General features: G+C 35.8%; 52 protein-coding genes, 2 tRNA genes, 1 other RNA gene, 2 pseudogenes and 1 other annotated feature. Of the genes and pseudogenes, 43 read left to right on the forward strand and 14 right to left on the reverse strand.

The window, feature by feature from the left end; translation table 11 throughout:
• The 9 genes from OEZ61_RS08145 to OEZ61_RS03385 form a co-directional block, all read left to right on the forward strand.
• The coding region (locus tag OEZ61_RS08145; RefSeq protein WP_354669364.1) for an IS3 family transposase at positions 1 to 85 on the forward strand (85 nt) is incomplete at its 5' end.
• Between the two features lie 117 nt (positions 86 to 202).
• Complete coding sequence (locus tag OEZ61_RS03350) at positions 203 to 1,729, forward strand: ClC family H(+)/Cl(-) exchange transporter (protein ID WP_290046935.1); 1,527 nt, start codon at positions 203 to 205, stop codon at positions 1,727 to 1,729.
• Positions 1,730 to 1,829: 100 nt separating this feature from the next.
• The gene (gene secG / locus OEZ61_RS03355; RefSeq protein WP_034531960.1) at positions 1,830 to 2,069 is read left to right on the forward strand and encodes a preprotein translocase subunit SecG; all 240 of its coding nucleotides are present in this window, start codon (positions 1,830 to 1,832) and stop codon (positions 2,067 to 2,069) included.
• A 149-nt stretch (positions 2,070 to 2,218) separates the two neighbouring features.
• Positions 2,219 to 4,570, forward strand: coding sequence for a ribonuclease R (gene rnr, locus OEZ61_RS03360; protein ID WP_034531962.1), 2,352 nt, complete (start codon positions 2,219 to 2,221; stop codon positions 4,568 to 4,570).
• A gap of 21 nt (positions 4,571 to 4,591) precedes the next feature.
• The gene (smpB, locus tag OEZ61_RS03365; RefSeq protein WP_034531964.1) at positions 4,592 to 5,065 is read left to right on the forward strand and encodes an SsrA-binding protein SmpB; all 474 of its coding nucleotides are present in this window, start codon (positions 4,592 to 4,594) and stop codon (positions 5,063 to 5,065) included.
• 82 nt (positions 5,066 to 5,147) lie between these two features.
• On the forward strand, positions 5,148 to 5,837 hold the full coding sequence (locus OEZ61_RS03370; protein WP_034531965.1) for a uracil-DNA glycosylase: 690 nt from the start codon (positions 5,148 to 5,150) through the stop codon (positions 5,835 to 5,837).
• A gap of 11 nt (positions 5,838 to 5,848) precedes the next feature.
• A complete protein-coding gene (pta, locus tag OEZ61_RS03375) occupies positions 5,849 to 6,814 on the forward strand; it encodes a phosphate acetyltransferase (protein ID WP_034531967.1) in 966 nt (321 codons plus the stop codon).
• Positions 6,815 to 6,833: 19 nt separating this feature from the next.
• Complete coding sequence (gene tsaE, locus OEZ61_RS03380; RefSeq protein ID WP_290046940.1) at positions 6,834 to 7,310, forward strand: tRNA (adenosine(37)-N6)-threonylcarbamoyltransferase complex ATPase subunit type 1 TsaE; 477 nt, start codon at positions 6,834 to 6,836, stop codon at positions 7,308 to 7,310.
• A 2-nt stretch (positions 7,311 to 7,312) separates the two neighbouring features.
• The gene (locus OEZ61_RS03385; RefSeq protein WP_051592231.1) at positions 7,313 to 7,813 is read left to right on the forward strand and encodes a GNAT family N-acetyltransferase; all 501 of its coding nucleotides are present in this window, start codon (positions 7,313 to 7,315) and stop codon (positions 7,811 to 7,813) included.
• A gap of 16 nt (positions 7,814 to 7,829) precedes the next feature.
• Here the strand turns inward: OEZ61_RS03385 and OEZ61_RS03390 are convergent, their stop codons facing one another.
• Positions 7,830 to 8,366, reverse strand: coding sequence for a 3'-5' exonuclease (locus tag OEZ61_RS03390; RefSeq protein ID WP_034531970.1), 537 nt, complete (start codon positions 8,364 to 8,366; stop codon positions 7,830 to 7,832).
• Positions 8,367 to 8,538: 172 nt separating this feature from the next.
• Here OEZ61_RS03390 and murB point away from each other — a divergent pair, with 172 nt between their 5' ends.
• On the forward strand, positions 8,539 to 9,414 hold the full coding sequence (murB, locus tag OEZ61_RS03395; RefSeq protein WP_225351443.1) for a UDP-N-acetylmuramate dehydrogenase: 876 nt from the start codon (positions 8,539 to 8,541) through the stop codon (positions 9,412 to 9,414).
• Between the two features lie 11 nt (positions 9,415 to 9,425).
• Positions 9,426 to 11,387 carry a sodium:proton antiporter gene (locus tag OEZ61_RS03400; protein ID WP_034531975.1) on the forward strand — a complete coding sequence of 654 codons (1,962 nt, stop codon included), beginning with the start codon at positions 9,426 to 9,428 and terminating at the stop codon, positions 11,385 to 11,387.
• Between the two features lie 32 nt (positions 11,388 to 11,419).
• On the opposite strand, the gene OEZ61_RS03405 is transcribed toward OEZ61_RS03400, so the two are convergent.
• Positions 11,420 to 12,079: a DUF1361 domain-containing protein gene (locus OEZ61_RS03405; protein ID WP_034531977.1), complete on the reverse strand. Its 660-nt coding sequence runs from the start codon at positions 12,077 to 12,079 to the stop codon at positions 11,420 to 11,422.
• Positions 12,080 to 12,239: 160 nt separating this feature from the next.
• On the opposite strand from OEZ61_RS03405, the gene cdaA reads away from it, so the two are divergent.
• The 8 genes and pseudogenes from cdaA (at position 12,240) to OEZ61_RS03445 (ending at position 22,887) form a co-directional block, all read left to right on the forward strand.
• Entirely contained in the window at positions 12,240 to 13,085 is an 846-nt protein-coding gene (gene cdaA / locus OEZ61_RS03410; protein WP_232347913.1) for a diadenylate cyclase CdaA, read from the forward strand.
• Positions 13,085 to 14,044 (forward strand): CdaR family protein, encoded by a 960-nt coding sequence (locus tag OEZ61_RS03415; protein ID WP_290046941.1) that lies wholly within the window; start codon positions 13,085 to 13,087, stop codon positions 14,042 to 14,044. Before cdaA ends, OEZ61_RS03415 begins: the two co-directional genes overlap by 1 nt.
• 36 nt (positions 14,045 to 14,080) lie before the next feature.
• The gene (glmM, locus tag OEZ61_RS03420; protein WP_034531982.1) at positions 14,081 to 15,433 is read left to right on the forward strand and encodes a phosphoglucosamine mutase; all 1,353 of its coding nucleotides are present in this window, start codon (positions 14,081 to 14,083) and stop codon (positions 15,431 to 15,433) included.
• Positions 15,434 to 15,736: 303 nt separating this feature from the next.
• The gene (gene glmS / locus OEZ61_RS03425) at positions 15,737 to 17,560 is read left to right on the forward strand and encodes a glutamine--fructose-6-phosphate transaminase (isomerizing) (protein WP_290046963.1); all 1,824 of its coding nucleotides are present in this window, start codon (positions 15,737 to 15,739) and stop codon (positions 17,558 to 17,560) included.
• 292 nt (positions 17,561 to 17,852) lie between these two features.
• Positions 17,853 to 19,442, forward strand: a complete 1,590-nt coding sequence (locus OEZ61_RS03430; protein WP_290046942.1) for a glucosaminidase domain-containing protein — start codon at positions 17,853 to 17,855, stop codon at positions 19,440 to 19,442.
• A 65-nt stretch (positions 19,443 to 19,507) separates the two neighbouring features.
• Positions 19,508 to 20,545 (forward strand): annotated as a pseudogene (locus tag OEZ61_RS03435) (ABC transporter ATP-binding protein); the annotation flags it as partial.
• Positions 20,546 to 20,733: 188 nt separating this feature from the next.
• Complete coding sequence (locus OEZ61_RS03440) at positions 20,734 to 21,042, forward strand: hypothetical protein (protein WP_034532024.1); 309 nt, start codon at positions 20,734 to 20,736, stop codon at positions 21,040 to 21,042.
• 657 nt (positions 21,043 to 21,699) lie between these two features.
• Positions 21,700 to 22,887 carry a PLP-dependent aminotransferase family protein gene (locus OEZ61_RS03445; RefSeq protein WP_034531987.1) on the forward strand — a complete coding sequence of 396 codons (1,188 nt, stop codon included), beginning with the start codon at positions 21,700 to 21,702 and terminating at the stop codon, positions 22,885 to 22,887.
• A 42-nt stretch (positions 22,888 to 22,929) separates the two neighbouring features.
• Here OEZ61_RS03445 and OEZ61_RS03450 read toward each other — a convergent pair whose 3' ends face one another.
• Positions 22,930 to 24,966: a KUP/HAK/KT family potassium transporter gene (locus OEZ61_RS03450; protein ID WP_034531989.1), complete on the reverse strand. Its 2,037-nt coding sequence runs from the start codon at positions 24,964 to 24,966 to the stop codon at positions 22,930 to 22,932.
• Between the two features lie 161 nt (positions 24,967 to 25,127).
• Between OEZ61_RS03450 and OEZ61_RS03455 the strand changes: the two genes are divergently transcribed.
• Positions 25,128 to 26,228 (forward strand): SLC13 family permease, encoded by a 1,101-nt coding sequence (locus OEZ61_RS03455; RefSeq protein WP_051592280.1) that lies wholly within the window; start codon positions 25,128 to 25,130, stop codon positions 26,226 to 26,228.
• 74 nt (positions 26,229 to 26,302) lie between these two features.
• On the forward strand, positions 26,303 to 27,088 hold the full coding sequence (locus tag OEZ61_RS03460) for a glucose-1-dehydrogenase (protein ID WP_034531991.1): 786 nt from the start codon (positions 26,303 to 26,305) through the stop codon (positions 27,086 to 27,088).
• A gap of 49 nt (positions 27,089 to 27,137) precedes the next feature.
• Here the strand turns inward: OEZ61_RS03460 and OEZ61_RS03465 are convergent, their stop codons facing one another.
• Complete coding sequence (locus OEZ61_RS03465; protein WP_225349252.1) at positions 27,138 to 28,469, reverse strand: MFS transporter; 1,332 nt, start codon at positions 28,467 to 28,469, stop codon at positions 27,138 to 27,140.
• 176 nt (positions 28,470 to 28,645) lie between these two features.
• On the opposite strand from OEZ61_RS03465, the gene OEZ61_RS03470 reads away from it, so the two are divergent.
• On the forward strand, positions 28,646 to 29,536 hold the full coding sequence (locus OEZ61_RS03470) for a magnesium transporter CorA family protein (protein WP_034531995.1): 891 nt from the start codon (positions 28,646 to 28,648) through the stop codon (positions 29,534 to 29,536).
• Positions 29,537 to 29,775: 239 nt separating this feature from the next.
• Complete coding sequence (locus tag OEZ61_RS03475) at positions 29,776 to 30,645, forward strand: GRP family sugar transporter (protein WP_034532000.1); 870 nt, start codon at positions 29,776 to 29,778, stop codon at positions 30,643 to 30,645.
• Between the two features lie 53 nt (positions 30,646 to 30,698).
• Here OEZ61_RS03475 and OEZ61_RS03480 read toward each other — a convergent pair whose 3' ends face one another.
• Entirely contained in the window at positions 30,699 to 31,205 is a 507-nt protein-coding gene (locus OEZ61_RS03480) for a DUF308 domain-containing protein (protein ID WP_290046943.1), read from the reverse strand.
• A 175-nt stretch (positions 31,206 to 31,380) separates the two neighbouring features.
• Here OEZ61_RS03480 and OEZ61_RS03485 point away from each other — a divergent pair, with 175 nt between their 5' ends.
• The gene (locus OEZ61_RS03485; RefSeq protein ID WP_034532003.1) at positions 31,381 to 31,707 is read left to right on the forward strand and encodes a hypothetical protein; all 327 of its coding nucleotides are present in this window, start codon (positions 31,381 to 31,383) and stop codon (positions 31,705 to 31,707) included.
• Positions 31,708 to 31,725: 18 nt separating this feature from the next.
• On the opposite strand, the gene OEZ61_RS03490 is transcribed toward OEZ61_RS03485, so the two are convergent.
• Together OEZ61_RS03490 and asnS are read right to left on the reverse strand one after the other, a co-directional pair.
• Entirely contained in the window at positions 31,726 to 32,271 is a 546-nt protein-coding gene (locus OEZ61_RS03490) for an NAD(P)H-dependent oxidoreductase (RefSeq protein ID WP_051592279.1), read from the reverse strand.
• 56 nt (positions 32,272 to 32,327) lie between these two features.
• On the reverse strand, positions 32,328 to 33,716 hold the full coding sequence (asnS, locus tag OEZ61_RS03495; protein ID WP_034530932.1) for an asparagine--tRNA ligase: 1,389 nt from the start codon (positions 33,714 to 33,716) through the stop codon (positions 32,328 to 32,330).
• A 58-nt stretch (positions 33,717 to 33,774) separates the two neighbouring features.
• Positions 33,775 to 33,983: a binding site (T-box leader), on the reverse strand.
• A gap of 158 nt (positions 33,984 to 34,141) precedes the next feature.
• On the opposite strand from asnS, the gene OEZ61_RS03500 reads away from it, so the two are divergent.
• The 4 genes from OEZ61_RS03500 (at position 34,142) to OEZ61_RS03515 (ending at position 38,358) form a co-directional block, all read left to right on the forward strand.
• The gene (locus tag OEZ61_RS03500; RefSeq protein WP_034530931.1) at positions 34,142 to 34,534 is read left to right on the forward strand and encodes a tautomerase family protein; all 393 of its coding nucleotides are present in this window, start codon (positions 34,142 to 34,144) and stop codon (positions 34,532 to 34,534) included.
• A 303-nt stretch (positions 34,535 to 34,837) separates the two neighbouring features.
• Positions 34,838 to 35,800, forward strand: a complete 963-nt coding sequence (locus OEZ61_RS03505) for an NAD(P)H-quinone oxidoreductase (RefSeq protein ID WP_034530929.1) — start codon at positions 34,838 to 34,840, stop codon at positions 35,798 to 35,800.
• Between the two features lie 185 nt (positions 35,801 to 35,985).
• Positions 35,986 to 37,191, forward strand: coding sequence for a GH25 family lysozyme (locus OEZ61_RS03510; protein ID WP_051592278.1), 1,206 nt, complete (start codon positions 35,986 to 35,988; stop codon positions 37,189 to 37,191).
• 300 nt (positions 37,192 to 37,491) lie between these two features.
• Entirely contained in the window at positions 37,492 to 38,358 is an 867-nt protein-coding gene (locus OEZ61_RS03515) for a hypothetical protein (RefSeq protein ID WP_290046944.1), read from the forward strand.
• 25 nt (positions 38,359 to 38,383) lie between these two features.
• On the opposite strand, the gene OEZ61_RS03520 is transcribed toward OEZ61_RS03515, so the two are convergent.
• Both OEZ61_RS03520 and serC read right to left on the reverse strand, forming a co-directional pair.
• Positions 38,384 to 39,541 carry a 3-phosphoglycerate dehydrogenase family protein gene (locus OEZ61_RS03520; RefSeq protein WP_034534873.1) on the reverse strand — a complete coding sequence of 386 codons (1,158 nt, stop codon included), beginning with the start codon at positions 39,539 to 39,541 and terminating at the stop codon, positions 38,384 to 38,386.
• Positions 39,542 to 39,546: 5 nt separating this feature from the next.
• Positions 39,547 to 40,617: a 3-phosphoserine/phosphohydroxythreonine transaminase gene (gene serC, locus OEZ61_RS03525; RefSeq protein WP_034534875.1), complete on the reverse strand. Its 1,071-nt coding sequence runs from the start codon at positions 40,615 to 40,617 to the stop codon at positions 39,547 to 39,549.
• 327 nt (positions 40,618 to 40,944) lie between these two features.
• Between serC and OEZ61_RS03530 the strand changes: the two genes are divergently transcribed.
• Positions 40,945 to 41,556 (forward strand): histidine phosphatase family protein, encoded by a 612-nt coding sequence (locus OEZ61_RS03530; protein WP_290046946.1) that lies wholly within the window; start codon positions 40,945 to 40,947, stop codon positions 41,554 to 41,556.
• A 23-nt stretch (positions 41,557 to 41,579) separates the two neighbouring features.
• On the opposite strand, the gene OEZ61_RS03535 is transcribed toward OEZ61_RS03530, so the two are convergent.
• Complete coding sequence (locus OEZ61_RS03535) at positions 41,580 to 41,948, reverse strand: hypothetical protein (RefSeq protein WP_054604655.1); 369 nt, start codon at positions 41,946 to 41,948, stop codon at positions 41,580 to 41,582.
• 54 nt (positions 41,949 to 42,002) lie between these two features.
• On the opposite strand from OEZ61_RS03535, the gene OEZ61_RS03540 reads away from it, so the two are divergent.
• From OEZ61_RS03540 to OEZ61_RS08155, 9 genes and pseudogenes are all read left to right on the forward strand, one after another.
• Entirely contained in the window at positions 42,003 to 42,536 is a 534-nt protein-coding gene (locus OEZ61_RS03540) for a YiiX/YebB-like N1pC/P60 family cysteine hydrolase (RefSeq protein ID WP_290046947.1), read from the forward strand.
• A gap of 515 nt (positions 42,537 to 43,051) precedes the next feature.
• A complete protein-coding gene (locus tag OEZ61_RS03545; RefSeq protein WP_034534880.1) occupies positions 43,052 to 43,588 on the forward strand; it encodes a hypothetical protein in 537 nt (178 codons plus the stop codon).
• Positions 43,589 to 43,606: 18 nt separating this feature from the next.
• A complete protein-coding gene (locus OEZ61_RS03550) occupies positions 43,607 to 45,223 on the forward strand; it encodes a type I restriction-modification system subunit M (protein ID WP_290046948.1) in 1,617 nt (538 codons plus the stop codon).
• A gap of 74 nt (positions 45,224 to 45,297) precedes the next feature.
• Positions 45,298 to 48,435 carry an HsdR family type I site-specific deoxyribonuclease gene (locus tag OEZ61_RS03555; RefSeq protein ID WP_290046949.1) on the forward strand — a complete coding sequence of 1,046 codons (3,138 nt, stop codon included), beginning with the start codon at positions 45,298 to 45,300 and terminating at the stop codon, positions 48,433 to 48,435.
• 11 nt (positions 48,436 to 48,446) lie between these two features.
• Positions 48,447 to 50,057 carry a type I restriction-modification system subunit M gene (locus OEZ61_RS03560; RefSeq protein ID WP_290046950.1) on the forward strand — a complete coding sequence of 537 codons (1,611 nt, stop codon included), beginning with the start codon at positions 48,447 to 48,449 and terminating at the stop codon, positions 50,055 to 50,057.
• Positions 50,044 to 51,219 carry a restriction endonuclease subunit S gene (locus OEZ61_RS03565; RefSeq protein ID WP_034534889.1) on the forward strand — a complete coding sequence of 392 codons (1,176 nt, stop codon included), beginning with the start codon at positions 50,044 to 50,046 and terminating at the stop codon, positions 51,217 to 51,219. Before OEZ61_RS03560 ends, OEZ61_RS03565 begins: the two co-directional genes overlap by 14 nt.
• 351 nt (positions 51,220 to 51,570) lie before the next feature.
• Positions 51,571 to 51,936 (forward strand): annotated as a pseudogene (locus OEZ61_RS08150) (DMT family transporter); the annotation flags it as partial.
• Between the two features lie 3 nt (positions 51,937 to 51,939).
• Positions 51,940 to 52,212, forward strand: a complete 273-nt coding sequence (locus OEZ61_RS03570; protein WP_290046951.1) for a hypothetical protein — start codon at positions 51,940 to 51,942, stop codon at positions 52,210 to 52,212.
• 12 nt (positions 52,213 to 52,224) lie between these two features.
• The gene (locus tag OEZ61_RS08155) at positions 52,225 to 52,389 is read left to right on the forward strand and encodes an EamA family transporter (RefSeq protein WP_354669363.1); all 165 of its coding nucleotides are present in this window, start codon (positions 52,225 to 52,227) and stop codon (positions 52,387 to 52,389) included.
• A gap of 282 nt (positions 52,390 to 52,671) precedes the next feature.
• On the opposite strand, the gene ssrA is transcribed toward OEZ61_RS08155, so the two are convergent.
• Positions 52,672 to 53,042: a transfer-messenger RNA gene (ssrA, locus tag OEZ61_RS03575) on the reverse strand.
• Between the two features lie 136 nt (positions 53,043 to 53,178).
• Between ssrA and OEZ61_RS03580 the strand changes: the two genes are divergently transcribed.
• Positions 53,179 to 53,838 (forward strand): hypothetical protein, encoded by a 660-nt coding sequence (locus tag OEZ61_RS03580; protein WP_138766288.1) that lies wholly within the window; start codon positions 53,179 to 53,181, stop codon positions 53,836 to 53,838.
• Between the two features lie 42 nt (positions 53,839 to 53,880).
• Here OEZ61_RS03580 and OEZ61_RS03585 read toward each other — a convergent pair.
• Positions 53,881 to 53,954: transfer RNA gene (locus OEZ61_RS03585), tRNA-Glu, on the reverse strand.
• A gap of 117 nt (positions 53,955 to 54,071) precedes the next feature.
• Here OEZ61_RS03585 and OEZ61_RS03590 point away from each other — a divergent pair.
• Positions 54,072 to 54,144: transfer RNA gene (locus tag OEZ61_RS03590), tRNA-Gln, on the forward strand.
• Positions 54,145 to 54,278: 134 nt separating this feature from the next.
• On the opposite strand, the gene OEZ61_RS03595 is transcribed toward OEZ61_RS03590, so the two are convergent.
• Together OEZ61_RS03595 and OEZ61_RS03600 are read right to left on the reverse strand one after the other, a co-directional pair.
• On the reverse strand, positions 54,279 to 55,424 hold the full coding sequence (locus tag OEZ61_RS03595; protein WP_290046954.1) for a site-specific integrase: 1,146 nt from the start codon (positions 55,422 to 55,424) through the stop codon (positions 54,279 to 54,281).
• Between the two features lie 49 nt (positions 55,425 to 55,473).
• Entirely contained in the window at positions 55,474 to 55,983 is a 510-nt protein-coding gene (locus OEZ61_RS03600; protein ID WP_290046955.1) for a helix-turn-helix transcriptional regulator, read from the reverse strand.
• 185 nt (positions 55,984 to 56,168) lie between these two features.
• Between OEZ61_RS03600 and OEZ61_RS03605 the strand changes: the two genes are divergently transcribed.
• The 3 genes from OEZ61_RS03605 to OEZ61_RS03615 all read left to right on the forward strand — a co-directional run bounded on the left by OEZ61_RS03605 (position 56,169) and on the right by OEZ61_RS03615 (position 57,449).
• Positions 56,169 to 56,396 (forward strand): helix-turn-helix domain-containing protein, encoded by a 228-nt coding sequence (locus tag OEZ61_RS03605; protein WP_248597375.1) that lies wholly within the window; start codon positions 56,169 to 56,171, stop codon positions 56,394 to 56,396.
• A 112-nt stretch (positions 56,397 to 56,508) separates the two neighbouring features.
• Positions 56,509 to 57,231: a type II toxin-antitoxin system death-on-curing family toxin gene (locus OEZ61_RS03610; protein ID WP_290046958.1), complete on the forward strand. Its 723-nt coding sequence runs from the start codon at positions 56,509 to 56,511 to the stop codon at positions 57,229 to 57,231.
• Positions 57,231 to 57,449, forward strand: a complete 219-nt coding sequence (locus tag OEZ61_RS03615; protein ID WP_290046959.1) for a hypothetical protein — start codon at positions 57,231 to 57,233, stop codon at positions 57,447 to 57,449. The genes OEZ61_RS03610 and OEZ61_RS03615 overlap by 1 nt, the downstream gene beginning before the upstream one ends.
• Positions 57,450 to 57,671: the final 222 nt, after the last annotated feature.

The raw sequence follows: 57,671 nt of genomic DNA on the forward strand, positions 1-57,671 counted from the left end.
TTGGAATAATAAACGAATACTAACAAAATTAGGCAACCAATCACCTGTAGAATACAGAAAATCAGTTGCCCAATTAAATAGTTAGAAAGCTGCTTTTATTTATTTGTTCAAAATAATAGTTGCAGTTCCTTATTTCAATGCTTTTTTTGTACATAAAATTATATGGTATGATTGTTATACCAACTAAAAGAAGGCGAACATATTGCAAAGTGATAATTTAAGACGATTTAAATCAGTGCTGTACGGTTTATTAATTGGACTGGCAGTCGGAATGGTGGTTAGTCTATTTAGAGTATCGATTGAAGGACTATCGGACCAATTCTTAAAACTAGCGAAACTAGCGCGAAATAATTTATTTATACTGATTATTTTAATCATCTTGAATTTACTAATCGCATTTTTCGTATATTACTTAGTAAAACGAGATAAAAACATCAAGGGATCAGGGATTCCACAGGTTGAAGGTCAGTTAAACGGCGAACTAGATTATTCATGGTTCTCTGTCTTAAGCAAGAAGTTCATTGGTGGGGTGCTTGCCATTTCCAGTGGGCTATTTTTAGGCCGTGAAGGTCCCTCAATTCAATTGGGTGCTGCTACCGCTCAGGGACTAGCAGATACCTTTAAACAAACAAAACAAGCACGTAAAACGATTATCTCTGGTGGGGCGGCCGCTGGTTTATCAGCAGCATTTAACGCTCCAATCGCCAGTACCTTGTTTGTGCTAGAAGAAATTTATCACAACTTTTCAACATCAGTCTGGTTAACTTCACTTTCAGCTTCAATCAGTGCGAACTTCGTTTCAACTGCGGTCTTTGGTAAAGTGCCGGTATTACACATGAATTATTCACATGTGATTCCACTACATATTTATCCATACTTAATCGGATTAGGAATCGTGATTGGAATCGGTGGATTAATTTATGAGTATGCCACACTTCATGTCAACGATTGGTATAAAAAAATAGACTGGGTACCAAACATTGTCTGGGTATTGATTCCATTTATCTTAGTCATTCCATTTGAAATGTACCTACCCACAATCGTAGGTGGGGGTAGCACAATGGTATTAACGATTGCCAAGGCTGCACCAACCATTACGTTATTGCTATGGTTCTTGTTGATTCGTTTCGTAATGTCAATACTATCCTATTCAACTGGATTACCTGGTGGTATTTTCTTACCAATGCTTTCATTAGGGGCTTTGATTGGGGCGATTTATTCAGAGGTATTGATTCAATTGGGCGTATTACCACAAAGTTATTTTGTTAACTTCATCATCATCTCGATGAGTGGGTTCTTCGCCTGCGTCGGAAAGGCACCATTTACAGCCATTCTCTTAATTACTGAAATGGTTGGATCATTGCAAAATCTAATGTCATTGGCATTTGTCACATTGGTTGCATACGAAGTTACCGACTTATTAGGTGGTAGCCCAATTTACAATGAAATGTTGCAAAAGATGTTGAGCCCACAAAAGTTGTCAACAAGTGGACAACTAACCAACCTATATTTCTCAGTTCAATTGGGATCAGATATGGATGGTAAAGCCGTTAAATCAATCAATTGGCCAGATGGTTGTTTGATTAGTTCCATCAAAAGAAATGAACAATACATTATCCCAGATGGAGATACAATTCTAAGAGCTGGGGATAACATTGAAATATCCACAAACTACGACAACCGTGGTTATGTATATACACATGTGGAAAAACTAACATTAGATAATTAAAATTTTGATTAATTGGCATGTTAGAAAGTATTATGATAAACTAAACAGTAAAGATAAAGTTAAAGATGAAACCTATGTATTTTAGGTAGGAGGCAACGAATTGTATAATTTCTTAATGAATATAATTTGGATTGACAGTGTATTAATTATCATCGCTGTCTTGATGCAACCAGCAAAGACTAACAACGATGCAATGTCTTCTTTAACCGGTGGTGCTGATGATTTGTTTGCCAACTCTAAGCCACGTGGTTTTGAAGCCTTTATGCAAAAAGTAACAGTTGTATTATTGATTATTTTCTTTGCATCAGCATTAGGATTAGTTTGGTTATCATCACACTAGTTGATAAGACTCCTGTAATTTTTACAGGAGCTTTTTTTATGTGAAACCGAAAAACCGTTTAGGATAGACGGTATAAAAATGTTAGAATACTAAATATGAGTTATCGAATTTGATTTAAGATCGAAAATTTAAAACTTAAGGAGTAAATTGTGGAAGATAATAGTTTAAAACAAGAAATTCATGCTGTTCTTCAAAAATTCCCCAATCGCGAATTTTCAGTAGAAGAATTAGCCGATGAATTAGGATACCATGGTGCAAATGCATTTAAACTAATTGTCCAATCATTAGCTGTGCTAGAACGCGAAAAGACAGTTATGGTTACTGAAACAGGCAATTTTAAGTTAAACGTGCAAGGTGAAACAATCGAAGGAACTTTTCATGCAAATCCAAAGGGGTTCGGATTTGTTAACTATGATGAAAACTTAGAAGATGCATTCATCGCACCTGACAACACACTACAAGCAATGAACGGTGATACTGTTCAAATTGAAATTGTAAGACGTGCCGACCAAAACTCTGGTAAAGGTCCAGAAGGTAAAGTTGTAAACATCGTTGAAAGAAACTACGAACAAGTAGTTGGTGAATTCACCCGTACTGACGACGATCATGGATACGTAGGACAAGTTAAGCTAAAAGAAAAGAAGCTTATTAACTACAAGTTTTACGTTACAGGTGTTGGTCTAAAACCTACACCAGGTGAAGTAATTACTGCCGAAATTACTGAATACCCAAATGCTGACCACCCAGATTACATGGTTGGTATTGCTAAGGAAGTAATCGGAAGCGTTGATGACCCAGGAATCGACATTCTACAAATCGTATACGCTCACGATATTCCAGCTCAATTCCCAGAAGACGTATTGCAAGAAGCAGACGCAATTCCAGAAGAAATTAGTGAAGAAGAAAAGCAAGGTCGAGAAGACATTACTGATCAAACACTAGTTACTATTGATGGTGAATCATCAAAGGACTTGGATGACGCCGTTACTGTATGGAAATTACCAAATGGTAACTACCACTTAGGTGTTCACATTGCCGATGTTTCTCACTACGTAAAGCCAGGTAGTCTTTTAGACGAAGAAGCATACAAGCGTGGTACTTCTGTTTACCTAACAGATAGAGTTATCCCAATGCTTCCAAGAAGATTATCAAACGGAATTTGTTCATTGAACGAAGGCGAACTTCGTCTATGTATGAGTTGTGATATGGAAATCAACCCTGCCGGAAACGTTGTTGACCACCGTATTCACCCAAGTGTGATGAGATCTAAGGCTAGAATGACTTACAAGGCTGTAAATGACATCTTAGAAGCACATGATGAAAACACTATGGAACGTTACAAAGACTTAGTTCCTATGTTTGAAGAAATGGGCGAACTACACAAGATTCTATACAAACAACGTCGCCGTCGTGGTGCCATTGACTTCGATGATAACGAATCAGAAATCATTGTTGATGAAACTGGTCACCCAATCGACATTAAGCTAAGAGTTCGTGGTACTGCTGAAAGAATGATCGAATCATTCATGTTAGCTGCCAACGAAACTGTTGCTGAACATTACTGTAAAGCGCACGCACCATTCATCTACCGTGTTCACGAAACACCAGATGGAGAACGTGTGAAGAACTTCTTCGAATTCTTAACTGCATTCGGTGTAGAAGTTAAGGGTGACCCAGATCACTTGAAACCAAAGGTATTACAAAACGTATTGAAGAAGGTTGCTGGTAAGCCAGAAGAACCTGCTGTATCAGTTATGATGCTTAGAAGTTTGAAGCAAGCTAGATATACTGACCAACCACTTGGTCACTTTGGTCTAGGTGCTGAATTCTACACTCATTTCACTTCTCCAATCAGAAGATACCCAGATACAACTGTTCACCGTTTAATTCACCACTATGAAGACAACGGTATCAACAAGGAATCAAAGGCCAAATACGCCGGATTGCTTGAAGAAATTTCAGACCATTCATCAAAGGCAGAACGTCGATCAATCGATGCAGAACGTGATACTGATGCAATGAAGAAGGCTGAATACATGGCAGACCACATCGGAGAAGAATTCGATGCAACTGTTAGTTCAGTGCTTAAGTTTGGTATGTTTATCGAACTTGAAAACACTGTTGAAGGATTAGTTCACATTAGTCGTATGAAGGATGACTACTATGAATACATTGAAAAGTACCTAGCACTTGTTGGTAGAAATACTCACCGTACTTACAGAATTGGTCAACCAGTTCGTGTTAAGGTGGTTAACGTTGACGTTGACCAAAGTGCTGTCGACTTTGATATTGTTAATCCAGAAGACACACCAATGTCTAAACTAAAACCTGAAAGCCATAGTAATGGTGCTCACGGTCGTGGTGGACGAAACAACGGTGGCCGTCGTAACAACAATAGGAGAAACGACAATAAGAATGGTAAGTTTGGTAGAAACAACAATAACCGCCATTCAAGAAACAACAACCGTAATGGTCGTAATCATTCCAATTCAAAACATTAATTGGTTGAGAGGTGATTGATAATGGTTAAGAAGAAACCAACTAATAAAGACGATAACTTGGTTGCGCAAAATCGCAAAGCTCGTCATGATTACCGTGTTTTACAAACCTATGAAGCGGGAATTGCATTGACTGGGACTGAAATTAAGTCCGTTCGTGCAAGTCGTGTCAATCTAAAGGATGGGTTCGCCCAAATCAGAGATGGCCAAGCAACATTGATGAATGTTCACATTAGTGAATATGAACAAGGTAATCAGTTCAATCATGATCCACTTAGAAATCGTAAATTGCTTTTACACAAGCAAGAAATCAAGCGGTTAGCAAAGGAAACAGACAAAAAGGGAGTTACAATCGTTCCTTTGAAGATGTACCTTAAGAAAGGTTTTGCTAAAGTCTTGATTGGAGTGGCTGAAGGTAAACATGAATACGATAAACGTGAAACAATTAAGAAACGTGATCAAGAACGTGAAATCTCACGTGTATTAAAACACTACTAAAAAAGCGTCCCGTGATGGGGCGCTTTTTTTGCGATGTGAATTTATTGTATATATGATAAAATTATATATAGAGGTGTTATAAATGAAACCTTTTATTCACAATGACTGGTGGGATGTATTGAAGCCAGAATTTGAAAAAGAGTATTACCAAGATTTACGTAAATTTTTAGTTGAAGAATATGAAAATCATGAAATTCATCCAAACGCGAACCATATCTATGAAGCATTTGAATGGACTCCATTCTCAAAAGTAAAAGTAGTTATCTTAGGACAAGATCCATACCATGAACCCAATCAAGCCCATGGATTGAGTTTTTCAGTCCTACCAGGAGTGAAGGTTCCGCCTTCGCTTCGAAATATCTACAAGGAATTAGAAAGTGATTTAGGCATCAAACCGGTTAATCATGGCTATCTTGAAAAGTGGGCCAAACAAGGAGTTCTATTGTTGAACTCAGTACTAACCGTAAGAGATGGAATCGCATTTTCCCACAAATCAAAGGGATGGGAAAAATTGACCGATACTGCAATTGAAAAGTTATCACAACGCCCTGAACCAGTCGTATTTATCCTTTGGGGGAGAGCGGCTAGAGACAAGGTGAAGTTGATTAACACCAAGACCAATATTGTGATTGAATCAGCTCATCCAAGTCCATTGTCAGCGCACCGTGGTTTCTTCGGATCCCAACCATTTTCAAAGACTAATATCGCCTTAGAATCATTAGGCGAAAAGCCAATTGATTGGCAACTACCAGAACACGTTACAATCCATTAGGAGGAAGAAATATGAGTTTACTAGATGAATTAAAAGAAAAGATTAGTGGTTTAAACAAGAAAATCGTTTTCCCAGAAGGAGACGACATCAGAATTATCGAAGCAGCTAGTCGTTTAGCTGACGAAAACCTAATCCACCCAGTGCTGTTAGGTGAACCAACAGAAATTAAACAAAACGCCGGTGACCTCAACCTATCAAACGTTGAAATTGTCGACATCAATAACTACCCAGAAAAAGACTTCGAAGAAATGCTAGATTCACTAGAAGAACGTCGTAACGGTAAGAACACTCGTGAACAATTAGCTGAATGGCTAAAGGATGCTAACTACTTCGGTACTATGTTGGTTTACATGGATAAGGCTGACGGAATGGTATCTGGTGCAGCTCACGCTACTGGTGATACTGTTAGACCAGCTCTTCAAATCATCAAGACTCAAGAAGGAATGCGCCGTATCTCAGGTTCATTCTTGATGCAAAAGGGTGACACTAGATACATCTTTGCTGACTGTGCCATCAACATCGAACTAGATGCTAAGGGCATGGTTGAAGTTGCTAAGCAAAGTGTTATCACCGCTAAGCAATTCAACATTGATCCAAAGGTTGCATTCCTAAGTTTCTCAACTAAGGGGTCAGCTAAGGGTGACATGGTAACCAAGGTTCAAGAAGCAGCTGCAATGGCTAAAGACGAACTAGATGTTCCTTCAGACGGTGAACTACAATTTGATGCAGCATTAGTACCAGAAGTTGCTAACAAGAAGGCACCTGGATCAGAAGTTGCTGGACAAGCTAACGTCTTCGTGTTCCCTGAACTACAATCAGGAAACATTGGTTACAAGATTGCTCAACGTCTAGGTGGCTTTGAAGCATTTGGTCCACTACTACAAGGTTTGGCAAAACCAGTATCAGACCTTTCACGTGGATGTGTCGCTGAAGATGTTTACAACGTTGCAATCATTAACGCAATCCAATCTCTATAAGCAAAAGGAGGGATGATTCTTGGTTAAAGTTAACGTAGAATCACCTGATGAAACAAAACAATATGGTGAACAATTGGCACCATTATTAAAGGATAAAGACATCATTTTGTTGGATGGTGATCTAGGTGCTGGTAAGACTACCTTCACCAAGGGATTAGCCAAGGGCTTGGGTATTAAACGTAATATCAAGAGTCCAACATTTACGATTATTCGTGAGTATCAAGGTGGCAGATTGCCACTTTACCACATGGATATCTACCGTTTAGATGATGGTAGTGGGGATGAACTAGGCCTAGAAGAATACTTCAACGGTGACGGTGTTAACGTTATCGAATGGTCCGAATTCATTGCCGATGAACTTCCTGACGATTACTTGAAAATTGTTTTCCGTCGTGATGATGAAAAGGGTGAAGACTTTAGAACCATTTCATTTGAACCAAGTGGCAAACGTTTTGAAGACATCGTTAAGCAAATTTTTCCACAGGTGAAAAAGTAGCAATGTGTAATTTAGAGGTGCGTTGTGCACAACCAGGCGATGCGGCAAAGTTAATCGAATTGATTGCACAATTAAAACAAGAATCAGACCAATACACGATTGATCCAAATATTGGCAAGTTATCCGTAGATGACCAAGCACAACAAATTATGTTGGTTAATCAAACCCGTAGTTTTATCATTGGTTTAGCATTTTTGGATGATCAACCAGTCGGGATGATTCAAGTCCAAGAACTACAAGATTCCGGAATCGGTGAGCTAGGCATTGCCGTCTTGAATCAATATAGTCACCAAGGAATTGGTGGCCAGTTGATGGACTTCGTTATCGATTGGGCAACATATGATAGTAACTTATCCACATTGGCTCTGGTTGTGAAAAAGACCAACAAACACGCAATCCACTTATACGAAAAAAGTGGATTTACCGTGGTAAAGAAAAGGGTAATTAATGCACTTGGTAGTGTGTTATCCACACAAGAAATGCAATATAACCTAAAAAAATAAGCACCCAGCTGGATGCTTATTTTTTTACCTTGATGAATGACTTGATGACCTCATCGTCAAAGTTTTCTTGTTGATAAATTAAAATGTTAGCACAAGCTAAACTATCATCTAACGCGTTGTGATGGTGGTGAAGCCTGATTCCTAAGTTGGCACAAACGGTGTTTAGTTTGTGATTTTTAAACTCAGGGAAAAGGTATTTACAAGTCTTAACAGTATCTAATGTCTTATACATTGGAACGGTTAGACCATAACGCATTAGGCTACGTGCCAATACACTATTATCAAATGAGTTGTTGTGAGCAACTACTAATTGATCCTTGGTAAAAAATTGCTTGATTACCGGCCAGATTTCAGGGAAGGTAGGCGCGTCAGCAACATCACTTTCGTGAATACCGTGAATATCGACGTTTCGATAATTAAAATCTGTTTCCGGATTAATTAGAGTATAGAATTCATCAACAACCTTGTTATCGCGCACAACGGTTAATGCTAATGAACAGGCACTAGCACGTTGATTATTGGCAGTTTCAAAATCAATTGCAACGAAGTTCATTAATAACGTCCTTTCGTTTTACTCTTTCAACATTATAACATGGTCTTCCTATATGATATCGTGGTAAAATTAAAAATGTAGTAGTATGAGTTTATACGTATTAAATATTAAAAGTATGTGATTTGTACTAATAAACTCGTATAAATTATGATAATTAAGGAAAATGATTAAAATGGAAAAAATTGAGCTTTTAAAAAATGAACCATTATCAAAATATACATTCACAGAAACTGGTGGACCTGCTGACTTGGTTGCCTTTCCTAAAAATACAGACGAAGTCAGAGAATTACTATCAATGGCAAAACGCGATAATCTACCAATCACCGTTTTAGGCAATGCCAGTAATTTAATCATCAAGGATGGTGGCATTAGGGGATTAGTCATCATCTTGACCGAGATGAATGAAATTACATCTCACGATGATTTAGTAATTGCTCAAGCAGGTGCTAGATACATTGATACTACCATCGTTGCTCAACAACACGGTTTAACCGGAATGGAATTTGCTGCCGGAATTCCAGGGAGTATCGGTGGAGCAGTCTTCATGAATGCTGGTGCTTACGGTGGAGAAACCGCCGAAGTGATTGAATCAGTCACTGTGTTAACACCAGAAAATGAAATCAAGACACTATCCAATAGTGAACTAGATTTCGGTTACAGACACAGTGCTGTCCAAGACCAAAACGACATCGTTTTGGAAGCAACATTTAAGTTATCCATTGGGGATAAAGATGAAATTCAAGCGAAAATGGATCGACTAAATGAATTACGTGAATCAAAACAACCACTTGATCTACCATCATGTGGAAGTGTCTTCAAGAGACCAGAGGGTTATTTCGCTGGTAAGTTAATTCATGATGCCGGTCTTCAAGGATACCAATCAGGGGGGGCCCAAGTATCTAAGAAACATGCTGGTTTCATTGTGAACATTGACAACGCGACTGCTACCGATTACTTAAACGTGATCAAGCATGTGCAAGAAACTGTTTACGCTAAAAACAAAGTACATCTAGAAACGGAAGTAAGAATTATCGGACAAGACAAATAGGGGGATAATCCATGCAGCTTATTGAAATTATTTTATTTTTAACGTTACTACTGCTTCTATCAACAATCCTTAATCACTATGTTAAGGCCATTCCGGTTAGCTTAATTCAGGTCGTTTTCGGATGTGGATTAGCATTGATTGGTAACTTCAGCATTAACCTAAGTACAGACTGGTTTTTACTATTATTCATTGCGCCTTTGCTATTTAACGACGGGCGTCGTTTTCCCAAGGATGAACTTTGGGAATTGAGATGGCCCATCTTCGCAAACGCAATCATCTTAGTATTTATCACCATGTTCTTTGGTGGTTTGTTAATTTATAAATTAATTCCATCAATGCCACTTCCAGTAGCATTCTCATTAGCTGCCATTTTATCACCAACCGATCCAATTGCCGTTGAATCAATCGCCAAAAAGGTGCGTTTACCAAAGAACATTTTGCACTTGGTAAATGGAGAAAGTTTAATCAATGATGCCAGTGGTTTGATTGGTTTTAAGTATGCCATTGCCGCAACCGTTTATGGTGCATTTTCATTGAAGAGTGCCGTAGGAGACTTCTTCTACATCAGTATCGTTGGTGCCATCATTGGGGTAGCCACAATGCTATTAATCTCATTGGTACGTAAGTGGTTATACAAGAACGGTTTAACAAATTTAGTATTTAACGTTGTTTTACAAATCGTTTCACCATTCGTTATTTACTTGCTTTCTGAAGATGTTTTCCATGCTTCAGGGGTAATTGCGGTGGTAACAGCCGGGATTGTCTACCACGTGAACAACACATCAACTCAATCATCTTCTGCTGAATTACAATTGATTAGTGAACAAGCCTGGAACGTTATCGTTTACCTATTAAACGGAATCGTGTTCTTGATTCTAGGGATTGAACTACCATTTGCGATGGAAGCCGTTATTAACGACATGAAGTTCAATACCTTCCAATCAATTGGTTATGCCGTTGTGACATGGTTGATTATTCTAATCATTAGAATTGTGTGGATTATTCTATATGAAATCTGTCACAACCTAATTACCACTAAGAAGGTTGGACCAATCAACATCAGAGCAGCAAACATTGTTGGATTCTCAGGTGTTCGTGGTGCCATTACCATGGCCGGAATTCTTTCAATTCCATGGATTACCGTGCAAAATGAAGCGTTTCCTGACCGTGAATTGGTACTATTCATTGCATCAATCGTTATCGTTTTAAGTTTACTAGCTGCGGTAATTGTGTTGCCATTGATTTCTAAAAATGATCCAGTCGTTTCTTACAACAATGATAACCATTGGAGTGAAGAAAAGGCGCGTATCTACGTATTAAACTACGTAATTGATGACATCAAACAAATGGACCGTCCGGACAAACACATTTGCAATATTTTAATCGATCAATGCGAATTGATGATTAGACAACTATCTTCAATCAAACCGGATGAGTTAGAAAAGAGTATTCGTTCGTTGGCCGTTGAATATGAGCACCAAGCGGTTAAGAAATTAGTTGCGGACAAGGTTGTTACCAGTAAGGAAGCCAATGCGATTAACTACCAAATTAACCACCGTGAATTGAAGAACCTGGTTGCATTTAACGATTTCAACTTAAAACTAGAATTCATGTCAGCCGTTCAAACAACCAAATTATGGCTATTCAAACAACGTTCTGATAAGGAACAAAAACTAAAGATTCAAAAAGCTTTGATTATGGTCAATGACTATACCGTTCAAAAGCTAAAAGAACATGGTGATTCTAAAGTAATTAATTCACTTGTGGATGAATACACCAACCTTAGTTTGGCTTTAAGAACGCGTTCATTGGACTACGAAAAGTACTACCGTATCGCCAAGGAACGTGAGCTAGAAGCTTACCGTAAGGGAATTCAAGAATTATTGATCAACGATAAGATTAGTTTGAAACTTGCTTCTAAGCTAAGACAAGAAGTTAACTACGTTGAAAATAACGAATTAAGCACAGACTAAAAAAAGACAGCCGATAAAGGCTGTCTTTTTTACTATTCTTTTGAATCTTTCACATCTTTTAGGATTAGGTATAAAATCCAATAGATAAAGCATTGAACAATTGTCATGATGACAACAAATACTAACATTTTTAACGTCCACATCTCAGCTAATTGTTTGATCACCAAGCGAGGTGAGAATAATAGGTAGATGGTGTGGAATCTAAGGAATCTACCAACGTAAATTCCAATTGATGAAACGACATTTAAAGCAAAGATTAGTAATACTTTTGCCACTTTAGAATGGATTGAGAAGAATGCGAAGCAACGGTTAACGATTTGGAATAATCCGTAGAAACCAAGCATTGAGCATCCTAAAGCACTAATCATTAAGAATGAATAGTTCATCCACATGTGAGCAGATAATCTTAATAATCCGTTCGTTCCATATGGTTGAAGTAGTGATAAATGGAATAAGTCGGTCAATAGGTAGGGTGCATTTGGATAGAAAATTAACCAAAGTGCAAAAATCGGCCAAAAAATCCATGACTTTTCAACGTATTTATTTGTTAGTTCCAAACTTAGTTCAATGGGGATGTAACCCAAGAAGGTGTTTAATACTAAAAATTCAAACGGTGGCTTTGCGACCACGAATAAAAATATTATCCACAAAATGAAAAATAGGCGTACTTGCCAACGTGCGTTTTTAAACATGATTTGGACCCCTCAAAATATTATTAACCCTATTTTAAACCTTAAACGGTAAATATTGAATGATTATTACTTAAAAATTCTATCAAAAATGATAATGCTAAAAATAAACGAAAATGAGTGATATAATATAGAATATGAATGAAATTATGGAGGAATAGGTATGGGGATAAATTGGAGTAACATCTTAACACTAAGTAACCTTTTAGATATCTTAGTTGTTTGGTTCATTATCTATGAGGTAATTATCTTACTTAAGGGCACAAAAGCTGTCCAATTATTCCGTGGTGTTTTAGTAATTGCCATTGTGAAAATTATCAGTGTAATCTTTGGATTCACAACTGTGTCATACTTAACTGACCAAGTTATTAACTGGGGAGTTATCGCGATCATTGTTATTTTCCAACCTGAAATCAGACGTGGTCTAGAACATTTAGGTCGAGGCTCAATTATTAAACACGCACAAAACCAAAACGTTGAAAATGAAAAGATGATTTTGGAACTTGATAAAGCCATCCAATATATGTCAAAACGTAGAATTGGTGCTTTAATGACAATTCAAATGGATACCGGATTGGAAGACTACATCGAAACTGGAATTAAGTTGGATGCTGATATCACCGGTGAACTTTTGATTAATACATTTATTCCAAATACACCATTGCATGATGGTGCCGTTATTATCAGTAATAACCGTGTCGCCGTAGCAGCTGCATACCTACCATTGTCTCAAAGTAACCTAATTCCAAAGGAATTGGGAACTAGACACCGTGCAGCCGTTGGTATTTCTGAAGTAACTGATGCCTTAACTATTGTTATTTCTGAAGAAACAGGGGAAGTATCAATTACTAAGAACAACGAGTTATTACGTGGAATGAATAAGGAAGACTATATGAAGTTCTTACGTGATCAATTGATTACTAAGCAAGATTCAATGAATAAGAACGTATTTACAACCATCTTTAATTGGTTCGACAAAATCAAGCAATCAACAGGGGGGCAAAAGTAATGAAGAAGTTTAATAGCCCATGGTACCTAAGATTATTGGCATTGATTTTTGCCATCTTATTATTTGCTTATGTTAACCAATCAAAACTTTTTGGTTCAGGCAGTAACTACGGAAGCTCTGAAGACATTACTCAGTTGACTTCTAACAAGTCAGCTAATATCTCAGTGCCACTACAATTAAACGTTGATAATAATAAGTACTTTGTTACCGGATATCCTGAAAAGGTATCAGTTAAGATTGTAGGACCAACAGCGTTAGTTACTACCACAGTTAATACACAAAACTTTAAGGTGTATGCTGATCTTTCCAGATTAGGCGTTGGAACCCACAAGGTTCGTTTGTATCAAGATGGTTTAAACAACGAATTAAGATACTACATCAACCCAAGTTATATTTACGTTAATATTCAACCTAGAAAGACTGTGGAATTCCCAGTTAAAGCAGAATACGATTCAGCAAACATTGCAGATGGGTATTCAGCTGGCAAACCAGTCCTTGGAACCAGCAAGGTGAAGGTGACTGGAGCAGCCGACGAAATTGCTAAGATCAAGCAAGTTGTTGCTAAGCTAAGCATTCCACAAAACACCAAGAAGTCAGTCAGCTCTTCAGCTGTTTTAGAAGCATTAGACTCAAAGGGTCGAATTGTTAACGTCATCTTGACGCCATCAACAACTTCTGTTAATTTGCCAATAAGTAGTGGAAATAATAAAAACGTTCCACTAAAATTAAAGGTTGAAAACGGCTCTAGTAACCAAAAGTATGAACTAACTTCAGACACTGAAAAGGTGAAGGTTTTTGGAACGAAAAAAGAGCTAGAATCAATTGATAAGGTAGTCGCTTATGTTGATGTTTCTGGAATTACATCAAAGAAAGTGGTTAATGTGGAACTAGATAAGAATCTAAATAACGTTACTGGTTTTGATCCTGAAAACATTAAAATAACAGTTATTCCACAATAGATTTTAAAGAATCGAATGATGAATGGAGATAAAATTATGAAGTATTTTGGAACAGACGGAGTTAGAGGGGTAGCTAACAAAGACTTAAGCCCCGAACTAGCTTTCAAATGTGGACGTGCCGGTGGTTACATTTTAACCAAGCACAGCCAAGCAGAAGGACAACCCCAAGTATTAGTTGCCAGAGATACAAGAATTTCTGGTCAAATGTTAGAAAGTGCTTTAATTGCCGGTTTACTATCAGTCGGAATTGAAGTTCTTCAATTAGGTGTTGTTACAACCCCAGGTGTTGCTTACCTTGTTAGAACTCAAGGCGCAGCTGCCGGTGTTATGATTACTGCCTCACATAACCCAGCTGAATACAACGGTATCAAGTTTTTTGGTTCAGATGGTTACAAGCTATCAGACGAATTAGAAGAAGAAATCGAAGCAATTCTAGAAGCTGACAAGGATGATTTACCACGTCCATCAGCTAAGGGTCTAGGTAGTGTTGATGATTACTCAGAAGGTAGTCAAAAATACATTCGTTTCCTAGAACAAACTGTTCCTGATGACCTATCAGGTATGAAGATTTGCGTTGACTCAGCAAACGGTGCAACAAGTAACCTAGTATCACGTCTATATGCTGACTTAGGTATCGAATTTGAAACCATGGCAACTATGCCAAACGGTATTAACATTAATGACCAAGTTGGTTCAACTCACCCAGAACAACTACAAAAGATGGTTGTCGAACAAGGTGCTGAAATTGGACTAGCATTTGATGGTGACGGTGACCGTTGTTTAGCTGTTGATGAAAACGGTGAACTAGTCGACGGTGACAAGATTATGTATATTTGTGGTAAGTACATGTCAGATCATGGTCGTCTAAAACAAGACACTGTGGTAACTACAGTTATGAGTAACCTAGGTATGTACAAGGCAATGGAAGCAAACGGTATGCACAATGTTCAAACCAAGGTTGGGGACAGATATGTTGTTGAAGAAATGAACAAATCAGGTTATAACCTAGGTGGAGAACAATCAGGACACATCGTCTTCCTAGACTTCAACACTACCGGTGATGGATTACTAACTAGTTTACAATTACTACACGTAATGAAGGATACTGGTAAGAAGTTATCAGAACTTGCTGGTGAAGTAACTAAGTACCCACAACAACTAATCAACGTAAAGGTTAGCGACAAAGACGGTGCCCAAGCTGATGATCAAGTAAAGGCAGTTATTGCTGAAGTTGAAAAAGAAATGAGCGGTGATGGCCGTGTTCTAGTTCGTCCTAGTGGTACCGAACCACTACTACGTGTGATGGCAGAAGCCCCAACACAAGAATTGGTAGATGGCTACACTAAACGTATTGCAGACGTTGTTCAAGAACGTTTTGGAATTGAATAAAAAATTAAAAGCAATCTAATTAGATTGCTTTTTTATTGCCTTTTTTTACTGTGAATTTGTCCATACCAATTTTATAAATGGTATAAAATGAGTCGAATTTAATCTGGATTTTTGTTTATATTATGCTTATTGATACCAACATGACGCAATTTTTTATTTTTTCTGCATAAACTATACCAATTTAATATTTTTCAATTGACATTGATAATTAAAACTTGTAATGTAGATTATGTCGAAAATGATAAAAAAGATATAAATTTATTTAAAACAATTAATAAATAAAGAGTGAAAGGAAAATATAATATGTGTGGAATTGTTGGTGTAACAGGGAACAAAAATGCCGTTGATATTTTAGTTAATGGTTTACAAAAACTAGAATACCGTGGTTATGATTCTGCTGGATTATACGTAAACGATGAAGGTAAAAAAGATTACCTTGTAAAGAGAACCGGTGCGATTAGTAATCTAAGAGACGCCGTAAATGATATGAAGATTAACGGAAGTGCAGGAATTGCGCATACTAGATGGGCTACTCATGGGGGAGTAACTGTCGAAAACGCACATCCTCACTTCTCACAAGACAAGAGATTCTACCTAGTTCACAATGGTGTTATCGAAAACTACCGTGATCTAAAGGAAAAATACTTAAGTGATGTTGAATTCACTTCACAAACTGATACAGAAGTTGTTGTTCAATTAGTTGATCACTTCGCTGTAACTGAAAACCTAAGTGCTAAAGAAGCATTTAAGAAGACTCTATCATTACTAAAGGGTGCTTCATACGCATTCCAATTAATGGATAGAGAAGAACCAAACACTATCTATGTTGCTAAGAACAAGAGTCCGCTATTAATCGGTCTAGGTGAAGACTGCAACGTGGTATGTTCAGATTCTCTAGCAATGCTAAACGTTACTCATGACTTCCTAGAATTGGATGACGGTGACTTTGTTACCGTTAAACCAGATTCAGTAACTATCGAAAACAAAAATGGTGAAGTCGTAACCGATAGACAACCATTCCACGTTGATATCGATGCTAGTGACACTGACAAGGGTACTTACCCATACTACATGCTAAAAGAAATTGACGAACAACCAAACGTTATGAGAAAGCTTTCAGCTGAATACCTAAACGAAAACGGTGATTCTGTGATTGAAGACGACTTATTAGATTCAATTAAAGAATCAGACCGTCTATACATCATTGCTGCTGGTACTAGTTACCATGCTGGTTTAGTTGGTAAGGAACTATTCGAAAAGTTGGCACAAGTACCTACTGAAGTTCATGTTTCTTCAGAATTTGCTTACAACATGCCATTACTTTCAAAGAAACCATTCTTTATCTTCCTAAGTCAAAGTGGTGAAACAGCTGATAGTCGTGAAGTATTAGTTAACCTAAACCAATTAGGCTACAAGAGTTTAACAATTACAAACGTTGCTAACTCAACACTTTCACGTGAATCGAACTACACATTACTACTACATGCTGGTCCAGAAATTTCAGTTGCATCAACTAAGGCATACACAGCACAAATTACTGTTGAAGCTATCCTAGCTAAGGCTTTAGGTGAATCATCTGAAATTAAGGCTGCTAAAGACTTTAACTTGAAACAACAACTAGGTTTCGTTGCCACTGGTATGCAATCAATCGTTGATGAAAAGGAAATGATTAACGAAATTTCTAAGAAGTACTTCGTAAATGCTAACCGTGCATTCTACATTGGTAGAGGAATTGACTACTTCGTTTCACTTGAATCATCATTGAAACTAAAGGAAATTTCATACATTCTAGCTGAAGGTTTTGCTTCAGGAGAATTAAAACACGGAACCATTGCTTTGATTGAAGAAAACACACCGGTTGTGGGTATTATTACTCAATCAAACACTGCTGGTTTAACTAGAAGTAACCTAGAAGAAACTATGGCTCGTGGTGCTAAGGCAATTACCATTGCTACTGAATCACTTGCCAAGGAAAACGATGACATCGTTATTCCAGACGTTGATCAACTATTAACACCACTATTGAGTGTTATTCCTGCTCAACTATTGGCTTACTACACTAGTTTGAACAAGGGCTTAGATGTTGACCATCCAAGAAACCTTGCTAAGAGTGTTACTGTTCAATAATTTAATAATCAAAAGGGTGCCTCGGGCACTCTTTTTTATTTGATGAAAATTAAAAAGAGACTAATTTTTCTTATAAGATTTTATAAAAATTTACTGTGTCATGTTATAATCATTAACTGGGAGTGTTTTTGATGAAATTTACCAAGAAAACAAAAAACAATTCGAATAAACAAGCTAAAGCGGACAAGACTTTTAATAAGTTTAAGGAACAACAAAACCGCCTTAGTGCTAGCCGAAGAGGCGTAAAGAGATAAGAGAGAATAAAAAGATTTTTAATGGAGAGAGAATAATTATGAGAAGAAAACCGATCGTCAAGTCATTGCTGTATGTCCTGAGTGCGAGTGCAGTTATTTCAGCAGGACATGTTTATGTGTCACATGCGGATGATTTAGACAATGGTGCAAATAATACTGCCACTGCAGCTACTGTTAACACAAATGTTACTGCGGCTTCTTCAGTTAATAACATTTTGGGATCACAACTAACTGCTGACAACTTTATTTCAACAATTTCACCAATTGCTCAATCTATTGCCAATAGCAATAATCTATATGCTTCAACAATGGTTGCTCAAGCAGCGCTAGAAAGTGGTTATGGAACCAGCTACTTGACGCAAATTGCCAACAACTTGTTTGGGATTAAATCATTTGATGCTACCGGTGTTAAGTTAAAGACTTCGGAATACAATTCCAATGGCCAAGCTTATAGCACCTATGCATACTTCAAGAGTTACAACAGTGTGATGGACAGTCTTCAAGGTTATGCCACTTTCTTAACTGTTAACTCACGTTATGCGAACGTATTTAAGTCACAAGCTAAGGACGGATTCGAAGCTGCAACCAACATCCAAAAAGATGGTTATGCAACTGATCCAAGTTATGCTAATAAGTTAATTAATCTAATTAATACTTATAACTTAACTTCCTTAGACGGTAATACATCATCAACTAATACCAATACAAGTACGCCAAATACAAATAGTAGTAGCAACACAAACAATACTACTAATACTAAACCTAAGAAAACACTAGCGACTGCTACTTATACATATGGTAATCCGCTAGAAACTTTCCAATTATCATCAAAGTTTGCAAACTACAACTTATACACTCACGTTAAAGATACTACTGCTAAGAACGTGACCGGCAACTGGCCTAGTCACCTAAAGGCAGGCAGTAACGTCTACGTTGATTGTTTAGCTGTGCGTACCTATAAGGGTGCAAGTACTACTTGGTATCGAATCAAGACTAGTAAGAATGCCAAGAGTTATTGGGTAAGTGCTAAGGCCATTGATTTCCCAACCATTAACGTTAAGGAATACAATGGTAAGGCCAAACTAAGCCATGCAAACCGTGGACTATACAGCAATGTTTTCAATTCTCAAACATTAGCTAAATCACTAGGCTCATCCAATAGTTATAAGAATCAAACATTTAACGTAAACCAAATTGCTACCTATACTTATCACGGTAAGGAAAACACTTGGTACCGTATCAATGTTTCCAACCTAGGGGATGTATGGGTAAACAAGACTGGTGTTACTTATACCAAGGCCGAAAAGAAAGTAGCTAAGAAAAAAGTTACTAAAAAGAAGGCTAAGAAGGTTGCAAAAAAAAAGACAACCACTAAGTCATCAGTTTATTCAAAGGCATCAGGACATGCATATCTGAATAACTACGGTAAGTTTGCTCTATACAACCACATTCCTGGCACTTCTAAGCACATTCAAAAGACCGCTTGGTCACAAGTAAAGGTGCCAAAGGATTACAAGGTTGGCGTTAATTTAAAGGGAATTAGAACTGAGTACAACACTACTTGGTATCGTATCGTTTTAAATCATAAGAATTATTGGATTTCTGCCAAGTCACTACTTTTTTATTAATTTGATATAATTAGTAGTTAGTTTTATAATGATTAAATCGAAATAAAATATAGGAAGTATTAAGAATGACTGAAGATTATAAGATTAAGGTTCAAAACGTAACTAAAGAGTACGATTTGTTCAAAACACAAGCTGATAAATTAAAATCATTTTTCTCCATTAAGACTGATGTTCCTCATTTCTGGTCACTAATGGGAGTATCTTTTGAAGTTAAACCAGGTGAAGCACTTGGTTTAATTGGTGTTAACGGTTCAGGTAAATCAACTATTTCTAACATTATTTCTGGAATTATTCCTCAAACAACTGGTTATGTTGATGTAAAGGGTGACACTTCAATCGTTGCTATTAGTGCAGGTCTAAGAAAGAACCTAACTGGTAGAGAAAACATTAGATTGAAGTCATTAATGCAAGGTTTAACTAACGAAGAAATCGATGCTTTAATGGACGACATCGTTTCATTTGCCGATATTGGGGACTTCGTGGACCAACCTGTTAAGAGTTACTCATCAGGTATGAAATCACGTCTAGGATTCTCAATTGCCGTTCACATTAACCCAGATATCTTGATCATTGATGAAGCATTATCTGTTGGGGATGATACTTTCTACCAAAAGTGTGTGGACAAGATTGCTGACTTTAAGGAACAAGGTAAGACTATTATCTTCGTTTCTCACTCACTAAAACAAATCGAATTCTTATGTGACCGTGTTGCTTGGATTAACTACGGTAAGCTAAGAATGATCGGTGAAACTCAAGAAGTAACTACTAAGTACCGTGAATTTATTGAATGGTTCAAGAAGCTATCTAAGAAAGATAAGGCTAAGTTTGAAGCAGAACAAAAACAAATTCAAAAAGACTTTGATATCGATGAATACCAAAGACAAGTTACTGAGGAAGAACAAGCACAACATCCAGATGACAAGCATGTTGCTGCCAAGGTTAAGAAGCGTTTCTACGGATCAGTAATCAGTGAAAAGATGCCAAAGACATCAGTTCTATTTACTTGGTTAGTAACTATCGCTACTTTATTCTTCTGCTTAGTTAACGTTTCAGGACATCCACTAAGCCACATCATTGAACACCCAGCATCAATCGTAAAACCAACTAAGAAGTTAGTATTACCTAAGGGTGTTGCTAAAGATAACAAGAAGACTACAAAGAAACATCATAAAAAGACCACTACTGAAAAGAAAACATCATCAGTAAAGGCAACTATTAAATAATCAAAAAATCCGTTTTCTTTGAACGGATTTTTTTTGCGAGGGGAGATTAAATTAAGATGGCTAAAGAAATGAAGAGTCATGAAACATTGGATTTAATTGAACAAATTACTAGACTAGACGGTACCAAGTACATGGAAATTAGTAACATGGTTCAAAACGGGAGAGCTGAACTAGCTGCAGAACGAGGCTTCATTAAGGAAGTGCGTATCTTGCAACTAAATATTCCGCATTCAGAACACGTTATTAATTACGAAAACTACATTAACGAAAATTTCGAAATGCCAGATGAAAGCATGGATCATTTTGAAGAATGGACCAAGACACCAGAGATGGAAAAAGAAGTGGCAATGATTCTAAAAGAAAATCACGTTGGATAATAAAAAAGGAAGTCATCGGTAGGTTGATGACTTCCTTTTATAATATGTGTCCACTTCTAATGCTGCGAAAAAATAATAGCTAAATAACGAGCAACATTTAGTGGGATGACTTGAATATGTAATTTTCATTATAAATGATGATATTTATTATGACAATAAAAAATTTGAAAAAAATTAAAAAAGTACGACACTTGTCGTGTTATTATTAAAACAATTCGATAGCACTTATCGACAATGGGATTAGGTATATTAACAACGGGAGAGTATTATTCATGAAAACAATTATTAAGGAAATATTATTAAATATCGCATTATACATCTTTCCACTCATTTTTATTATTAGCGGAATCAGTGGATCAAATGTAATGTATGTAGTTGGATTTATCTTAGCTGGAATTATTAGCGTTCTAATGGTTATTATGTACACAACATACATATTTACCCACAAAAAAGGAGAAAGGGCCTTATATCGCATTATTTTACTGATAATCGAAATAATTATCCTTCTATTCTGTATTTACGTTGTGTTTGCTAGATAATTAATATCTACATTAGAAAATGATTAGAAAACTATTGAAATTTTAATCTCACAGTACTATATTATTGTTAACGCTAAATTTGGCGTTAACTTTTTTATAAAGAATGGAGTGATTTTGTATGGATTTCAAGTTTTCAAGTCGTGTACCGAATGTAGATAATGATGTGGTGGGAGAAATTTTAAAGGTAGCTGGTGATCCAGAAATCATTTCATTTGCTGGTGGGCTACCTGCACCCGAATTATTCCCGGTAAAGGAAATGCATGAAGCAGCTGATAAGGTTTTTGAAAAACACGGTTCTGAAGCTTTACAATATACCGCTGCAATCGGTAATCCGCATTTACGAGAATTAATCGTCGAGCGAATGCAAACCAACAAAGAAGTAACAACCACTGTGGATAATGTTTGTATTACCACTGGTTCAGAACAATCAATTGACTTAGTTGCTAAGATGATGGTTGATAAAGGTGACGTTATCTTAGTTGAAAAACCAACATATCTTTGTGCGTTAGACGTATTTAGAAGTTACGGAGCTAAGGTTGTCGGTGTTGATATGGATGAAGAAGGAATGAAGATGGATGCCTTAGATGAAAAACTAAGTGAATATCCAGATACTAAGTTCATCTACACAATTCCTAACTTCCAAAACCCAACTGGCCGTACCATGACTGCTGACCGTCGTGCTAAAATGGTTGAATTAGCAGAAGCACATGGTGTAACCATTCTAGAAGATGACCCATATGGTGAAATCAGATACTCAGGTGTTGCTGTACCACCAGTTAAACACTTTGATAAGAATGGAACTGTGGTGTACATGAACACATTCTCGAAGATCTTAGCCCCAGGGATGAGATTAGGATGGATTGTGGCTGATAAGAAATTTATCGATATGTTCGTTGTTATGAAGCAATCTGCTGACTTACATTCAGATAACTTATCACAATTTATCGTTGCTCAATACATGGAAGACAACGACTTAGACAAACATATTAAGGCAATTTCAGACGTTTACTACGAACGTGCATCTCTTATGTTAAAGGAAATTGATGAACAATTCCCAGCAGGTGTTAAGCATAGTAATCCAGAAGGTGGAATGTTTATCTGGGTAGAAGTACCTGGAAACGTTAATACCATGGACTTATTTAACAATTGTGTAAAGCATAACGTTGCCTTTGTACCAGGTGAACCATTCTATCCTGACGAAGTAATTCCAGGAACATTTAGAATGAACTTCTCCAACATGAAAGCAGATCAAATTCATGAAGGTGTTCGCCGTATGGCCGCAGCCATTGATGAAATGATTAATTAAGCGTAAAAAAAGGACTTACCAATTTGGTAAGTCCTTTTTATTTTATATGTTATGTCTTGTATGAATTGAGTGGTAAATCTTTCTTTGTACTAAATATTGATCATGTTGCATGGTAATAAATAGTGGAGAAGATTCTTCGATAACATTACTGAATTCCAAACCATACCATGAGATAGGTGAGGCAGTGATGTTTTGTAGGAAGATACGTCCGGAGATTAATTGTCTGTCAAAGGCATTGATTTCTGAGTTCAATGCTAAGTCAGAAGGACGTTCGTTGATGATAACGAACTTGAAGTCTCCAACGTTACCAGGTTTACCATTTGAAGTATACTTTTGCTTTTGTGGATCGATAACACCTTGTTTGATTAGGTAGTTAACAATTTGGTGTAGGTAGATACTTACACTTTGTTGCTTTCTAAATCCAAGGTATAGTTGAACGTCAACAACGTTCTTAGTATCCAACAAGTCAACAGTGTAGTTACTTTCATAAGGATTACTTGTTTCATTAACAGTAACGAACCAGTATACCTTAGCTCTCTTTGGTTCCTTGTCTAAGATTGAATACATTGTACTACGTTTGATTTGGTAGTCGTTCTTAATCTTAGTCATGTATACCAAGTTAGAAGTGTATAGCGGAATTGATTCGTCTTCACTCAAAGCAGATAGTTGATCCTTGTAGTGAGTAAGTGAAACATATTCGCTTTCCTTTTCGTAATGGTCACGACGCTTGTTACCGAAGTACCATAGAATCATGACGATTAGGATAGCACCCATGATGATTAGAGTAACGAAACCACCATGAACGAACTTAACAATACTTGCAATGAAGAATGTAAATTCGATAACTGCGAAGAATGCAGCGATGAAGAAAGCCCATAGTCTTCTCATCTTGCCTGATAGGTATTCGAATAGAAGAACAGTAGTCATAAGCATAGTAATTGTAATTGCTAAACCATATGCTGATTCCATTCTTTCTGAACTACCGAATGACCAAACGACGATGAATGTAACGATACATAGGAACCAGTTTACAGTTGAAATGTAAATTTGGCTTCTAACGTTACTTGGATGTCTAACAATCATTCGAGGTAAGAACTTAAGACCAATTGCTTCATCAACTAAAGTAAATGATCCAGTAATCAATGCTTGAGAAGCGATGATTGCGGCTAAAGCGGCAATTACAATCGCAAATCCACGAAGTGAATCAGGAAGCATTTCATAGAATGGGTTTAAGTTACTTAAGTTAGCAAATTGTGGGTTATGAGCGTTGTTAATAACCCAAGCACCTTGTCCTAAGTAGTTCATGATTAAGGCAAAGTAAACGAATGGCCAAGTACCATAGATGTTCTTCTTACCAACGTGCCCCATGTCTGAATACAATGCTTCAGCACCGGTAGTTGCCAAGAAGATACTACCTAGAATAAAAATACCGGCTTTGTTAACGGGACTGAATAGAATTTCAATCGCATATACTGGATTGAATGCACCTAGGATGGCTGGGTATTTTAGTAGGTTCACAATTCCCATTACAGCTAGGAAGGTAAACCAGATAAACATTACAGGTCCAAATGAGTTACCAATGATTCCAGTTCCAAATCTTTGGATTAAGAACAAAACCAAAAGCACACATGAAGTAATGATTAAGACGTTTTGTTGTGAATTACTAAATGAAATCGGACCAAAGTGTTGGCCTTTCAAACCTTCAAGAGCGGACGTTACGGAAACCGCAGGGGTCAAAGTACCGTCGGCTAACAATGCAGCACCACCGATTAAAGCAGGCCAAACTAGCCATTTTGCTTTTCTTCTAACTAAAGCGAAGAGGGCGAAAATTCCACCTTCACCGTTGTTATCAGCACGCATTGTAATCAATACGTATTTAATTGTTGTAATCACCATTAACGTCCATATGATTAATGAAATTGATCCAATTATGTAGAATGGTTTGATGTTGGCCATCTTACCAGCATTACCAATAATTGAATTCATTACATATAGAGGTGAAGTACCGATATCACCATAGACAATTCCTAAGGTGATTAGCATTCCCATAATGGAAATCTTATCAAATTTAGCTTTCATGACTAAATCCTCCAAAAGTAATTATGTAAAAGTCACACATTGATAAAGTACAATTTACCACTTATTTAAGCTAGTTTAAAGAAAAATCTGAAAAACATTCCCTAAAATGTTAAATTATAGGTTAGTAAAAATAATATTATTCCCAGGACGGTGTACAAAAATTGATACGAACAATTTTCAAAAATATTATCTCTGATACGGTCTTAAAGATTGTAGTTGCAATCTTTTTAATCCTATTAATATTTAAACCAATGAATCTCAAAGACATTGATTTAGACACCATCATGATCTTGTTTAATCTAATGTTAATCATCTCGCTAGTTAAACGAGCAAATATTTTAGCTTACATAAGTAACTCGATTATAAACCATGTCCAAACAACACGCCAAATAACTGCTTACATTACAATCACATCCTTTGTTTTGTCGATGTTTGTGACCAATGATGTTTCTATCATTACGCTAGTGCCACTATATATTTTGATTGCGAAACAGTTAAACCTATCGATAGTTTATCCCACCGTGTTAATTACGATTGCTGCTAACTTAGGGAGTGCGTTTACACCGATTGGAAATCCACAAAATGTGTTCTTAGTTGAGTTTTACCATGTCTCTATTCAATCGTTTTTTGCGAACTCATTGATATTTTTGGTGATGGGGATGCTTTCAATGGTGGTACTAATTGTCTTCAGTGAAAATAAACCGCTACAAGAAACACCAACTAAAGACATTAAAATTAATAAAATTCATCTATTGATGATTGCCGGATTATTTGTTCTAGTCTTGCTAGCACAGTTCTCGTTGTTCTCAATTTGGATTGATACATTGATTACTCTAGTGGTAGTCGAAATGTTTTCGCCTAAAAGCATTGCCGATGTGGATTACTCACTACTATTGTCCTTTGTCTTCTTTTTCTTGATTGTGGGGATGTTAAGCCGCATTGATCTGGTGGTTTCATTGATTCATCAGTTCACCCAAGATGGCATTCATACCTATTTAACTTCCATCGTAACCAGTCAGTTCATTAGTAATGTTCCAACAGCCGTGTTATTGTCCAAATTTTCTGCTGATTTTACGTCGATCTATTATGGAGTGTCGATTGGTGGACTTGGAACATTGGTTGCCTCACTGGCTAATTTATTGGCATACAAACAAGTTTCGCTGAATGCAGCGTATGCAAGTGGCAAATTTTTGAAGGGATTTACTTTCATCAACTTAATATTATTGTTAGTGTTGTCATTGTTAAAGATTATCTTAATTTAATGTCAGAAAATTTCATTTTGTGGAATTTGTGTCATAATTAAAATAATGAATTCTTTTGGAAAGGAATGATTTTAATGTACACAGATTTAAATGGAAAGGTAGCAGTAGTTACTGGTGCCTCAAAGGGAATTGGTAAGGCCATTGCACTTCGTTTGGCACAAGAACACATGAAGTTAGTGTTCAACTATCATTCAGATCAAAATGGAGCACAAGAAGCCGTCGACCAAATTCGTGAAAACGGGGGAGACGCAGTTGCCGTTCAAGCTGACGTTTCAAAAGAAGAAGATGTCAACAAGTTAGTTAAGACAGCTATTGAAGAATTTGGTGATATGGACCTATTCATCAACAATGCTGGAATGGAAAAGGAAACTCCAACTCACAAGTTAGCGCTTGAAGATTGGAAACGAGTAATTGATGTTAACCTAACCGGTACTTTCTTAGGTACTAAGGCCGCATTGAATTATTTCTTAGATCACAAGCGTGAAGGAAACATTATTAACATGTCTTCAGTTCACCAATTGATTTCATGGCCACACTTTGCAGATTATGCTGCATCTAAGGGTGGTAGCAAACTATTCACCGAAACAGTTGCTAAGGAATATGCTGAACAAGGTATTCGTGTAAACGGAATTGCACCAGGTGCAATTAACACACCAATCAATGCTAAGAAGTTCGCAGATCCAGAATTATACGCACAAACTGCTGAATTAGTTCCAATGAATCGTATTGGTAAACCAGAAGAAGTGGCTGCTGCCGCTGCATGGTTAGCTTCTACAGAATCATCATACGTAACTGGTGAAACCATTTATGTTGATGGTGGTATGAAACTATACCCAGAATTTAAAGAGGGTCGTGGATAAAATTCCACAAAAAAAGATGGTATCGATTTGATACCATCTTTTTTTACTTCTATAATGCCTTGCTACCGAAATCACGAGGTTGAATAAATACTTCTATGATTGGGTATAACATTAGGATTCCTAAGAAAATGAATCCATATTCGTATGCGGTATTAACACTAACAAAACTAGATAGTGCTGACACAACCACGGTGATTAATGAAACTCCTAAACCTTGTGCCATGGTTTGTAATACAGAACTTAATGTATTAGCTGAGTTTCTTTCATCCATTGGAATTTCAGAGAACGTAACGGCATTGTAGCAGGTAAGTGCTAGTGAACGACCACAACCTGAAATAAATGCTAGACCAGCAATAATAAAACCGATTGTAGTGGGTTGAATCCATGCCAATGCAGCAGTACTGATTCCAACAGTAAATAATGCTATTAATAATGAAGCTTTGTACTTAATATGTCTGATAATTACGTTTGTAAATGGCTTGATACCAATGTTTCCGATGAAAACGAAAATGACATAGTATCCAGCAACCAATGCTGACCAGTGGAATACGGTTTGTAAGTACACTGTTAATAGGTAAGGAAGAGCACCAACAGATAACCATAGGAATGTTCCACCGGTTTGATAGATTCTAAATGAGCTGACCTTTAAGGCCTTAATATCAAATAGTGGGTTATCCACATGTGATAAATGATGACCGACCACTAGGATCATTAATAGACCGATTAATACCAAGATACCAGCTGTAGGCCAGTATTCTCTACCATAAGTGGCAATTTCAGCACCGATTAGGATAAAACCAGATGAGATAGCGATTTCGATAAAGCCTAGGAAATCAAACTTAGTGCTGCTCTTTTTAGTATCTTTTTCAACTAACTTAATACCGATAATAATTGCTAATAAACCGATTGGCACGTTGATTAAGAAAATCCATTGCCAAGTAAGATACTTAACGAAGAATCCACCGATGATAGGGGCAATTGCCGGAGCAATTAGAGCAGGCCATACTAGGTAGTTAGCCATTCTAAGTAGTTGGTTTGACGGTGTCTTTTCCAACATGATTAAACGAGCGGTAGGAGTCATTAGTGATCCGGCAAAACCCTGGATGAAACGACTCGCTAATAGGAATGAGAAGGTAGGTGCAACAGCATCACCTAATGAACTTAAGACGAATAGTAGGGTTGCTAATAGCCAAGCATTTTTCTTACCAATTCGTTTAGCAATCCACCCGCTTAATGGGATGAAGATAGCCATAGTAATAAAGTAGATACTTACCGTTAATGAAAGTGAAGAAGTAGGCACATTTAGACTTCTTCCAATGTACGGTAAAGCAGTTGTTACGATTGTCGCATCTAAAAATTGCATGAATAGACTTGAAGCCATCAATAATGCGACTTTGATATAATTGCTGATAATAAATCATTTCCTTTCCTATATTTATACTTAAAGAAGTATATCATAAATTTTTTTTAAGATTAATGTAATGATTTGACGGATGAAAGTGATACTGGAATAATTAAAAATATATTGGCGTGCGAAATAAAAGGGGGCAATTTTAATTGATTAAAATTCATCAACTAACTGATTCAACATGGGTTGAAATGGTCGATGCCAACACCAAAGAAGTTGTTGAAACCATCGATAAATACAAACTACCAAATATCTTAAAAGGGTATATGTTAGATGCCCATGAACATTCTCGTTTTGAATATGATCCGGTCAAAAAGTATTCTGTCATGATTATGCGCGCACTAATTAGTGGACAAGATGAAAATGTACAAACTTCACCGGTTGTCATTGCTTTTACCAATGATTTAATTATTACCAAGAGTGATTCAAGATACCGTATCAAACAAGAAACTAGATGTAATAAGTTTGATATGGTATTTAATATGTTGCAACGAATCAACAAGCCATACATGAATAAACTAGATCAGATTAATGAATCTGTGGAAAATCTACAAAATAAACGTAGTAAAAACAGTGTCAATAATCGACACTTGAATGAAATAGCAATTCTAAAAAATGACTTGGTATATTTAAAGACGGCTACTGCTGCCAATATTATGTCGATTAATCAACTACAAAAGTCTAGTGATAACTTTGAAATTCCGATTTCATTTAACCAACGTCAAGATCAACATATTGACGACGTTGCTGTTGAATACGAAGAAAGCAAGTATATGTTTGATGTGCTAGACGAAATCGTTAGTCAGATTGAAGATACATACAGTAATATCATTAATAATAATCTAAATGATGTTATGAAGGTGTTGACTGTTTGGTCATTAATCCTAGCAATCCCACCAATTATTAGTGGATTCTATGGGATGAATGTGAATGTCCTTCCATTCGCTAATAGCAGTTGGTCATGGTTCTTCACATTGGTTATCACTGTAGTTATTATTTATTGGATGATTTACTACCTAAAGAAACATCACGATTTATAAAATCACAAAGCTGATTATGTTTTCATAGTTGGCTTTTTGTTTGAATTAGGAAAGGAAAGTGATGTGAAATATTAAGAAAAGGTAAAAGTGACAATTAATTAATGTAAGCGCTTTACTATGCATTAGAATGAATGTATAATGAAAAATGTTAAATGGTGGAGTATAGCTATTGCATTGCTACACTAGAAGAAAAACAAAAATTATAATTATAATCAGAGTATAAAAAAGGAAGTGTTAAGATGGATATCTTAATCGGAATATTACCTGCTCTTCTATGGGGGGTAGGACCACTAATCGCTACCAAGTTTGGTGGTAAACCTGTTGAACAAGTGTTAGGAACTGGATATGGTCAATTAGCAATTGGTATAATTATTTACCTATTTACTAGACCTGCTATTTCATTTCAAGAATTCCTATGGCCATTCTTAGGTGGGGTTGCATGGGCAGTTGCTCAATACATGCAATTCAGCTCATTTACTAAGATGAATGTTTCTACTGCAATGCCTATCTCAACTGGTCTTCAATTAATTGAAATTCCACTTTGTGGAGTTATCTTCTTTGGTGAATGGGGATCACCTTTAGCTAAGTTAATCGGTTTCTTAAGTATCGCACTATTGATTCTAGGAACTACTTGTACTAGTTACGTTGACAAGGGAGTTGTTAGAAAGAAACTTGATTACAAGGCTGGTATGCCTCTACTAATCATCGGATCATTCGGATACACTGCATGTTCAGTATTTCCAAGAATTACTAATGCTTCTGGATTAGTTGGATTATTACCACAAACATTCGGTATGTTTCTAGGTGCTGTTATCGTTACATTCGTATTGAACGGTAAAGAAGCACTTGGTTACCTAAAGTCAAAGGTTACATTCAAGAGTGGAATTATTGGTTTACTGGGTGGACTAGGTACTCTAGCATACCTAACTTCATTGAAGTTAAATGGTGTTGCTAACGCATTCCCATTAACTCAAATGAACGTTGTTGTTTCAACTTTAGGTGGTCTAATTATCCTAAAGGAAAACAAAAACAGAAAAGAAATCATCTTTACAGTTATCGGTCTAATAATGATTGTGGTTGCCGCAATCCTAATCGGTCACTTAGAATAATTAAACATACAAAAAAGACCTACCAATTATTGGTAGGTCTTCTTTTATTGGATTTAAATTGAATGAACGATCATTAAGATTCCGCTCACTAGGAAGAAAATTCCAACCAAGAAAGCAACTGATAGAGCAGATGCCACTGGAGAAATTAGTAATAAAATACCAACGATTACACCTAGGATAGCAAAGATTACATCCATAATGTAGTAACCGTGGCTAACGTTTTTAACATATTTGGCAAGTGATAATGCGGTTAGTGAGTCCAGGATGAACATGATTGCAAAGAAGATTGCAATGTATAACATACCGAATACGCCGTTGAATAGCATTAAGACACCGATTAAGATATCCAAAATACTGTTAAAAATGATCCAACCCTTTGAGTCGAAGATATCAGTCATGTGGGTAAGCTTGAAAATACCCCTAATGATTGAAAATACTGCAACGATAAGTACGACAGTACTAAATGCTACATCAGGTCTAGATACTGAAATAATTCCAGCAATTACACCTAAGATACCGACAATAAATGAGAATGGATCAAATTCATTGATTCTATTCATGAATTTCACCTCTTTTAGTTGGCTTAACCTAATTATAATTCAAATTAATACAACAAAATTATTATGCCGCGTAATTTAAAGAATTTTTAACGTTTATGGTGAAAAGCTAAAATATTTTAAACAATCGTGAATTATCGGTATAATTGTGGTTATTAAAACGATTGAGGGGAACACGATGGGTAGAGTAATTACAGTTTTAGAACGTCACAAAAACCTCATCAAGGTTAAGTTCAGGGGTGAATTTGGGTACTTCTTTCCAGACACGAATTTAGTTAATCAATCAGCCAAGATTGAAACATTTGTTGATGCCGAAAAGGCACTGGCAAAATACTTAGCCAAAGAAGACGATCAACTAATCATGGTGCCACGTGGCTTTGATGTCGATGATTTATTATTCATTGTCCAAGCAATCTCAAAAGAAGAAATCCAAGCGGGTAACGAGGGTGATTTAGGGATTTTTGAGATTAATCCTGATGGCAAAATAAAAAGACAGGCAGAATAATCTGCTTGTCTTTTTTGTTTATAGAAGATGGTTTAGTTCTTCTTTTAGTAGTTCAACCTTGTATGCTTGAGAGGAGAAGTCTGCGTTAATGTCTTTGAAGTGATTATTTTCATCGAACATTTCACCGTTTATGGTTAGCAGTGGATTGACGATGGTAGGTTGCATCTTTAATCCAACTGCAAGCATGTTAAAAGACATTTGTGCTTGAAGTCCACCGTGGCTTCCATAGGTTACTAGCGCCACAATTTTGTTTTTCCATTCAGCAGCCAAGTAATCGACCGCATTCTTTAAGACAGCGGGGAAACTCCAGTTGTATTGAGGAAATAGTAATACGATCGCATCCAATGATTTGATCTTGTTGCTCCATTCAATACTGTGTTTTTGTTTGTATTCTTGCTTGGCTGGAACCTCTTCTTCATCTAAGAATGGAAGGTTCACTTTAGCTAAATCAATCATTTCTGTTTCAAACTTATCTGAAGATAGTCGTTGTTTTAACCAATCCGCGATTTCTGGACTGATTCTGCTAGGACGACTACTACCAATGATGATACCAACTTTTTTCATCATAAAATCTCCTTTAATAAAAGAGCATTCTAAACGAATGCTCTTTTTAAAACTTATTAGAATTTAGCGCTACCTGGTTCACGTGGGAATGGGATAACATCTCTGATGTTTTCCATACCAGTAACGTACATAACTAGACGTTCAAAACCAATACCGAAACCGGAATGCTTGATTTCACCGTACTTACGTAGGTCTTCGTACCAGTCATATTCTTCTGGGTTTAAGTCAAATTCTTTGATCTTATTGTTTAAGACATCGTAACGTTCTTCACGTTCACTACCACCAACGATTTCACCAATACCTGGTACTAAACAGTCAGCAGCGGCAACGGTCTTACCATCGTCGTTATCACGCATGTAGAATGCCTTGATATCTCTTGGGTAATCAGTTAAGAAAGTAGGGCGTTTGTAGACATCTTCACACAAGTATCTTTCGTGTTCTGATTGTAAATCAATTCCCCATTCAACTGGAACCTTGAATTCTACATCTGCTTCTTGAAGTAACTTAACGGCGTCAGTGTAAGTAACACGAGCGAAGTCTTCGCTAGCAGTCTTTTGTAGTTTTTCAATTAGTCCTGGTTTAACGTTTTCGTCCAAAAATTCTAGTTCATCCTTAGCATGATCTAAAACGTAGTTGATAACGTATTTTAGTAAACCTTCAGCGACATCCATCATACCTGGTAGGCGAGTGTATGCCATGTCTGGTTCAATCATCCAGAATTCTGAAGCATGACGAGGAGTGTGTGAGTTTTCAGCTCTGAAAGTAGGACCGAAAGTGTACACATTCTTGAATGCCATAGTAAATGCTTCTTCTGGAAGTTGACCACTAACAGTTAGGTTAGTTTCAGTCTTGAAGAAGTCCTTTGAGTTGTCTACGTGACCTTGATCATCCTTTGGAAGGTTATCCATGTCCATAGTTGTAACTCTGAACATTTCACCGGCACCTTCAGTATCACTACTTGTGATGATTGGGGTGTTAACGTAAACAAAGTCATTGTGTTGTAGGTATTCGTGAACTGCAAATGCAGCTAGTGAACGAATTCTAAATACTGAGTAGAAAGTATTAGTACGTGGACGCAAGTGAGCGATAGTACGTAGGAATTCGTAAGAAGTCTTCTTCTTTTGTAGAGGGTAGTCAGAGTCTGAACGACCAACTAGTTCTACTTTTTCTCCGTGCACTTCAAAAGGTTGAGGAGCATCTGGAGTCTTCACAAAGGCACCTTCAACAGTGATTGTTGAAGCGATTGGAAGCTTACTGATTTGTTCAAAGTTTTCGTTACTCTTTTTAACGATAATTTGAGCACTCTTGAAGCAAGAACCATCGTTTAATTCGATAAAACTGATGTTTTTTGAACCACGAATGGTCTTAATTGAACCTTCAAGAGAAACTGTTGTGTTGTCTTCTAAATCTTTAGTATATAGATCCTTAACACTTAGTTGTGTCATGTGATTCACGCCTTTCCGTAAACTATAAATAGCGGTAAATAAAAAACTTCCGCCCCAAAATTAGGACGAAAGTTCCGCGGTACCACCTAAAGTGCCTATAAATAGGCCACTCAATCAAATAACGCTTTGATGTGCGTTCGTTTCTACTAAAGATTCAAAACGAAAACAAATAGGTGTTATTCATTGATGAAAGTATTATTAAGCTCTCACTATCCTTAACTCGCTGATAAGATTCATCAACTACTCATCCGTATTTATAGTTCTATCATATTAACTATTTTTCACAATTAAATATTACCACTATTTTGACATTAATTACAATATAAAAGTAGGGCAAAGACAAAAAAGCATATTGATTGCATTATATATGTACATATTGGATAATGGTTTCATCAAATACTTATTTTATGTAAGGAGAACGCAAAATGCCAAAAATGAATATTGATGTAATCAAGGGCCACGACCGTGATTACTTAAAACAACTAATGGATATTTCCTACCATGTCATGTTAGACTGCTTCGGTGCTCCAGACGGAGATAGATACCAAATTCTAACTCAACATGAAGACTTCGAAATGAACATCTTAGATACCGGATTAGGATTCAATCGTACTAACGACGTTGTCGTATTTAGTCTTACCACTAGACCAAGAACTAAGGAACAAAAGTTAAAGTTCTACCACGACTTGGCCGAACAACTAGAAGACAAGCTAGGGATTAAAAAGACCGACTTGATGATTAACCTAACTACCAATACCGATGAGGACTGGAGTTTTGGAAACGGGGTCGCTCAATTTATTGATGGTCCACTAAAATAAAAAAGTGCGGTTATTGAGCCGCACTTTTTATGTAGAGTTAGTTTGTAAGTTAAGATAACAAGCTGAGTTGAAAAGGTGTATCAAGTTATCAGCTTCAAGTCGATAATAGCACGATGTGGTGGCATCGTTAACTAAAAGTTTAGTAACAAAGTATAAGATATGTAAGTAGGAATATTAAATGAAATAAATATAATTTAATCACTGGGTTAAAAGTAGCTAATATATTTTGTTAGAAACTAGCAATCACAACAATTAGACATGTTGTCTATCTTAAATGAAAATAAAAGAGTGAGGTTTATATATATGAAAGTGGTTAATATTGCCAGTGCAAAAAAATTGAATTCATTGGTTGATGCCCCCATGCCAGAACTAAAAGATGGGGATGTTTTGGTCAAAATCCATGCAGTCGGAGTGAACCATGTTGATTTGTTATGGGCGGATCAAAAGGTTAAACCAGACGATACAATTTTAGGTTTGGAAATGGCTGGTGAAGTCGTTGACGGAAACAATACTAAGTATAATGTAGGAAATCGCGTAATGGGATTGATAGATAACGGTGGATATGCTGAATACATCGCAGTTCCGGCAGAACGATTAATGCCAATTCCAGCCAACATTGATTACAAGAAAGCGGCCACGATTCCAGAGAGTTTTCTAACCGCTTATCAAACGCTATTTACCATCGGAGATCTGCATGATAATCAAACTGTTTTAATTCATGCGGGAGCTAGTGGTGTAGGAATTGCTGCAATTCAATTGGTTAAGCAGCTGACTAAAGCAACAGTCATTACAACTTCAAGCACTAAAAAGGTTGATATCTGTTTGGAATATGGTGCAGATCACGCAATTGATTACCGCAATAGCGACTTTGCAGAAGAGGTCCAAAGAATTACCGATGGTCACGGTGCCGACTTAATCTTGGACTTCATCGGTGCCAGTTATTATCAACAAAACATTAAGTCAGTTGCACTGGACGGACAAATCATCCTAATTGGTAATCTTGGTGGAAGTGAAATCAAAGACGTTGATATCATGGACGTTATTGGGAAGAGAATCACCATTACTGGAACTTTGCTTTCACCCAGAAGTAGTGAGTATAAAGCCCAATTGATTAATGATTTTAGCAATGACGTGTATGATTTGTTAGCGGATGATAAAATTAAGCTATATGTAAGCAATGAATTTGATTTATCTGAATCAGAACAAGCTTTAACATGTATGCGTGAAAAACAAAATACCGGTAAAATCATCTTAAATGTTAAGTAGAAAGACGCCTAATATGGGCGTTTTTTTATTGTTTTGAAAAATGTCAAGATTAAAAATTTTACAATTTGTAACCAAACATTTAATAATTTGTAAAGAAATTGGGAAAAATTGTAACTTGTGTATATCATTCTCGCAATATTTAGATTGTACAATAGAGATAATCATAATTGTTAAAGGATGAGAGTATGTATAAACTAAAGTATTTATTGATGAGTTTTGGGGTTGCGTTGATTGGATTTCTATGCATTTCTGTCACTTCCGTGAGGAGTAATGCCGTATCCAACAACGTTTACGATTTATCTGAATGGCAAGGTAACTTCACTGATAGTCAAGTGAAGAAGTTGAAGAACGAAGTACCTTTCGTAATTCTTCGTGTTCAATTCGGTAGTGCCTACAATGATAAGACCTTTGCCCACAACGTTGCTTTAATGAAGAAGTATGGTGTCCCATATGGTGTATATTCATTTAGTCAATACACTAGTCCTTCAGATGCTGCTAGTGAGGCAAAAACGTTATACAGTCGTGCTCCAGAAGCTAGATTCTATGTTAACGATTATGAACAACAAACTGTTAAGTCAGGTGGAACTAATGCCGCTACCAAAGCATGGGTGGATGCATTGAGACCACTAGTTGGTAATAGAAAGATTCTTTTCTACTCATACCAAAGCTTCATGGTTTCTCATGCTTCAGATGCTGTTAGTTCATATGATGGTTATTGGTTAGCAGCTTACCAAACAAATGAACCACAAAGAGAACATGTTTTATGGCAATACACAGATCATTTCTATTCTCCAGCATTGAACCAATATGTTGATGCCAGTGTATTAACACAAAAGAATAGCTCTTGGTTTATTGATGCAACAACAAATAAAAGTAATAATAACAAGCCAAGTAAGCCAAAATCCAATGTGACATACACAAAAGAAAACAAGACATTGACTGTGAAGACAGCCGTTAAGTATAACTTCTACAACCATGTTCCTGGAAACAATTACTTTAGTGAACTTCACAGAACTCACTATGGTCGTACATTCCATGGTAAGAATGTAACGGTAGATTTAAAGGCAAACGTAAACGGTCGAACTTATTACCGTGCATACGAAAATGGTAAGTTATTAGGTTGGATCAACCAAAATGGATTGGGTCCACACATTAGTTATTCCAAAGTTAACATGCATAAAAAAGTTAAACTAAATAGTAACTACAGATTCTACAACCATGTAACACAAAGCCATTTCGCTGATTTTAAGACAACTGGAACTGCAAAGGATTATGCTGGTAAAACTGTCCACATTACCGGTCGTGCAATTAAAGATGGTTGGAAGACTTATTACTACAAATGCTATTACGAAGGTAAGTTCATTGGTTGGATTTACCAACGTGGAATTTAGTAAATAAAAAGGCATCGTTTAGACACGATGTCTTTTTTTGCGCGAAAAAATTGATAAAAAATTTAAACTTTTTCATTAGAAAAATGTATAAAAAATAATGACAATCATTATTAAACTGTTATCTGTGCTTCTGTTTATATAATAAATGTATAAAAAATACAAATTTACTTAATAAAAAATTAACCATCTTACATCTTTCTTAATCTTATGAAACATTATATAATTTGTTAGTAATCTTAAGAAAAAATTAAGAAATGAAGAGAGGATAGGAAAATTTTACCACTGAAAAAACTTTTAAAAATGGTGATGATTGTAGGAATCATTTCATCAGCACTAATAATGACAAATGTAACACATGCTAATGCATCAAACGATACACAGGTTAGTTTAAAGAAAGATGCTAAATTATACGACACACATAAAATTAAAAAGATTAAAACTAAATCCGCTAAAAAATACTTCGGAAAAGAATCACTATACGAAAAGAAATCTGCTAAGGTTAAGAAGATTACATATAAACTTGTCCAAAGCGCGAATGGAACAAAATCAGGCTGGATGAAATCCTCCGATTTATATGTTGTGAAGAGAAAGATTACTACCAAATCAACATATCAACTATCACCTCGTATTAGTGATTCATCAGACTTAGATAATCGTCAATTATCCCAGTTATCCGACAGTCAAATCAAGTCACGAATCAGGGCTAAGTTCATTAACTTTGTTCAAGGACAAAGAAAAAAGACTGGTAATGGATCGTGGGTTTCTAGCAATGGATTAAACAAGGTGGCTCAAGAAAAAGCCAACTATGTCGATCCAACAATGGGGGAAGCATCTCACTACACTACTAGAGATGGAAAACGCCATCGTCAAGAAGCTGCTATCTTAGATGGACAAAGAATGAAGATAGTTAAGAATCAAAATGACATCTATGAATCTAATGGTTACGCCACCTTAGACAAGAACTACTACCACATCGCAGATTACGTTAAGTATTTTAACGAAATGATTACTGACGACGGTGCATCTGGTGATAGCCATAAGACACAATTGTTGGGTAACGAAGCAAACGGACTAAGATACTATGGAATTGGATTAAGAGTGATTAGAACTGCTTATACCGTTCAAGTAAACATTGTTATCTTATCAGCTGATACTAAGTACAGATAAAAAGGAGCTCAAAGAGCTCCTTTTTTTATTTTCGTTTAATAACGCGAACTCGAATGACTTCATTAATGGATTGTAAATCATTTAATAGTTGATTGGTTGGTTCGTCGCAAAAATCAACCATAGTATAGGCCATTTCACCTTTAGCGCCATTACTCATTTGGTTAATGTTAAAGTTGTTTTGAGCAGATTTAGTGGCGATTTGACCAACCATGTTTGGGATATTCTTATGAATCAAAGTGATTCGATAAGGTGAGTGCATTGAAACATTCATGTTTGGTAGATTCAATGATTGAGATAGGTTACCAGTTTCTAGATAACGCTGGATAATCTTGGCCCCTCTGACAGCACCGTTTCCTTCGGCTTCGACAGTTGATCCACCAATGTGTGGGGTGATGACAACGTCTTCGCGGTTCATTAAGACGTCATCGCCAAAGTCAGTAATGTATGAAGCAACTTTTCCCTCGTCCAAAGCATCAACGACTGCTTGGTTATTGACGATGCCTAGACGAGCATAGTTTAGGATGCTTATGCCAGGTTTCATTTGCTTGATTGCGTTTGCGTCGATTAGGTCAGTAGTTTCATCGTTCTTAGGAACATGGATGGTTACGATATCGGCATCTTTAATTGCGTCCTCTAAAGTATTAGCACGAGTGATATCACTTTCGATGCGCCATGCAGCGTCTGATGATAGGTAGGGGTCGTATCCGACAACATCCATGCCTAAGTCGTTGGCGGCGTTGGCAACCAGTGAACCGACATGACCTAAACCAATCACGGCTAATGTTTTATCTCTGATTTCGGTTCCTTTGAAACGCGGATCAATCTTCTTCTTTTTTGAAATGTCAGCGTGTAAATTATTGGCTGAGAAGTTTGCTACGGGGAAGAGGTGACGGACAGACGCGATAATCATTGATAAGACGACTTCCTTAACGGCATTGGCGTTACTTCCAGGAGTGTTGAAGGCGGCGATGCCTAATTCTGATAATCGATTGATGGGAAGGTTATTAAAACCAGCACCAGCTCTGACAATTATCTTTAAGCTATCTGGAAATTCAGCGTCTAACATATTAGCTGACCTGATTAGATATGCGTCAGGATTTTCGCTCTGGTTGATTTGGTACTTATTACTGAATTTATCTAAACCATCCTGTGAGATTGCATTAAAAGTTTTAACGTTATACATAATTATTACCCCCGATTTTGTTCGAATTTAGTTAGGACATCAATTAGTTTTTCAACACCTTCGAGCGACATTGCGTTGTACAGGCTGGCACGAAGTCCACCGATACTTCTGTGCCCCTTTAGACTGACTAGGTCGTTGTCGGCCGCGAAGTCGACGAATTGTGCGTCTAAGTCATCGTCATTGGTAGTGAAGACGATGTTGGTGTATGAGCGTTCATCTTTTTTGACGTTGTTATGGAATAGTTTTGATTGATCAAGATAGTCGTATAGCATACTGCTTTTTTTAATATCGCGTTTTTCCATTTCAGCAATTCCACCGTTGTCCAATAACCATTGGGTGGTTAGCTTCGCAGCATAGATAGGGAAGACTGGTGGAGTGTTGAACATTGAATTCTTCTTGGCATATGCTTCGTAGTTTAGAATCGTTGGAATATGTTTGGCTGGATTAATTAGGTCGTCTCTTACGATAACGATGGTTAGACCCGCTGGAGCCAAGTTCTTTTGTGCACCCGCAAAGATAAGGCCAAAGTCGTTTACATCATATTTTTCAGCCATGAAGTTTGATGACATGTCACCAACTAATGGAATGTTTTTGACATTTGGTAAATGATTGGGATGGTATGTAGAGCCTTCAATCGTGTTGTTGATGGTTACATGCAAGTAATCATAAAGTTTCTCTTCAAAATTATCGCTTGGATATGGAAGTTGACCATCATCTTTGATTACATTGATCCCATAACCTAGTTGTTCTGCTTCTTGATAAGCTTTTTTGTTCCAGTGCCCACTGTCTAAAAAGGCAATCTTTTCTTTTTGATTGGCTAGATTTAGTGGAACGGCTGCAAATTGTCCAGTCCCACCACCTTGGCAGAAAAGAATATGATAGTTATCAGGAACATGCATTAGTTCCTTGATGTTTTGCTTAGCATCATTTAATACATTTTCAAACAGGGTGCTACGGTGTGAAATCTCTAAAATACTCATGCCACTATCTTCAAACGATGGCAATTCACGTTGGATTTGCTCAATAACTGGTTTCGGCATTACTGCAGGACCAGCTGAAAAATTATATACAGTCACAATTATCACTCCCAAAAATAGATTAAACGAAATAAAAAAGCCCCACAGAGACAGTTCTGTGGGGCCACTATTACAAGTGTATTGTCTTTATGGCCCCACAAAATGTTAACCATCTATGCAGGGCACAAGTTTCGTATAAATAGGCCTACATAAATGGATGTGTAGACCAGGAAGAGACAATTAAATTATTAATATTTGCATTTCTTAACATTTTAATTACCTCCTCCTTTAATTTAACCAAATTCTAACATACATATAATAGCTTGCAAACAAAAATGTTATAATAAATCAAAAATATACGTGTTTCATTGAAAGGAGAGTTTTATTTTGACTGAGTTTTATTTTGTTCGCCATGGTAAAACATTCGCCAATCAACAGGGATTAAAGCAGGGGACGATTAACTCTGAAATCACCTACCTATCTGATTTAGGGAAACAACAAGTACAGCATCTACATGATCATTTTGATGTTAGTTTTGCTGATAAAATCTATGTAAGTCCTCTTCAAAGAACTCAAGATACAGCTAATTATTTAAACGCAGGAGTCGGTCTACCAATCGAAAAAGACGAACGATTGTTGGAAATTTCATACGGCAAGTGGGATGGTCAATCCAACGCTGAATTAATGAAGACTTATCCGGAAGTATTCGATGAAGAACTAAAGGATGTGTTACCTAGTTATGCACCACTAGCTGATGGGGAAACCTTTGAACACGTCGAACAACGAGTTGGAGAATTCATGGAAGAAGTCGCTGCGAAGTATCCAGACGGCAAGTTCATCTTGGTATCACACGGTTTCACTGTGAAGTCAGCCATGTTGGTGGCATTGAAACAACAAGATGATCCAATGTCTGTGATTGAACCGGACAACACTTCCGTGACGAAGATTAGATTGAAGAATCACCAATACTACGTGGATTACTTTAACCGCATGTATTAAAAAAGAGCCGTATTGGCTCTTTTTTAGTCGAACATCATTATCTGAATTGCTAACACAATTGTTGATAGTGATATGGTAAGTGTTTCTTTAAACGGAAAGTGACTACCTAGACCGATTATGAATATTTCAATCAATAAGATGATAAACGATGCTGATAGCAGTTTCTTCTTACTGGCAGAAATGAAGGTAAAGATAACCTGGAATAGGTTAATAAAGATGATTAATACACCCAATAGAATGGTCTGTTGGTTAGTATTGTCACCAATAATTAATGGTAAAGCTATGTATGTAAATATGAATAGGTTGATAAATGATCCGATGAGTTGAAACCCACCTGTAACAACGTCTCTACGAATCGTTTTTCCCTTCCTTCTATCAATATCAGTTATCATAAAATTCTTGATAATGTTATCATTTAAATATTAAAAATAAGAAAGAATTTAACTATGAAAAATGCGGATTTATTACTAATCGAACCAAAGAAAGACGAATTTTCTAACTTAATTGCTAATTCAACATCAATTAATCTCAACTATTCCCATGTAGCATTGGTGTACGTTAACAACGAAGATGAGTTTGTGATTCATGCGATTCCTAATCGAGGAGTTGTCCAACAAAGACTAAGTCAGTTTTTATCTGGTCGAAACGACCAAGGTATCGACTTGTATCGAGTGACTAAGGATATCGATAGGGACGAGGTGATTTCTCGTGCTAAATCAATGCTGGGAAAGCCCTATAATAATTTATTTTTAAATCAACACGACAGCTTTTACTGCTCACAATTGGTGACATATGCCTTTGAAAATGAAGGAGTGTTTGAATTAATGCCATTGCGATTTGGTACAGACAAGCAGATTGATAAAGAGTGGGTAAAGTACTATCAAGAATATGAAATGACGGTGCCAACAGATGAAATGGGTAGTAGTCCGAATTCACTAGTAGAGTCTGAGATGATTAAATTAATTGAACCTGTCCAATAAAAAAGAAGCCATGATGGCTTCTTTTTTATAGTTGTGGAAATTCTTGCATATCTAATATGTGGTGTTCACGAATAGTAGTGTAATCTTCGTTCATCCATGCTCGGTCCATATGAGCAGCTTTGATTGCGGAAAAGTCTCTTAACAACTCTTCGTTTAATTCGTCAACCTCATCGCCGTTGTAGAAGACAAGGTAAGAAAGATATCCCTTGTAAGAACTTCATTTGATTTCTTCATCGTTTGGCATGGAAGGCATCTCCTTAATATGCATTTGATACAATATCACTATAATATCCAATATAAAAAATTAGAAAATATAGATATTTATAAAAGTCGAAAACGTTTTCGACTTTTTTGTGTTGACATATCAAAATGAGACATGTAGTATATAAATTGTCGAAAACGATTTCGACTTAATTCTAGAATTTAACACATAACCGATCGTTATTAATTAGCGATTAAAAATTTTAACTAAAATAAATTGTCGAAAATCATTTCGACAGAAAGAGGAGATACAAATGACCAAGTTGGGTGAATTAATTGAGTTAACTAATGGACGTAACTCAGGAAGAATTAAAAATGATGAAGGATATGCAGAATACAGTACATTTGATTTTAAGAACGATATCAATATGGCTACTGATTATACTCATAATAATGACGACAGTTCATTTCTTACATACACCGGACAAATGCTATTCAGTGTTGTAAAAGGTGATGCCACTATTGTTTCTGAACATAACAAGGGCAAAATCATAAAAGACTTTTTTATTAAGGTAGATGTTGATACCAATAAGATTTATCCATGGTATCTATGCTACATGATCAATGAATCAGAAGTTGTTAAACGAGAAAAGTACTTAAATAGTAAGGGAGTTAATGTTTTACGATTTACTTCTTCTTTCTTTAAGGATCTAAATCTAAACATTCCTAATATGAAAGAACAAATTAAGATTGGTGATTTATATAAGTATTCAACAGCTAACCAATATTTGGAAAAGAAGCTTGCTGATAATAAGAAGGAAATCGTTAAAAACTATCTACTAGGACTATAAATAGGGGGAAACTAAAAAATGATCTTAAATGGAAAGAACATTGCAGAAGATATTTGGCAAGCAGGGGATTCATTAAGTGATGTGATGAAAAGTTCTGATTACAAGAATTACCTATTAGGATTTGTATTTTACAATTACTTATCTATAAAAGCCCTAAAGTCTTTTGCTAAAAGCAATCGTATGGATGAAGCGGATCATAAAGAAGTTAAAGAACAATATATCAAATTCTTAGATCCTGATAATAATGTCGCTAATATCAGTACAAGAGATGCAACAATGACTACATTGTTAAATAATAATGGCTGTTTCATTGAACCCGCCTACTTATTTAGCTCAATAATCGAACACATTAATAAGGGAGAATTCGATCTTCAACATTTGAAAACTGCACTTCATGAAATTGAATTGTCAGCAAGTAACCAAAATTCAAACAGTGAATTTGAAAGTATTTTCGAAGATATTGATTTGGATAATAATATGCTAGGATCAACACTTACTCAAAGAAATCGTGTCGTTAGTGAAACCTTGTTATCACTAAATAGCATTAACTTATATGATATCGATGAAGAAGTGATAGGTGATGCATTTGAAAACTTGATTGCTGAATTTGCTAGCGAATCAGATAAAAGGACTGGTGAATTCTACACACCTCATCAAGTATCAGATATCATTTCGGGGATTCTGACTGATAAGGTTAACGATAACAATGAACACATTAAAAGTATTTACGATCCAGCCGCAGGTTCTGCATCATTATTACTAAATGTTGGTAGAAATGCTGCTAGACCTGACCTAGTTAAATACTATGGACAAGAACTTAATCCAAGCAACTATAACCTATCTCGTATGAATTTGATGATTCATGGCGTCTCATATGAAGATATCGATCTTAGAAATGGCGATACCTTAGATAAGGATTGGCCAGATGAAGGTACAATTAAATTTGATAGAGTTGTTATGAACCCTCCATATTCAGCTAGATGGGATAACGATGAATCCAGAATTAGGGATCCAAGATTTAAGTTTTACGGAGTGCTTCCACCAAAATCTAAAGCTGACTTAGCTTTTGTATTACATGGCTTATACCATCTTAAAGAAGAAGGAAGCATGGCGGTTGTCCTACCACATGGTGTGTTGTTTAGAGGTGCTAAAGAGGGTAAGATTCGCGAGCAACTAATTAATGAAAACAAGATTGACGCAGTAATAGGATTACCTGCAAATATCTTCCATTCAACTAGTATTCCAACAACCATTCTTGTCTTCAAACAAGATAAGAGTAATTCGGATGTTATGTTTATTGATGCCTCTGATGAATTCGAAAAGGCTAGAAACGAAAACATCCTTACTGATGATAATGTTGGCAAAATTGTTGAAACTTATTTAAATAGAAAAGATGTTCAAGGATTTGCTCACGTTGCTAGTCTGGAAGAAATCCAAGAAAACGACTTTAATTTGAATATTCCAAGATATGTAGATACCTATGTTCCTGAAAAGAGACCATCTACAACAGAATTACTTGATAAAAATAAAGCTATTCAAAATCAAATTGATGCAAACAATAAAAAGATGAAGAATTTGATTGAAGAAGACAGTGATGATCAATTTTCTATCATCATTAATAAGCTAATTAAATGATGATTAAAAAACTGAGTTGAACTTATACACTTAGTCCGTTTATAGTAAAATTATAATTATGCAGGAGGCACATTATGTCCAGTTACAGAACACAAAGTGAATTAGACTTTGAAAAAGAAATAGTCCACCAGTTAACTATTGGTAGTAACCAGTGGACCGAACGAAAAGATTTATATGAAGCAACACCCGAAATGTTATGGGGTAACTTCAGAGAAAAGTTAAACAGAAACAATATTGCAGCACTAAAACACAAAGAACTCACTGATGAAGAATTTAACCGTGTTAAATCTCGCATCAGTAACGTTAAGAGTCCTTATGATGCCGCTAAAATCTTGGATGCCGAAAATGGAATCGGTAAGATTGAAATACCAAGGGATGATGCATCACAAGGTACTGTTACTTTAAACATCTTCTGGAAGGCAGATGTAGGCGGTGGAAATTCCAGTTATGAAATTGTCCGCCAAGCCATCAGACCACGTTCAAATGACGATGATTCAGATCGTCGCTTCGATGTCACATTATTGATTAATGGTCTTCCATTAATTCAAATCGAATTGAAGAAATCAACCGTCGAAATTAACCAAGCATTTAACCAAATTAAGAAATATGCAGGTGAAAACAAGTACACTGACATTTACTCATTGCTACAAATGTTTGTCATCATGAGTCCCGATAGTTCCGCATACTTTGCCAATGCTCGTCCGGATGAATTCAACAAGTCATTCGTCTTCAAGTGGCGTGACAAAGATAATCAACCGGTTGAAAATGGGATGGACTTTGCTAAGTCGGCTTTGAATATTCCAATGGCTCACAAATTAGTCAGTGAATACAAAGCTATCGATGAAGAACGTAAGAAGTTACTATTACTACGTCCATACCAAATCTACGCGATTGAAGCGGTATTAAAACGTATTCAAGAACATGAGAATGGATACGTTTGGCATACTACCGGTTCTGGTAAGACATTAACATCATATAAGACTGCTAAATTGGCAGCACAATTACCATCAGTAGATAGAGTTGTTTTCTTAGTTGATCGTAAAGCATTAGATGATCAAACAGTCGGTAACTTCAGAGCATATGCTTCTAATGATGATATGACCATCAATAAGACCGACAATACCTCTAAGCTTCGTAAGGCCTTATTAAAAGGTGGTAATAACATTATTATTTCATCAATTCAAAAGATGGCAAACTTGGTTAATTCAGAACAACAAGCTCAAGAAGAGGGACGTAACACCAGGGTTGCTCAATCTAATCTATTAGACAAACGAATTTGTTTCTTCGTAGATGAAGCTCACCGTTCTCAATTCGGTAAGATGCGTCAGGATATCAGCAATGCATTTAAGAATGCCAATTGGTACGGATATACAGGAACCCCAATCTTCCATGAAAATAGAAAGAAATTCCAAGGGGATCGTGGTGTTACCACACAGGAACTATTTGGCAAAGAATGTCACCGTTATACCTTAGTTAACGCTCTAGAGGACCATGCAGTTCTTCCGTTTAACGTCGAACACGTTAACACCATTACTAACGTTAATGAAATCGTTGAAGAAATCATGCAAAAGCAAACGGCTAAGGAACTAAAGAAGAAGGGCCAAGAGCTAACTATTTCAGAAGAAAACGACATCAAGAATGAATTGAACGAAATGTCTGATGCTGAAAAGGAATCATACCTTCCAAATGATATATACGAAAACGATGAACATTTAGATCAAGTTGTTGACTATATTTTGAAAACTGGACCTAAAAAGATGAGTTTGGGTAAGGGTAATTACAACGGAATCTTAGCTACTAGCTCAATTCCAATGGCAATTCGTTACTATAAGAAGCTAAAGGAACAAAAGAAATTACATCCAAATGAAGTGGATAAAGATTGGCCACGTGTCGCTATTACATACTCACTAGCTGAGAATGATGATGCCCACAAGGAAAATATGGAAGGGATGGATGAAGCAATTGCCGATTACAACGACATTTTTGATACCAACTTCCATAACAATAACGAAGAAATCAATCTTTATAATGAAGATGTTGCGAAGAGAACTGCCCGTCGTGAATCTTACTATGCGCATTTGAAACGTGATCAAGAAATTAACCTAGTAATTGTTGTTAACCGACTATTGACTGGTTTTGATGCACCACGTTTGAATACACTTTTTGTTGATAAGAATCAATTGGAATATGCCAACTTGATCCAGGCTTATTCTAGAACTAACCGTTTGGAAAATAACGATTTAAAACTTGAAGGTCAAATTGTTACTTTCAGAAAACCAGCTCTTTCTGAAGAAAACGAAAAAGAAGCTTACCGCTTATATGGTGGCGAAGGTTCTTATGATGAATTAATGCGTCCTAAGTATATGGATGCGGTGGCTAAATTTAAGAGTGAGGTTGCTCATTTAAAACGAATTGCACCAGATGCCGATGCAGCTGACGATTTAAAGGGTGACGAAGCCAAAATTGATTTTGTGAAGACATTTAGACGTGTTAATACTCAATTGAACTCACTATCAATGTATAACGATTTCACCTGGGATAATGCTGAAGAAGAATTCGGAATTAGTGAAGATGAAGTCCAACACTATATGGGTAAATTCCAACGCATCAAGTCAGAAGTTCAAGAAAATAAGGACGACGATGATGATTACGCATTAAGTAGTCTAGACTTTTCACTTTCAATCGGATCAACTGTTCTAGTCGACTATGATTACATTACGGGACTACTAAAAGAATTGGTTGATATGCGTAACAGTTATGATACTGAAGAAGAATATCAAGAAAACATGACTGATTACTTACAAAAAGAAGCTGAAATTCAAGAACAGATTACTAAATACGAAAAGTCTGGTCACGAAAAACAAGCCGCATTGTTACGTGAAATCTTGTCTTACTTGGATGAACACGTGGTTGAACCAGACAAGTTTGATGACTTTGTTCACCAATATAAGAGTAACAAGTTAAACGGATTAGTAAATGACTTCGCAGACAAATGGGGATTAGATACTGAAGAATTAAAACGTGTCGCAACAGAACGTCACCGTAAAGTCGAAGAAGGATCACATTTACAAAACTTAATCGATCACGGTGACTTGGACCATGCGGCTGAACATCAAGGCGACGACAGCCTAAGGATTCCAATTGTTTACAACGCTAAAGCAAATCAAAGTATCAATTCATTTATTGATAAAGATATTGATGCATACCTATAAGGAGAATGAACATGCCAGAAGGAAAGACACAAAGCTTAGAAAACGCACTATGGAGTGCTGCTGATGCACTACGAGGTAACATGGATGCCTCAGATTACAAGAACTATTTATTAGGATTGATTTTCTATCGTTTCCTATCAGTAAAAGCACTAAAAGCTTTTGCTGAAAGTAATCGCATGGATGAAAATAACCATGCAGAATTAAAGAAACAATACACCCAATTCTTGGATCCAAATAACATGATTGGTGACATCAAGACTAGAGAAGCCACTATGTCATCACTATTGAACAAGAATGGCTACCACATTGAACCAGAAAACCTATACAGTTCATTAATCGATAACATTAATGACGGTAGCTTTGAAATTGAACAACTAGAAACTGCTTTACATGAACTAGAACTATCAACTAACAACCAAAGTTCACACAACGACTTCGATGGTTTATTCCAAGATGTCGATTTACACAGTAACAAGCTTGGTGGAACTATTCGTCAACGAAACCACGCCATTAGTGAAACCATGTTGGCATTGAACAGCATCGATTTATTCGGTCACAATGGGGATGTACTGGGGGATGCATATGAATACTTAATCGCCCAATTCGCCAGTGATGCTGGTAAGAAGGCCGGAGAATTTTATACACCACGCCAAGTATCTGACATTATTTCACAAATTGTGACATACAAGCGTAAGAGTGGGGATGACCAAATCAGAACCATCTATGATTCAGCCGTGGGTTCAGGTTCATTACTATTGAACGTAGCGCAACATGTGGATAGACCAGAACTAATCAAGTACCACGGACAAGAACTAAACACTACTACTTATAACTTAGCTCGTATGAACTTAATGCTTCATGGTGTGTCATACGAAGACATGGAATTACGTAATGGGGACACTTTGGATAAGGATTGGCCTGTTGAAGAACCATACCAATTCGATGCCGTTGTAATGAACCCACCATACTCAGCTAAGTGGGATAACGATGATTCACGTCTAGCTGATCCAAGATTCAGAGATTACGGAGCACTTCCTCCAAAGTCTAAGGCTGACTTTGCATTCTTACTACATGGGTTATACCACTTGAAAGAAGAGGGTACTATGGGAATTGTTCTTCCTCATGGTGTACTATTTAGAGGCGCTAAGGAAGGTAAGATTCGTGAAAAGCTAATTGAAGATAACCGTATTGATGCTGTTATTGGTCTACCAGCTAACATCTTCCATTCAACCAGTATTCCTACTTTAGTATTGGTATTAAAGAAGAATAAGGATAACTCAGATGTCTTATTCATCGATGCTTCTAGAGAATTCGAAAAGGGTAAGAACCAAAACAACATCACAAAAGAAAACATCTCAAAGATTATCGATACCTACAAGAACAGAAAAGACGTCGACAAGTATGCCCACGTTGCAAGTTACGATGAAATTAAGGAAAACGACTTTAATCTAAATATTCCTCGATACGTCGATACATTCGAACCAGAACCAGATATCGATATTAACGAAGTAAAACAAAACATCGCAGATCTTGATGCAGAAATCGCAAAGACTCAAAAAGAATTCGATGAAATGGCAGCCAATTTAGTTGAAACGGATGTGGATAAGAATGACAAAGACTAATGTGCCTAGATTGAGATTTAAGGGGTTCGATGGTGAATGGAAAGATGAAAAATTCAAATCATTAGTAGAAAGAGTTAAAAAGACTTCCGATAGTGATCAATATAAAAAGATTGAATTTAGTAATATTGATGAAGGAAAAATAATAGGTAAACTATCTATCAATGATACTAAAGGAATTGCTTTTAGGAAAAATGATATCCTATTTGGTAAGTTGAGACCTTATTTAAAAAACTGGTACTATTCTATGTTTGATGGGGTTGCTGTTGGTGATTTCTGGATTTTTAGAGCTAAGAGAAAAATTTCTAATTCCATGTTTATTTACTACCTTATTCAAACTCATAGGTATACTAGAATTTCAAATTATACAACTGGGACGAAAATGCCTCGTTCCGACTGGAATTTTGTTTCTAATTCTTCTTTTTATATTTCAAATTTAGAAGAACAGCAAAAAATTGGTTCATTTTTTGCAAAAATAGATAAACTTATTGAACTTCAAACTAAAAAGTTAGAACAACTAAAGAAACTAAAACAAGGATATCTACAAAAAATCTTCCCACAAGATGGAGAATCAGTACCTAGATTGAGATTTAGTGGATTTAGCGGGGAATGGAAGGAAGAAAGGCTAAAATCTATTTTATTAGAACGCAATCTGAAAAAAGAACCTAGTAAAGAATTCCCATTAATGGCGTTCGCAAGTCAAAAGGGAATAGTTCTGAAGGGTGACAGATATGATCGTTCAGCGCTAGTTAAGGATGATAATAAAAAATATAAAATTACTAAGTTTAATGATTTTATATATAGTTCAAATAATTTTAAAACAGGTTCGATTGGCCTTAATAAGTTTGGAGATGCGACGATTTCCCCAGTTTATAGTGTTTTTAACGTTATTAATAATAATAATTCAGATTTTTTTGGTGTTTTATCTAAAAACAAATCTTTTATATATAAAATGTTAAAGTATCAGCAAGGTGTTACCTACGGTCAACAAAGAATAAAAGAAGATGATTTTTTAAAAATAATCGTAAGGGTGCCATACAAAAATGAACAACAGAAAATAGGTTCCTTCTTTGCAAAACTAGATAAATTGATTGAAGAACAATCCAATAAGCTAGATCAATTAAAGCAACAGAAGAAAGCTTACTTACAAAAGATGTTTATTTAAATAAAAAAGACGACTTAGTCATTTGATTGATAAGTTGTCTTTTTGTAATTTTCTTAATAAAAAATTAATATTCTTTACTTTTTCTTAATATTTTCATATAATACAGAAGTAGGTAGTCATTCCAGATGATTTATCTTAATGTTTATTATTTACAACTCTCTATAAATCTAATTGTGCACCTCTCTATGTAATCACGCACAAATTAGGTTGGCCTGTCCGCTTATTGGGCAGGCTTTTTATTTACCCTATTTTATTTATGAATAATGATATACTTAATTTATTATGGATTTGGAAGATGCTATTAGAATTAAAGGAATTATATTAGCAATAATCGGCTCAATATTTTAGGGGATGTCCGGAACTGTTGCGGAATATCTTTTTAAAAATTACTTGGTAACACCAATCTGGTTGGTAGGTACCAGATTATTTGTTGCGGAACTTCTTCTTTTATGCTGGAGTCGGATAACTACGGGAGAATCAATTTTTAAAATTTGGCATAATAAGAGAGAAATACTTACATTAATCCCCTTTGCACTTTTAGGAATGCTTCCTTCTCAACTTACATATTTTATGGCAATTAGATATGGTAACGCGCCAACCACAACTGTCCTACAATTTTTAGGGCCTATTTTTATTATGGGATACGTTACCGTTTTTAATCATAATCTACCTAATTTGTCTGAAATAGTTTCGGTAATTTTGGTTTTGACAGGAACTTTTTTGCTAGTAACTAATGGCCACATTGATTCACTAGCTTTATCAATTGCTGCGATTGCATGGGGAATTGGAGCCGGTGTCAGTCAGGCATCTTATACTTTAATTCCTTCTAAATTGTTATCAATCTTTGATGATAAATTCATAGTAGGGTGTGGAATGCTACTAGGTAGTTTACCGCTATCTGGTTTTGTCTTAAGTACATCTGCTCCTAAAGTATCAATGATCACAATAATTAGTATTGTCTTCATTATTGTCTTTGCTACGATGTTGGAATAATTGCTATATTTGATGAGTACAAAGTATATCTCACCATCAGTAACGGGTATGTTAAGTGCTTTTGAACCATTGACTGCTATTGTCTTATCAGTTGCTTTTCTTGGGACAGATTTGGCTTCGGTGCAGTTATTGGATGGTTTATTTATAATTATTACAGTATTTGTACAAACGATTTAATAGGAATAATTAATGGATTATTCTGAAGCTATTTAGAAAAAAAGCCTGATGCATGAAACTACAATTATAGTTATATGATATATATATAACTTATACTTTTTAAACTTCTTTATTTCTTATCTTTATTATTACATTGATTATAAATAAGTACCTATATATTTAAAAAGGAATCATCCAATTAGGTTTTGGATGGTCTTTTTACATACTGTGAATATTTGAATTCAAAAAACAAAAAAGCTGCTGTAACAATGATTTTACTCATTGATTACAACAGCTTTTTTTGTATGGAGGCGGCGGGAGTCGAACCCGCGTCCGAGCATATCGCCATTTGAATATCTACGCTCATAGGGATACTATTTGAAGTTTCACTGACCAAAGCACCGTATTCCAGGGTTAACATGATCAGCTAACCTGATTAATCTCTTTTACTTAACTTCAGGTGTGAGCAAGTAACGTAAGCCTATCAATTATAAAACCCAAGTTAGCCCCTAGGCAAAGCTAGTTGGATTGTCGTAGACTGCTTATTAGGCAGCTAAAGCGACGTTGTTTGAATTATTGTTTGCAGTTATAATTTAAAAACTGGACGGTTGAGCAGACGCCGCTGCGAACGCAATCCGAATTCGAACTATACCCGTCGAATCCATAACGCCCCCAAATGGTACATATTCAATAGTACCATATTTATCGCAATAGTGAAAAGACATTATCATACAAATTATATTTAGGATGCGTTGAGTGCCTGTTTATTGTTATAATAGGTGGTATACCTAAATAAATGAGGGTGAATTAATGAAAAGCAATTCAATTGCAAACGAAAATGTGCCACACTTTTACGTGCGTTTAAAGCACCGTAAGATGGAAAAATGGTACGTCAATGAAATGCAAGCGGGGAAGCATCAACGCAAAGCATTCAATCATTCAGACGAAAAAGCAAAATTTGAAATTAATCAAATCGGTTTTTACCAAAAACATCTATGGTTTCACTTTGAAAACGAAAGTGATGTTGGATGGATCCCTAACAAATTCATTCGAAAGAACTACAGAATCTTAAATCTACAGGCCAGTAAGGATAATACCGAGGCTTCTAACGAAGAAAAGGCGTTATCTGTATTGGTTCATTTCTCTAGACCAGATTTTGATGTGTACGATAAGTTAGGCAAGATTACTGATAACTTGTCCGATGCAACATTTAAAAGCATCCTAGTTAACAGTGTTGGATCATATAAGGACTTGACTAAGAAGTCATACCGTCGTGTGAGAAGCCAGATTAATCGTAACCGTCCGGTGATGTTATGGGGCAGACGAGACAATCAATGTATTGTTCTATTTGGTTTTAACCACCGCGTCTTCTTCTACTTTGATCCAGAAGATGGTTTGAACAAGACGATTACAGTTAAGGAATTAACTAAGATATGGAAACGAAGTGGCTACAAGGCCATCAGTTATTAGCAAACAAAAAAGACAGCCAAATGGCTGTCTTTTCCTTTATTATCACCCGCACGGGGATTGAACCCGTAACTCCGCCTTGAGAGGGCGACGTCTTAAACCAGTTTGACCAGCGGGCAATATCACTAATCAATCACTATATATTTATACTACTATTCATCTTTAAGACTGTCAATGCTGATAGGCGTTGACATAAGGGTGTTTCAAGTATTAATATAATATATGTAATTAATTATTGAGTATTCGCCAAATTGGTAAGGCAGAGGACTCTGAATCCTTAATTTACTGGTTCGAATCCAGTATACTCAATATGCCGGTATTTATGAGTGAGTATAACTGGGCATAACGCTGTCACTATGCGGGTGATGGCGTTTTTTTGTATTCATTAGCAGGCATTAAATAGTACTAAGGGACAGTTAAGGGACAGTTAAAAGGACAGTTACTTAAAACCCTAGATAACTTTCCAATTTAACAACAACATCTTTATTTTGGTTAGAAGTAACGTGAGTATAAACATTTAATGTTGTTTGAGCGTCCTCATGACCTAACCGTTCCTGTACTTCTTTAATAGTTGCACCTGATGCGAAAAGAGCTGAAGCATGAGAATGTCTAAAACCATGTATCTTGATTGAAGGTAAATCATATTTAGAAATAACTAGTTTTAACCATTTAGATGGAGCGGATAAAGGTAACATTGTGTTATTACGAGTTGTGAATAACATTTGTTTCTTATTTAATGTATTGAAACCATAATTTAACATTTGTTTTCTTTGCTCCATTTTCCATTTATATAGATAATCCATCGTTTTTTGATCCATGATAATTTTTCGCATTGATTTTTTTGTTTTAGGCGGATTAATTACTTGATAACGATTTATCCCTTGAGAGATTGTTTTATTAATATCAATTGTGTTTTCTTTAAAGTTAATATCTTCCCAAGTTAATGCTAGACATTCACCACGCCTCATTCCGGAAAAAGCTAATAATCTGAAAAATACAAACTTTTTATCATCGTCCATATCATATAAACATTTGAAAAAATTATCTAGTTGCTTCTTATCCCAGAATAACAATTTCTTTTCCGCAAATTCCTTTTTATTCTTTGGTAAGGTAACCAAACGACAAGGGTTTTTATCTAAGTATCCCATTTTAATAGCATACTCAAATATTTTTCCTGTATAATAGAACCACTTTTTAAAATTAACTGGAGCAATGTCAAACCACTTGTTTACGATAGTCTGAATTTCACTGACAGTAATTGTATTAATTTTCTTATCACTGAAGTGATTTAGAATGTGATTCTTAAATATATTAGTTGTAGAAAGTAGAGTAGACTCACGGACAGTATTTTCGTAAGCTGGTAACCATTCTTGGTATACGTCACCATATTTAATATCCTTAGGTTTTTCAATCTTTCCTTCAGATAATTCTATTTCTAGTTTTGAAGCTGCTAATACAGCTTCTTTTTTTGTTTTGAAACCACTTCGAGTTGTGTTTGTTTTTCTTCCAGTCTGTTTATCAATTCCAGTATAGATCCCAAACTTATATCTCAACTCTCCATTTTTTAACTTGTACTTCTTAATAAACATTTTTTTTCTCCTTTACACACGTGGGGACGGTATGTATTAGGGAAAATGTTTAATATGAATAATGCTTTGAATAACTTTCATACCATGGCATTCTATAAACGACTTCAATATCACCAGAATTATTTTCTTTAATGTTGTGGTTCACCATAATAATACGTTCAATTTCATAAGATATACGTTGCTTAATTTCATTATGGAAAATGATATCTATTTTATTAAATAGATCAAGTAAAGTTTCAGAATTACTAAATTCAACAACATTATGTGCATCATCAATGGTTCTAATGAAGAAGTCAGTGCTAATTAGTGTTTCATCTTGATAATGAAGTACATTAGTGAATAATTTATATTCACCATCCATATGAGTTTCAGATGTAGTAAATGTTAGCTCATAGGGCGAATATACATAAAAATCAGCAGGTGTAACATGAAAAAATAAGCATAGCTTATCTAATGTTACTGCGGAAGGTGTTCTACCATTAACTAGATTGGTTAGTGTAGATCGTGAAATTCCAGTACCTTTATGAACGTCTAGAATGCTTAACTGACGCTCTGCCATTAATACACTAAATTTATTAGCTATCATATTTTAACCTCCTTTCGATAGATTATATTGTACAGTTTTTAGAACTAACTAACAAGCATTAGTACAAATTATCTTGCATTATTATTCCTTTGTGATATTATAAATGTACCAATTGTAATTATATAGTACTAAAATAAATACAAAAAGGAGTTATTATTTTGGATACACAAACTTTAAATAGATTAAATGATTTCCTCGACAAAGCTGAAAAAAGAGAAGATAAGCCTTGGATTAAAGGCAAGGTTAACTTATCTAAATGGTTAGGAGTTAGTCCTAAAACCATTCAAAAAATGATGGAAAATGGTTTACCAGTTCACTTTGTCAAAGATGTGGATGCATATTTTTTTAACAAACAAGAAGTTAATAAGTATTTATTAGAACAATAATCGTTGTGGGGACGGTATTGAAAAAGGAGCAGATTAATTCTGCTTTTTTTTATTGAATTTATGTAATAATGGTTTACAATGAACAATAAAGTGGATAGTATGGAGAATTGATATGAATAAATATGATAATAATTTAATGTTATTTGTTTCTGGAAATGAGAATGATGTATTAACTGACTTCAAGAGAATATTAAAAAATACTATCTTAGATATAAATTCAGATTATAAGTTGCATAAAGTGAACATAAATGTTGAATTATTAAATGATCCTTCAAATCTGATAGATGCTAGAATCACATTATTTTTTGATAAAATTCCTATACAATATTTTGATGTATGGTTGTCAAGTTATATTAAATTGACTTACAACGATTTAATAAAATTAAATGAAATTGCTGAAGGTATTTTGAAATATGAAAGTTTTAATAATGGGTTAAAGGATACAAATGGTTTAGAAGCAATAATTGGTGGAGTAGATAATAGTTTCTATGGAACAGATGTATGCCCAACAATTATTGATAAAGCAGTTTATTTTTGGTATAAAATTGCACAGAAACAATTATTTCATAATGGCAATAAAAGAACAGCATTATTGAGCGCAATTTTTTTACTTACTACAAATGGATATAATTTTAAAGGCTATAGTTTAAAAAAATTAGATGGAGATGGCGTTAAGGATTTGTATAATATCTCACTTAAAATAGCTAATCATGAGATGACAAAAGATGAATTGAAAGAATATATTTTGAATAATTTGACAATTGATTTTAAATATCAAGATGATATAATGAATTCCATAATTAACAGTGTTAAAGGAAAGGAAGATGATAAATAATGAACAATAAAGAAATTATTTTGAAAAACGCTACGACAAATAAAAGTAGAGTTTTATTAAAAAATTTAATGCAAGAAAATCATCGCGAACTATCTTTTTTTAAAAAAAGGGATATTACATCATCTTCTTTTGCGATTAAAGTAAAGAAAAGAAAAGAAAAAGAATTATTAGAAAACGATAAAATGATTGATCTTATGAAGAAACTAGCTAAAATATAAGTGAATAAGTGAAAAAGACTCTTGCGTTATATGGCAAGAGTTTTTTTATATGTAGCTAATTAAAACAAAAATTAAATCAATAACAATTGCAGTCAGTATTCCTAATAGTAGGGCGTATATAGGAAATCGTCTCTCATCTCCAAATGACGTCATTCTTTTTATATTACGATCAAAAATACTAACAGCATTTTTATATGAACTCTTAATGTCTTTCCTTGCGTG

This window comes from Apilactobacillus sp. EABW-1NA (genome assembly GCF_030398685.1).
Taxonomy (GTDB): domain Bacteria; phylum Bacillota; class Bacilli; order Lactobacillales; family Lactobacillaceae; genus Apilactobacillus; species Apilactobacillus waqarii.

Coding starts and splice junctions, on each gene's coding strand:
- OEZ61_RS03580 (WP_138766288.1), top strand. CDS start 53,179: ATGAAAAGCAATTCAATTGCAAACGAAAATGTGCCACACTTTTACGTG.
- OEZ61_RS03600 (WP_290046955.1), bottom strand. CDS start 55,983: ATGGCAGAGCGTCAGTTAAGCATTCTAGACGTTCATAAAGGTACTGGA.
- OEZ61_RS03555 (WP_290046949.1), top strand. CDS start 45,298: ATGTCCAGTTACAGAACACAAAGTGAATTAGACTTTGAAAAAGAAATA.
- OEZ61_RS03540 (WP_290046947.1), top strand. CDS start 42,003: ATGAAAAATGCGGATTTATTACTAATCGAACCAAAGAAAGACGAATTT.
- OEZ61_RS03510 (WP_051592278.1), top strand. CDS start 35,986: ATGTATAAACTAAAGTATTTATTGATGAGTTTTGGGGTTGCGTTGATT.
- OEZ61_RS03445 (WP_034531987.1), top strand. CDS start 21,700: ATGGATTTCAAGTTTTCAAGTCGTGTACCGAATGTAGATAATGATGTG.
- OEZ61_RS03370 (WP_034531965.1), top strand. CDS start 5,148: ATGAAACCTTTTATTCACAATGACTGGTGGGATGTATTGAAGCCAGAA.
- OEZ61_RS03440 (WP_034532024.1), top strand. CDS start 20,734: ATGAAGAGTCATGAAACATTGGATTTAATTGAACAAATTACTAGACTA.
- OEZ61_RS03615 (WP_290046959.1), top strand. CDS start 57,231: ATGAACAATAAAGAAATTATTTTGAAAAACGCTACGACAAATAAAAGT.
- OEZ61_RS03535 (WP_054604655.1), bottom strand. CDS start 41,948: ATGATAACTGATATTGATAGAAGGAAGGGAAAAACGATTCGTAGAGAC.
- OEZ61_RS03400 (WP_034531975.1), top strand. CDS start 9,426: ATGCAGCTTATTGAAATTATTTTATTTTTAACGTTACTACTGCTTCTA.
- OEZ61_RS03465 (WP_225349252.1), bottom strand. CDS start 28,469: ATGGCTTCAAGTCTATTCATGCAATTTTTAGATGCGACAATCGTAACA.
- OEZ61_RS03430 (WP_290046942.1), top strand. CDS start 17,853: ATGAGAAGAAAACCGATCGTCAAGTCATTGCTGTATGTCCTGAGTGCG.
- OEZ61_RS03405 (WP_034531977.1), bottom strand. CDS start 12,079: ATGTTTAAAAACGCACGTTGGCAAGTACGCCTATTTTTCATTTTGTGG.
- OEZ61_RS03505 (WP_034530929.1), top strand. CDS start 34,838: ATGAAAGTGGTTAATATTGCCAGTGCAAAAAAATTGAATTCATTGGTT.
- OEZ61_RS03475 (WP_034532000.1), top strand. CDS start 29,776: ATGGATATCTTAATCGGAATATTACCTGCTCTTCTATGGGGGGTAGGA.
- OEZ61_RS03485 (WP_034532003.1), top strand. CDS start 31,381: ATGGGTAGAGTAATTACAGTTTTAGAACGTCACAAAAACCTCATCAAG.
- OEZ61_RS03390 (WP_034531970.1), bottom strand. CDS start 8,366: ATGAACTTCGTTGCAATTGATTTTGAAACTGCCAATAATCAACGTGCT.
- OEZ61_RS08155 (WP_354669363.1), top strand. CDS start 52,225: ATGAGTACAAAGTATATCTCACCATCAGTAACGGGTATGTTAAGTGCT.
- OEZ61_RS03450 (WP_034531989.1), bottom strand. CDS start 24,966: ATGAAAGCTAAATTTGATAAGATTTCCATTATGGGAATGCTAATCACC.
- glmM (WP_034531982.1), top strand. CDS start 14,081: ATGAAGTATTTTGGAACAGACGGAGTTAGAGGGGTAGCTAACAAAGAC.
- OEZ61_RS03610 (WP_290046958.1), top strand. CDS start 56,509: ATGAATAAATATGATAATAATTTAATGTTATTTGTTTCTGGAAATGAG.
- OEZ61_RS03385 (WP_051592231.1), top strand. CDS start 7,313: ATGTGTAATTTAGAGGTGCGTTGTGCACAACCAGGCGATGCGGCAAAG.
- OEZ61_RS03595 (WP_290046954.1), bottom strand. CDS start 55,424: ATGTTTATTAAGAAGTACAAGTTAAAAAATGGAGAGTTGAGATATAAG.
- OEZ61_RS03480 (WP_290046943.1), bottom strand. CDS start 31,205: ATGAATAGAATCAATGAATTTGATCCATTCTCATTTATTGTCGGTATC.
- OEZ61_RS03550 (WP_290046948.1), top strand. CDS start 43,607: ATGATCTTAAATGGAAAGAACATTGCAGAAGATATTTGGCAAGCAGGG.
- glmS (WP_290046963.1), top strand. CDS start 15,737: ATGTGTGGAATTGTTGGTGTAACAGGGAACAAAAATGCCGTTGATATT.
- OEZ61_RS03490 (WP_051592279.1), bottom strand. CDS start 32,271: ATGAAAAAAGTTGGTATCATCATTGGTAGTAGTCGTCCTAGCAGAATC.
- OEZ61_RS03545 (WP_034534880.1), top strand. CDS start 43,052: ATGACCAAGTTGGGTGAATTAATTGAGTTAACTAATGGACGTAACTCA.
- OEZ61_RS03565 (WP_034534889.1), top strand. CDS start 50,044: ATGACAAAGACTAATGTGCCTAGATTGAGATTTAAGGGGTTCGATGGT.
- murB (WP_225351443.1), top strand. CDS start 8,539: ATGGAAAAAATTGAGCTTTTAAAAAATGAACCATTATCAAAATATACA.
- OEZ61_RS03415 (WP_290046941.1), top strand. CDS start 13,085: ATGAAGAAGTTTAATAGCCCATGGTACCTAAGATTATTGGCATTGATT.
- OEZ61_RS03460 (WP_034531991.1), top strand. CDS start 26,303: ATGTACACAGATTTAAATGGAAAGGTAGCAGTAGTTACTGGTGCCTCA.
- OEZ61_RS03520 (WP_034534873.1), bottom strand. CDS start 39,541: ATGTATAACGTTAAAACTTTTAATGCAATCTCACAGGATGGTTTAGAT.
- smpB (WP_034531964.1), top strand. CDS start 4,592: ATGGTTAAGAAGAAACCAACTAATAAAGACGATAACTTGGTTGCGCAA.
- OEZ61_RS03515 (WP_290046944.1), top strand. CDS start 37,492: ATGGTGATGATTGTAGGAATCATTTCATCAGCACTAATAATGACAAAT.
- cdaA (WP_232347913.1), top strand. CDS start 12,240: ATGGGGATAAATTGGAGTAACATCTTAACACTAAGTAACCTTTTAGAT.
- OEZ61_RS03500 (WP_034530931.1), top strand. CDS start 34,142: ATGCCAAAAATGAATATTGATGTAATCAAGGGCCACGACCGTGATTAC.
- pta (WP_034531967.1), top strand. CDS start 5,849: ATGAGTTTACTAGATGAATTAAAAGAAAAGATTAGTGGTTTAAACAAG.
- OEZ61_RS03560 (WP_290046950.1), top strand. CDS start 48,447: ATGCCAGAAGGAAAGACACAAAGCTTAGAAAACGCACTATGGAGTGCT.
- asnS (WP_034530932.1), bottom strand. CDS start 33,716: ATGACACAACTAAGTGTTAAGGATCTATATACTAAAGATTTAGAAGAC.